Origin of the sequence: Streptomyces sp. NPDC087859 (assembly GCF_044742595.1) — a bacterium.
Lineage (GTDB): Bacteria > Actinomycetota > Actinomycetes > Streptomycetales > Streptomycetaceae > Streptomyces > Streptomyces canus_F.
This window is the reverse complement of the sequence record NZ_JBIUUU010000004.1, coordinates 222,066-277,020: the sequence shown is the minus strand read 5'-3', so window position 1 is coordinate 277,020 and position 54,955 is coordinate 222,066. Positions and strand designations below refer to the sequence as shown.

The window sequence follows — 54,955 nt, the reverse complement described above, 5'->3', positions numbered from 1 at the left end:
GGACCTCCTGCTGGTCTGCGTGCCGGGCGCCGACTGGGCGTACGCGATATCCGCAGGTCTGCGCGGACGCTCGGTGGCGTGGGCGGTGGGCGGCCTGGTGTCCGGGTACGCGCTGCACACGGCGCTCGCGGTGGCGGGCCTGGCGGTGCTGGTGGCCGGGGAGCCCGGTCTGCTGACCGCGCTGACGGTGGCCGGGGCCGGGTACCTGGTGTGGCTGGGGTGGAGCGTGCTGCGCAGGCCTGGCGTCCCCGGCGCCGCGGAAGGGCCCGTGGAGACCTCCGACGCCCGTGTCTTCCTGCGGGGCGCGACGATCAGCGGCCTGAACCCCAAGGGGCTGCTGCTCTACCTGTCGGTCCTGCCGCAGTTCCTCACCCCGACGGGCGCCCCCGTCCCCGTCCAGACCGCCACCCTCGGCGTCCTGCACATGATGTGCTGCGCCGCCGTCTATCTGACGGTCGGTCTCGCGGCCCGCGCGGTCCTGGGCGCCCGCCCGGCGGCGGCCCGCGCGGTCACCCGCACCTCGGGCGCCGCGATGCTGGGAATCGGCGCGTTCCTGCTGGTCCAGCGCCTGGCGACGCTCTAGGAGATCACTTCCGTACGATCCGGAACAGCCGTATCTCCCGCTCGATCCGGGCCTGGTACGTCGCGTACGGCGGCCAGAAGGCCAGCGCCGCCTTCCATACGGCGGCCCGCTCCTCCCCTTCCAGCAGATGGGCCGTCACGGCGATGTCGGCGCCCTTCCAGCTGATCCGGGCGTCGGGATGGGCCATCAGGTTGGCGGTCCAGGCGGGATGCCCGTCCCGTCCGAAGTTGGACCCGATGAGAATCCAGCTCCGCCCGCCCTCCTCGGGCATACAGGCAAGGGGCGTACGACGCGTCAGCCCACTGCGCGCGCCGACGGACGTCAGGATCACGCCCGGCAGCATCTGCGCGCTGAGGATGACCTTCCCGCGTGTGAGCCGGTGCACGGCCCGGTCCAGCACCGGAATGACATGCGGGGCGACCTTGGCGAACCCCCGGGTGGACGAGATCCTCTGTACCGCGCGCTCCCCGATCACACCGCCACCTCCGGCTGCCCGGCCACCTCGAAGAGCCGCGCCGCGTCGGCCGCGTGCGCCCGCAGCCGGTGCACCGGCCCGAACAGCAGCTCGTCACCCGCGGCCCGCTTGAAATACAGCTGGACGTCGTGCTCCCAGGTGAAGCCGATGCCCCCGTGCAACTGGACGGCCTCCCCGGCGGCGGCACGCAGCGCCTCCAGCCCCTGAGCGAGGGCGAGCCCGCCCACCCGCTCCCCGTGCGCGGTGGCCCAGGCCGCGTAGTACGCCGCCGAACGCGCCGCCTGCACCTGCACATACACATCGGCCAGCCGATGCTTGACCGCCTGGAACGACCCGATGGCCCGCCCGAACTGCTCCCGCTGCTTCACGTACTCGACGGTCCGCTCCAGCGCCCGGTCGGCGGCCCCGACGGCCTCGCAGGCGAGGAAGGCGGCGGCGAAGTCCCCGAGCCGGGCCAGCGCGTCCAGCCCGTCGGCACTCTCGTCGCCCAGCAACCGGGCCTCCACGTTCCGCAGTTGGAGCCGGGCGAGCGGACGGGTGGCGTCGAGGGCGGTCTGCCGTACCCGCACGAGCCCGTCGGCGTCCCCGGGGACGAGGAAGACCAGGGTGCGGGACCGGGCGAACCCGCCGGTGTGCGCGGCGACGAGCAGCATCCCGGCGGAGTGCCCGTCGAGAACGTGCTCGATCTCGCCGTACAACCGCCAGCCGTCCCCCTCTCCGCCGGCACCCCCGCCCTGGACCCGTCGAGCCTGTACGCCCCCCGCGCGCCCGCCCCCCGCCCAGTCCCCGCCGTTGTCCCCGGTGAGGGCGAGACCGGCGGCGGGCGCGGCGAGGGCGGCGGTGAGGGAGCCGTCGGCGATCCGGGGCAGCAGTTCGGCCCGCTGGACGTCCGTCCCGGTCGCGAGGACGAGCGGGGCGGCGAGGACGGCGGTGGCGAGCAGGGGCGAGGGGGCGAGGACCCGTCCCGTCTCCTCTCCCGCGAGGGCGAGTTCGGTGGCGGAGCAGCCCGCGCCCCCGTACCGCTCGGGAAGAGCGAGTCCGGGCAGTCCGAGCTGCTCGGAGAGGGTGGCCCACAACCCGGCGTCGTACCCCTGTGGGCGGTCGACGGCGGCCCGTGCCTCGTGTGCCCCGCACCGCTTGTGCAGGAGTTCGCGCAGGGTGCGGCGGATCTCCTCCTGCTCGGTGGTGAAGCCGGCGTCCATGGCGACCCCTTCCCTCCGGATCTGACGGTCCGTCATATTAGGAGCGGCGGGTCGATATGGACAGACAGAGGGAGAGACCATTCATGACGGCCGGAACCCGGAAAGTCGCAGTGGTCGGTGTGTCCCTGTCCGACTGCGGTCGGGTGGACAACGCGACGCCGTACACCCTGCACGCCCAGGCCGCCCGCCGGGCCCTGGCGGACGCGGGACTCGACAGGTCGCTGGTGGACGGCCTCGCCTCGGCGGGTACGGGGGTGCTGGCCCCGGTGGAGGTGGCGGAGTACCTGGGCCTGCGCCCCACCTGGATGGACTCCACCTCGGTGGGCGGCTCGACCTGGGAGGTCATGGCGGCCCACGCGACGGACGCGATAGCCGCGGGCCACGCGAACGCGGTCCTCCTGGTCTACGGCTCGACGGCACGGGCGGACATCAAGGCGGGCAGGCGCACCGGCGACCTCTCCTTCGGCGCCCGCGGCCCCCTCCAGTTCGAAGTCCCCTACGGCCACACCCTGATCGCCAAGTACGCGATGGCCGCCCGCCGCCACATGATCGAACACGGCACGACGATCGAACAGTTGGCGGAGGTCGCGGTCCAGGCGAGGGCGAACGCGGCCCTGAACCCGGAGGCGATGTTCCGCACCCCGATCACCGTGGACGACGTGCTGTCCGGCCCGATGATCGCGGACCCCTTCACCAAGCTGCACTGCTGCATCCGCTCGGACGGCGGGGCGGCGGTCCTGCTGGCGGCGGAGGAGTACGTACGCGACTGCCGCACCGCCCCCGTCTGGGTCCTCGGCACCGGGGAGCACCTCTCGCACGCCACGATGTCGGAATGGCCGGACTTCACGGTGTCGCCGGCGGCCGTGAGCGGACGCCTGGCGTTCGAGAGGGCGGGGGTGCGCCCGGACGAGATCGACCTCGCCGAGATCTACGACGCCTTCACCTACATGACGTTGGTGACGCTGGAGGACCTGGGCTTCTGCAAGAAGGGGGAAGGCGGAGCGTTCGTGCAGTCCCGCACGCTGCCGGTGAACACGGACGGGGGCGGCCTGTCGGCCCAGCACCCGGGGATGCGGGGCCTGTTCCTCCTGGTCGAGGCGGTGCGACAGCTGCGCGGCGAGACGGGTGAGCGCCAAGTGCGGGCCGGGGACGGCGGCTTGCCCCGCCTGGCCGTGGCGTCCGGCACGGGGGGCTGGTTCTGCTCGTCGGGGACGGTGATCCTGGGCCGGGGATGAGCCGGGCGCCGGACACCCCGCCTACCGTTCGCCCCGGACCGTGATGACGGCCTCGTCGTTGTCCGGATCCGGGTCCCGGCGGCCGACGTCCCAGGGGCCGGCCGGGTCCGGCTCCTCCAGGGACAGGGTGCCCTCGCCCGGTTCGCCCAGGGTCATGGTGAACTCGAAGGAGCGGGAGTCGCCGGGCTCGAGGAATCCGACGGCGCAGGTGTACGCGAACCCGTTGCTCTCGCAGTACTCCTGGTGGACGTCTTCGTCGATCTCCTCCATGGGCTGCTTCACCATGGCCGTCCCGAAGGGCGGGCTGAACACCACCTCGGCCGCCGCACCGGCGTCGGCGGGGCCGTTGTTGCGGACCGTGATCTCGAAGGTGCGCTCGTCGCCGGGTTCGCCGACCAGGGCCACATCGGAGACCTCGTAGTCGGCGTAGGAGTCGAGCACGACGTACGTACTCCCGCCGCCCCCGATGTACGGCCCCTTTACGGCCTTGACCGTCTCGGGCCGCAGTTCCGGGCCGTCACCGAAGTCGCCGCCCTTCGGATAGGTCTTGTAGTGCCCCGGCCCCATGTCCAGCGCCCACACGTCCTTGCCGTAGGAGACGTACATGTCCTCCTCCGTCGTACGCAGCCGCACGGCGGGCCGCAGGACGACGGTCTCCCCGGGATCGATCGTCAGCTCCGGGAACTCACAGACGGCGACATGGTCTTCGCTCTGCGGTGCGTAACGGCAGTTGGAGTACTTCTCGGCGAACCCCGCGGTGCTCGAGCTCAGTTCCACCCCCAACCCCTTCACCGGCAGCTCCCCGGTGTTCCGCACGACGACGGAGTCCGTCAGCTCGGCCCCGGGACGCGGCCCGTCCTTCTCGTACTCGGGCGCCAGCGCCTCCACCACCGGCTCCCCCACGACGAACCGGGTCCTCGCGGTGAGCTTCTTCCCGTCCTTCGTGGTGTACGTGTAGGTCACGACCGCCGAGTCCCCGACCTCGGCCCCCTCGGCCGCCACCACCTTGGCGCGGGGCGCGTCGGCCCAGTTGCTGTAGTCGCCGTCCACCTCGCACGTCACATGTGCCGAACTGCCTTCGCACCCGCCGTACTTGCGGATCACGACCGTGTCCTGCGCACCCTTCGGCACATCCGCGGCGAGCATCCGGACGCCGGGCTGGGCACCGTCCTAGGCCTTGAGCTCGTACGGCATCTTGTCCCGCACGCCGGCCTTGTCGCCCTGGGGGCGGAGGTAGAAGACCGCGGGTGCGGTGAGGGACGGCGGCTCTTCGCCGTCGCCGGCGCACGCGGTGAGGGAGGCGGCGAGGAGGACCGCCGCGGCCGGGCGCCTCAACGGACGGTGGGGGCAGGGGCCGTGTCGAGGCAGGCGGTGCCCGCGTCTGCGCTGCGGCTCGACGTGCACCACGTCCGTTCGGTGTTCACAGCTGTCCCGCTCTCCCTCTCCGGCCCGGGGATCAACGTACTGGCGCCGCGCCCTTCGACGCACCCGCACCGGGCGGGAACATCCGGCCCCTCAGCCGGCGTTGTGGCCTACCGGAACGGTGAGTTCGTGAGGCATCCGCACACCTCTGGAGGAAACCGTATGACCGCCCTGACCCGGTTGGAACGCGAGCAATTCCTGGCCGAACCCCACGTGGCCGCGCTGTCGGTGGACGGCGGAGAGGGACGGGCGCCGCTCTCCGTGCCGATCTGGTACCAGTACGAGCCCGGCGGCGACATCTGGATCCTCACCGGCCTCGGCTCCCGCAAGCAACGGCTGATCGAGGCGGCGGGCCGCTTCTCCCTCATGGTGGACACGGTCGAGCCGAAGCTGAAGTACGTGTCGGTGGAGGGCCCGGTCCTCGACACCACCCCCGCCACGATCGAACTCCTCCGGGAGATCTCCGCGCGCTACCTGCCGCCCGAGAAGGTGGAGGGGTACGTCGACTTCGCCTGGAAGAACCACGGCGAGCAGGTGATCATCCGGCTGCGCCCGGAACGCTGGGTGTCCTCGGACATCGGTTCGTTGTAGACGGCACCCCGGGTGAGAATCGTGTCATGGGAACAGATCTTCACGCACTCCTGAGATCACTGCGGGTATGGGCCCCCGAGGCCACCACCCTGCCCCCCTTCGACCCGGCCACCGCCCCCGCCGAACCACTCCCCCTCTTCACGGAGTGGTTCGCGGAGGCGGTGGCGGCGGGCCAGCCCGAACCGCACACGATGTCCCTGGCCACCTCGGACGAGGCCGGCCACCCGGACGTCCGCACGGTGATGCTGCACGGCGCCGACACCACGGGCTGGACCTTCGCCACCCACGTCACCAGCCGCAAGGGCCACCACCTCGCGACCCGCCCCTACGCCGCCCTCGGCTTCTACTGGCCGGCCCTGGGCCGCCAGGTCCGCGTCCGCGGCCCGGTCACCGCGGCCCCCGCCCAGGAGGGCCAGGCCGACCTCCACGCCCGCTCGACGGGAGCCCTGGCCGCCGCGCTCACCGGCCGCCAGAGCGAAGTCCTGGGCTCGCTGGAGGAGTTGGCCGAGGCCTCCGAGACGGCCTGGACCGAGGCCCAGTCCCGACCGGACGCCCCGGTCCCGACGTGGACCCTGTACCGCCTGGCCCCGCAGGAGGTGGAGTTCTTCCAGGGGGACGCCCGGCGACGCCATGTGCGGCTGGCGTATCGCCGTACGGAGGAGGGGTGGACGTCGACGTTGCTCTGGCCCTGACGGGACGGGCCCGCGTCCGCCGATCACCGCCGCCGCCCACCCGGCCGGCGTTCACCCCAGGAAGTCGTAGACCTCGAACTCGGCCACCCCCCGGTACCCCACCCTCCGATACAGCCCGTTGCTCGTGCTGTTCGCCAGATCCGTGAACAGCAGCACGTCCTGCGCCCCGGCCGCCAGCGCCCCCCGGCTCGCCTCCACCGTCGCGGCTCCCGCGTACCCCCGTCCCCGGAGCCCGGCCGGCGTATAGACGGGCGCCACCCGCACCTGCCCGGCGACCATGGGGTGCGTCCCGGCCATGGACACGGGCACCCCGTCCGGGGTCTCCCACAGGACCACGCCCCCGTACCGGATCCGGGCGTCGGCCCACGACTCGGCGTCACCGGCGGCGACATTCCCGACGGCCTCGGCGAACTCCTCGTGCCAGCGCACCAGCAGCTCGCGGTCCCGCGCCCCCGCGACCCTGGCCCGCCCCTGCGGCATCGGCGACGGCGGCGTCAACTCACCGAGGCGGTAGAGCCGTTGGCGCTGACACAGCTCGGCCTTGGCACCCGTGCGCCGCTGCCACGCCTCCGCGAAGGCAGCGGCCGTCGGCTGCTCGGCGGACACCCCCGGCAGGGCGTGCCCCAGCCCCGCCAGCTGCTCGGCCAGCGCCTCCAGCATCACCCCCTCCTCCGTCTCCGCCACGGCGAGCGGCGTGAGGGTCAGCCGGTACGGCGGCGTACAGAACCACGCCCCCCGGACCGCGCCCTCAGCCTCCAGCACCCCGAAGACCGGCGCCTCGGCCCCGTACGCCTGCGGCCCCCGCACCCGCAGTGTCTCGGTCACCGTCAGCGGGACGGTGTGCAGCACCGGCCGCGAGTGCAGGAAGGTTCCGGCAACGCCGAGGAACTCATCGAGATCCTCGATCACCACCCACCTCATCGACCCGCCACCTCCGGATCCGTGGCCAGCCGGGCGTGCAGATGGACATCCCGGAACGCGTCCTGCCGTCCCGCCTCGAACATCGCGCCCCGGAGCGTCCCCTCGTAGGGGAATCCGCAGCGCTCCGCTATCCGGCAGGACGCGTCGTGGCCGAGGGCGTGGCCGAGTTCGAGGCGGTGGAGGCGGAGGTCGGTGAAGGTCCAGCGGGCGACGAGGGTGAGGGCGCGGGCGGCGACGCGGTGGCCGCGGGCCTCGGGAAGGACCCAGTAGCCGATGCGGGCGACCCGTACGACGTGGTCGATCTCGTGGACGCCGACGTGCCCCAGTGTCGTGTCGCTGATCGCGTCCGTGACGCGGAAGGCGACGCTGACGCCGTCCGCCGCGGCCTCCGCGGCCGCGCGGAGCGAGGCGCGGGCGTCGTCGAGGTCGGCGATCGCCTTCAGGGGGGTGTTCCAGCGCCGGAACTCCGGGTCGGAGCGGCCGCGCAGCCAGATCTCGGCGTCGGCGTCGGAGTCCGCGTCCCAGTGGCGCAGGCGCAGCCCGTGGCCGAGCAGTTCGGGAGCGGGGTGGCTCGGGGACCGTTCACGTGTATGGGCCATCGGGCCATTGAATACGGAAGGAGGGGCGCTGATCACCCCTCTCCGGCGGAACATCTCATCCTCGCGGCCGGAACACCGGGATTCCCTGCCGGAAACCGACCTCCAGCGCCATGCCGGCCCGCAGTGTCCGCGGCGGGGCGTCCACGAGTTCCGTCATCATCCGTGGCCCTTCGGCGAGTTGGACGACTGCGGCGACGTAGGGCGTGCGCTCCCCGAAGGGCGGCAGGTCGTTGCGGTGGACGACGGACCAGGTGTAGAGCTCGGCCCGGCCGCTCGCCGGCTCCCATGTCACGTCCTCGCTCCAGCAGTGCGGGCAGAACTCGCGGGGGTAGTGGTGGGTGCGTCCGCACGCCCCGCAGCGGCGTACGAGCAGCCGCCCCGCTGCGGCCGCGTCCCAGTAGGTGCGCGTGAAAGCGTCCGGCTCCGGCACGTCGAAGCGCGCGTCCATCAGGAGCCCCCTCCCTCAGAAAAGGCCCAGCGCCGCGTCCAGCGACCACTTCTGCCAGGACATCCCGAACAACGCGACCACCGATATCAGCCCCATCATGGCGTTCTGCCCCTGCTCGGCCCAGTCATGGATCATCAGCGTGAAGTAGAGGACGTTGAGCAGCAGCCCGCCCACCAGAGCCACCGGGGTCAGCAGGCCGGCCACCAGCCCCAGCCCCACCGCCAGCTCCGCGTACACGACGACGTACGCCATCGTCCGCGGCCGGGGCGCGACCACCGTCTCGAAGCCCGAACGGACCGCGTTCCAGCGGTGCTTGGCGGCGACGTCCGCCGCCCACGCGATGCCGGTCCCCCGCTCGAACCAGCCCTTCCTGTCCTTGTGCCGCCAGCTCTCCAGCCACCACAGCCCGAGCCCGATCCGCAGCAGGGCCAGCCATTGCGCGCCCGTCAGCCAGATGGAGTCCATGGATCTGACGGTACGTCAGATAAAGCCCCGCAGGGAAGACCGTGTGTTCCACGTGGGAGAAACCTGTGCGGCGGCCTCGAAGCTGTGCGGCCGCGATGAATACGGCGAGATTGTTGGCAATGTTGTCGGCACTCACCTACGTTCGCAGACGCAAGGAGAAACCACAGCGATCCCGGGATCGTGCGAGCGAGAGGCCTCACCGTGAAGCACAGGGCAGTCAGGCGCAGGAGCGTCGTTCTGGGCATCGGCGCGACCGCCGGTGTCGCGGCAGTCGGCGGCATCGCCCTGAACGCGCAGGCGTCCGACACCGGCAGCGGCTCGTCCTCCTCCGACACCCTGGTCTTCGACAAGGACGCCTACACGGAGCTGACGACGACCGTCACCGACACGGAGGGCACCGAGCACTCGGTGACCTACCACTTCTGGAAGGCGATCACCTACGTCGCCAAGCCGGTGGACGAGAAGTACCAGAGCCTGGTCGTCAGCGTCCCCGTCGAGATCGACGGCAAGACGATCGACGCCTCGAACGCGCCGATCCTGTTCGCGAACTCCATCGGCGGGTACATGCCGTCCTCGGTGGCGGACGCCACCGGGATCGGGGCCGGGGGCATGTCCGGCGGCGGTGCGCCGAGCGGTGCACCCAGCGCCTCGACCGCCACCGCCCCCAACGCGAACGGGAACGGGAACACCAACGCCACCGGCGGTGCCACCGCGAGCAACCAGCTCCTCGCCCTCGCCGCCGGCTACGTCGTCATCGAGCCCGGCGCCCGCGGCCGTACCCTCAAGAACTCCTCCGGCGCGTACTACGGCACCGCCCCCACCGTGATCGTCGACCTCAAGGCGGCGGTCCGCTACATCCGCTCCAACAAGGGCCGCATCCCCGGCGACACCGACCGGATCGTCTCCGCCGGCACCAGCGCGGGCGGCGCCGTCTCCGCGCTGCTCGGCGCCTCCGGCGACAGCGAGCTCTACGACAAGGACCTCAAGGCGCTCGGCGCCGCCGACGCCTCCGACGCGATCTTCGCGACCGGCGCCTGGTGCCCGATCACCGACCTCGAGCACGCCGACGGCGCCTACGAGTGGAACTGGGGCACCAACGAGCTCAGCACCGGCAAGCAGGTCGACCAGACGGTCTCCAAGGAGCTCCGGGCGCAGTTCGCCGAGTACCAGGCGTCCCTGAAGCTCAAGGGCCTGGGCCGCTTCGGCACGCTGACCGCCCGGAACTACGACGCGTACCTGCTCAAGCAGTACATGGAGCCGTCCGCGACGGCCTACCTCGCCGCCCTCTCGGCCTCCGACCGTGCGACGTACCTGGCCGAGAACACCTTCATCACCTGGTCCGGCGGCAGGGCGACCTTCTCCTGGGCCGACTTCCTCACCCACGTCGGCGCCCGCAAGAAGAGCGTCCCGGCCTTCGACGCCTTCGACCTGTCGGCCGGCGAGAACAACGAGTTCGGCGCGGGCACCACCGAGAGCCGCCACTTCACGGCATACGGCGCCAAGAACGACTCCACGGGCCTCAGCAGCAAGCGGGTCGCGAGCGACATCCCCGAGAAGCTGAACCAGATGAACCCGATGTACCACCTGGAGCGGAAGAACCCGAGCCGCTCGAAGCACTGGTGGATCCGCCTCGGCACCAAGGACACCGACACCTCGCACGTCATCTCCGCCAACATCGCCGCCGCCGCGAACGGCCTCGGGGACGACGTCGATCACCTCTACTACTGGGACCAGGGCCACGGCGCGAACACCGACCCGGGCGACTTCATCACCTGGATCGCCAAGGTGACGGGCCACAAGAAGCGGTAGCCCCCGGCCGTACAGGCCCCCGAGGACGCGGTGCCGGTTTCCCGTCATAAGTTCCCGGCCACCGCCCGCCGCGGCGCCGAGCCCTTCGTACGCGGGCTCGGCGCCGCGGCTTTCCCACACTCCTCCGGCACAACCAGGTGACGTACGCCACGAGCCCCACCCACTCCTCCTACAGGCGTGATCAATCCGAAACCAATTCCGGTCTTGACCGAGACCCATCAACCTGAACCCTGATTACGCTCGCGCACATGGCCGACTCCGCAGCGCCCCCCGCGCCCTCCACCGCCCGCCCCGTGTACATCATCGGCGGCGGCCCGGGCGGGCTCGCCGTCGCCCACGCGCTGCGGGCCCAGGGCATACGTGCCGTGGTGCTGGAGAAGTCCGACCGCGTCGGGGCGTCCTGGCGGCGCCACTACGACCGGCTCCACCTGCACACCACCCGCCGCCTCTCGGCCCTCCCGGGGCTCGCGATGCCGCGCCGGTTCGGGCGCTGGGTGTCGCGCGACGACGTCGTCCGCTACCTGGAGAAGTACGCCGAGCACCATGAGCTGGAGATCGTCACCGGCGTGGAGGTATCCCGCGTCGAACGCTCCCCGGACGGCACCGGCTGGCTTCTGCACGCCACCGGCGGCCGCGAACTGACCGGCGCCGCGGTGGTCGTGGCGACCGGGTACAACCACACACCGCTGGTGCCGGACTGGCCGGGCCTCACCACCTACCCCGGCGAGCTCGTGCACGCCGCCGACTACCGCAACCCCCAGCCCTACGCCGGCCGGGACGTCCTGGTCGTCGGCATCGGCAACACCGGTGCCGAGATCGCCGTGGACCTGGTGGAGGGCGGGGCCGAACGCGTCCGTCTGTCCGTGCGCACCGCCCCGCACATCGTCCGCCGCTCGACGGCGGGCTGGGCCGCCCAGTACACGGGTGTGCTCGTACGACGGCTGCCGGTCGGGCTCGTCGACCGGCTCGCCCGGCCCCTGGCGAAGCTCAGCGTGCCCGACCTGTCCGAGCACGGCCTGCCCCGCCCCGACACCGGCCTCTACACCCGGGTCCACCAGGGGGCCATCCCCGTCCAGGACGTCGGCCTCATCGACGCCGTGCGCAAGGGCGAGGTCGAGGTCGTGGCCGCCGTCGACGGCTTCGAGAAGGACGAGGTGCTCCTCGCCGACGGCACCCGCGTCACCCCGGACACCGTGATCGCGGCCACCGGATACGCCCGCTCCCTGGAGGACCTCGTCGGCCACCTCGACGTCCTCGACGCGCGGGGGCTGCCGGTGGTCAACGGCGCCGGCACCCCGCAGAACGCGCCCGGCCTCCACTTCACCGGCTTCGTCACCCCCATCAGCGGCACGTTCCGCGAGGTGGCGATCGACGCGGTGAAGATCGCGAAGGCGATCGCCAAGGACGGGGCCCGGCAGGTCTCCAGGCTTCCCGTCTGACGCGGGAACCCTCAACTCGCTGACGTACCGCTTTCGTTACTCATGGGTCAGAAGTGCCCGGAGAGCTGTACGGCGCCACCGCATGGGGCCAGAATGTGAGCACTGTTCATGTTCTGGCTCCACTCCAACCTCTCGCACCTGACGGAGGATGCACGTGGCACGTGAAAGACAGCTCCCCCAGCCCGCCCAACTCCCCCGGCCCTCCCGGCTCTCCCGCCGCACCCTGCTGGGCGGTGCCGCCGCCACCGCCGGTGCCGCCGCCCTCGCCGGCACCGCGGCCTCGCCCGCCGCCGCGGCCACCCGTGAGGCCGACGTGGTCGTCATCGGCGCCGGGCTCGCCGGCCTCACCGCGGCCCGCGACCTGGTGGCGGCCGGCAAATCCGTGATCGTCCTGGAGGCCCGCGACCGCGTCGGCGGCCGGGTCGTGAACCTCCCGCTCGCGAACGGCGGGGTCACCGAGGGCGGCGGCGAGTTCATCGGCCCCACTCAGGACCGCATCAAGGCCCTCGCGGACTCCCTCGGCGTGGGCACCTTCGCCACCTACAACACCGGCAAGAACCTGCTCTACAAGGACGGCAAGAAGACCGCGTACGCCACCGACGGTCTCCTCGGCTCGGTCCCGCCCATCGACGCGGCCGGCCTCGCCAACGCCGCGATCGTGCAGGCCACCCTGGACGACCTGGCCAAGCAGATACCGGTGGACGCGCCCTGGACCGCCGCGAAGGCCGATGAATGGGACCGGCAGACCTTCGAGACCTGGCTGCGCGCCAACGCCGTCATCCCGTCGGCCAAGTTCCTCTTCGACGTGGCCTGCACCTCGATCTTCTCGGCCGAACCCCGTGAACTGTCCTTCCTGTTCGTGCTCTTCTACATCGCCGCCGCGGGCAACGAGACCAACGTCGGCACCCTGGAGCGCCTCACCGAGACCGCGAACGGCGCCCAGGAACTGCGTTTCGTCGGCGGCTCCCAGCTGGTGCCGATCAAGCTCGCCGCCACCCTCGGCGACCGGGTGGTGCTGAACGCCCCGGTGCGCACCATCGCCAAGTCCGGCGGCAAGTACGTCGTGACGGCCGACGGCACCACCGTCACCGCCAAGAAGGTCGTCGTCGCCGTGCCCCCGCCGATCGCCGCCCGCATCACCTACGACCCGCTGCTCCCTGCCTCCCGCGACCAGCTCACCCAGCGGCTGCCGATGGCCTCGGTCGGCAAGGCCATCGCGATCTACGACACCCCGTTCTGGCGTGCCGACGGCCTCAACGGCCAGGTCGTCAGCGACACCGGGGTGATCAGCTCCACCTTCGACAACTCCCCGCCCGACGCCTCCTACGGCGCCCTGATGGGCTTCATCGAGGCCGACGAGGCCCGCAAGTACGACGGGGCGAGCGAGGCGGAGGTCAAGGCGGCCGTCCTGAAGGACTACACGACCTACTTCGGCGCGAAAGCGGCCTCCCCCACCTCCTTCGTCCTGCAACGCTGGAACAACGAGGCCTACACCCGGGGCGGCCCCGTATCCATCGCCGCCCCGGGCGTCCTGACCCAGTACGGCCCCTCCCTGCGCGCTCCCGTCGGCGGCATCCACTGGGCCGGCACGGAGACCTCCATCCACTGGATGGGGTTCATGGACGGTGCGGTGCGGTCGGGCGAGCGGGTGGCGAAGGAGGTACTGGCGGTGCTGTGAGCGGTGCCGTCGGCGTGCTCTGCCCAACTTTGTGTGCACAGCCATTCCTGACACAGCGTCAGTTCCTTTAATCTGACACTGCGTCAGTTAATCGCTGTCACACAGGAGCGGGCGGACCGATGCTTGGATCAACCCACGGCACCCTCACCACCGACTCCCGCCGGGCCCGGGTCATCGCTTGCGGCGAGCAACCCGGGCCCGCCGTCCACGGCAGGCCGGCCGATGTCGACGACCTCGACGTCAGCGGACGGCCGCTGTACTGCGACGTCCCCGATCTGGACCGGTTCTTCCGGCCGGAGTCGGTCGCCGTCATCGGCGCCTCCGACGCCGAGGGGCGCCCGAACACCGGTGTCACCCGGCAGTTGGTGGCCTGGGCCGAGCGGGTCGGGGCCCGGCTGCACCCGGTGCACCCCACCCGCCCGTCCGTCTTCGGCATCCCCTGCTCCCCTTCCGTCGCCGACCTGCCCGAACAGGTCGATCTCGCCGTGCTGCTGATCGCCGACCCCCTTCCCGTGGTCGAGGAACTCGCCGAGGCCAAGGTGAAGTTCGCGGTCGTCTTCGCCTCCGGGTTCGCGGAGACCGGCGAGGAGGGCGCCGCCGCGCAGGCCCGGCTCTCCGCCGCCGTACGACGGTCGGGGATACGGCTGCTGGGGCCCAACACCAACCTCAACGCCTTCGAGCGGTTCCGCGACGACCTCGACGGACCGGCGATCGCCCTCATCACCCAGTCCGGTCACCAGGGCCGCCCCGTCTTCGCTCTCCAGGAACTCGGCATCCGCCTCTCCCACTGGGCACCGACCGGCAACGAGGCCGACCTGGAGACCGCCGACTTCCTCTCCTACTTCGCCGAGCGGCCCGAGGTCGGCGCGATCGCCTGCTACGTCGAGGGACTGAAGGACGGCCGTTCCTTCCTGCTCGCCGCCGACCGGGCCGCCCGCCGCAAGGTGCCGGTGGTCGCGGTCAAGGTGGGCCGCACCGAGACCGGCGCCCGCACGGCCGCCTCCCACACCGGCAAGCTGACCGGCGCGGACGCGGTGGTGGACGCGGCGATGCGGCAGTACGGGGTGATTCGGGTCGACGGTCTCGACGAACTCCAGGACACCGCCGCCCTGTTGGCCCGCGCCCGCCCGCCGCGCGCCGAGGGGGTCGTCGTCTGTTCGATCTCGGGCGGCACGGGCGCGCACTTCGCCGACCTGGCGACGGAGGCGGGGCTGAGGCTGCCCACCCTCTCGGACACCAAGCAGGCCGAACTGCACCAGTGGATACCCGAGTACCTGAACGTGGCCAACCCGGTGGACAACGGCGGCCATCCGGTCGGCGACTGGCGCGGCCGGAAGATCATCGACGCGATCCTCGACGACCCGGCGGTCGGGGTGCTGATCTGCCCGGTCACCGGCCCCTTCCCGCCCCTGAGCGACAAGCTCGTCCAGGACCTGGTGGACGCGGCCGAGCGGACGGACAAGCTGGTCTGCGTGGTGTGGGGCTCGCCGGTCGGCACCGAGCCGGCCTACCGCGAGGTCCTCCTCGGCTCCTCCCGGGTGGCCACCTTCCGCACGGTCGGGAACTGCATCACCGCGGTCCGCGCCTACCTCGACCACCACCGCTTCGTCGCCGCCTACCGCTCCCCCCTCGACGAGGCCCCGCGCACCACGTCCCCGTCCTTCCGCAAGGCGCAGGCCCTGATGCGCCCGGGCCAGCAGCTGAGCGAGCACGCGGCGAAGCAACTGCTGCGGGCGTACGGCATCCGCGTACCGCGCGAGCAGCTGGTGACCAGCGCGGCGGCGGCCGTACGGGCGGCGGGCCAGGTGGGCTACCCGGTGGTGATGAAGGCGTCCGGCGCGCAGATCGCCCACAAGACCGAACTCGGCCTGGTGAAGATCGAGCTCACCTCCGCCAGCCAGGTCCGGGACGCCTACCGGGAGTTGACCGACATCGCCCGCTACGAGGGCGTCTCCCTGGACGGCGTCCTGGTCTGCCAGATGGTCGAGCGGGGTGTCGAGATGGTCGTCGGCGTCACCCATGACGACCTCTTCGGACCGACCGTCACGGTCGGGCTCGGCGGGGTGCTGGTCGAGGTCCTGCGCGACACCGCCGTACGCGTGCCCCCCTTCGGGGAGGAACAGGCCCGGGACATGTGCGGTGAGCTGCGCGGGCGGGCCCTGCTGGACGGGGTCCGGGGGCGCCCCCCGGCGGACCTCGACGCGCTCGTCGAGGTCGTCCTGCGGGTGCAGCGCATGGCGCTGGAGCTCGGGGACGAGCTGGCCGAACTGGACATCAACCCGCTGATGGTGCTGCCCCGCGGGCAGGGTGCCGTGGCGCTGGACGCGCTGGCGGTGTGCCGCTGATGGCGTCGGCAGGGGTGCGCCAGGAGACGCGCGACCAGGTCTCGCACATCACGCTCGACCGGCCCGAGGCCCTCAACGCCCTCACCCCCGGGCAGCGGGACCACGTCATCGGGCTGCTCGGCGACGCCTCCGGCGACCCGGAGGTGCGGGCCGTGGTGCTGACCGGTACGGGGCGGGGGTTCTGTGCGGGCGCGGATCTACGCGGCGCGCCCGCGGGCGGCGACCGGGTCCCCGGTGACGTCGCCCGCACGATCCGGCTCGGCGCCCAGCGGCTGATCACGGCCGTCCTCGACTGCGAGAAGCCCGTGATCGCCGCGGTGAACGGGACGGCGGCGGGCATCGGCGCGCACCTCGCGTTCGCCTGCGACCTCGTCCTCGCGGCCGAATCGGCCCGGTTCATCGAGGTGTTCGTGCGCCGGGGACTCGTGCCGGACGGAGGTGGCGCGTATCTGCTGACCCGGCTGATCGGTCCGCGGCGCGCCAAGGAGCTGATGTTCTTCGGAGACGCGCTGAGTGCCGCCGACGCCGAGCGTCTCGGCCTGGTCAACCGGGTCGTGCCGGACGGGGAGCTGGACAAGACGGCCCGTGAATGGGCGGCCCGCCTCGCCGCGGGGCCGACCCGCGCCCTCGTCCTGACCAAGCAGCTCGTCAACGCCTCCCTCGACAGCGACCGCGCCACCGCGTTCGCCGCGGAGGCCGCCGCGCAGGAGATCAACATGACGACCGAGGACGCCCAGGAGGGGGTGGCGAGCTTCGTGGAGCGGCGGAGCCCGGAGTTCCGGGGGCGGTGACTCAGTCCCGGGTGAGGATCCGCAGGGCTCCCGCGTCCGGGTCGCCGAACAGGACGAACAGCTCGGGCTCGCGCTCGGTGCCGCCGATCGTCCAGAGCGTCGGCGTCCCGCATCCGCCGTCGAGGCGCAGGCCGACGCCGTCACGGTCCGCGTCCTCGTCCTTGTCCGCCCGCACCGGTTCCCAGGCGCCGGTGCCCTCGCACACGGTGTAGGGCGGGTCGGCGGACCAGTCGTCGTGCTCCGCCACGGTGGGCAGCGCGGTGAGTTCGGCCCGGCCGCCCGGGTGCAGCCGCAGGACCGAGCCGTCCTCGCCACGCCATACGCCGGCGAGCTGCCCGGCGGACAGCTTCGGGGGCTCGTACTCCTTGACGATCCCGGTCTCGGTGGCCAGTACGGCGCCCCCGAAGACGACCATGAACAGCACGAAGGAAACGCCCGCCGACAGGATCCAGGTCCCCGCACACCCCCATGCCCGCTCACGGGACCGGCCACTGCGCCCGAAGTACGCCACACCGAGCACCGGGAGGACCCCGAGGGCCACGAAGGCGGCGGCCGTGGCGGCGAACGGCAGGCCGCCCGGCACGGCGACGGCCCCTGCCCAGACCACCCCGAGTACTGCCGCCCACGCCAGGTGCCACAGCCACTCGGGTCCGCCGGCGCGGCGGACGGTGAGCCGGGCGAGCACGGCGGCCGGCAGGGTCTGCGCGCACGCGTGCAGCAGTCCCAGGAACGGCATCCACAGCGGTGCGAGGAGGAACAGGCAGACCAGCCCGAACGCGGAGCCCGAGCCACCATAGTCATCGCCCGTCGTGACGCCGACGTACCCGATCAGAAGGGCCGCCGGCAGCTGTGCCGCCCCCACCGCAGCGGCCGCGTTCACCGTGACCGCGTCCCCGGCCCGCCGGGCACGCCCGAGCTCCCGCCGTATGTCTCCCCACCCCATGCGCGCAGCGTACGCAGCCGCCTTCGCCGCCCTCGCACACCCCTTCCTATCTGACGAACCGTCAGCTTCAATGGGACGTGTGATGGGACAAGCAGGTATGGCCGAGGCCGCCGTCCGCTATCTCCGGTCGGCCGGCGCGGCACCCGTGGAGGCGTTGCCGCGGCCCGAGCTGCGCTGTGTCCGCGAGGACGAGCGTGCGCCGGTCGGACCGACCGAGTTCCGGCGGGTGCTCGGGAGCTTCGCGTCCGGCGTGGCCGTCGTCACCTCACCCGCCGCCGAGGGCGCGGAGGGCCCCGCCGGCTTCGCCTGCCAGTCCTTCGCCGCCCTGTCCCTCGACCCGCCCCTCGTCGCCTTCATGGTCGGCCGTACGTCGACGACCTGGCCCCGTATCGCCCGCGCCGGGGTCTTCTGCGTCAACGTCCTCGCCGCCCACCAGGGCGAGCTGTGCCGTGGCTTCGCGGTGAGCGGCGCGGACAAGTTCGCGGGCGTCGCCTTCGACGCGGCACCGGCGTCCGGCTCACCGCGACTGGCGGACACGCTCGCGTGGATCGACTGCACGATCCACGCGGTGCACACCGGCGGCGACCACCTCATCGTGGTGGGGCGGGTGGACGCGCTGGGGACGGGCGACGAGGACCGGGCACCCCTGCTGTTCCACAAGGGGCGGTTCGTCTAGGGCCTGGTCCGCCGGACAGGCCCTACGGCACGGCCGGGACCAGCGCGGCCGGCCTGCGCCGGATCACCAGCGCCATCAGCGCCGCCGCCGCGCACAGCGCCCCGGACGCGTACCAGATCATGTCGTACTCGCCGAAGACGTCCCGCACCACACCGCCGACGAAGGCGACGAGGGCCGCCCCGACCTGGTGCGAGGCGAGGACCCAGCCGAAGACGATCGCGCTGTCGTCGCCGTAGTGCTCACGGCACAGGGCGACGGTGGGCGGGACGGTGGCGACCCAGTCGAGGCCGTAGAAGACGATGAAGAAGAGCATCGGCGGGTGGACGCTCGGCCCGAGCAGCATGGGCAGGAACAGCAGCGAGATGCCGCGCAGGGCGTAGTACACCGCGAGCAGCCGGCGCGCGTCGAAGCGGTCGGTGAACCAGCCCGAGGCGATGGTGCCGACCACGTCGAACACCCCGATGACCGCGAGCAGCGAGGCCGCCGCCGTGATGGGCATGCCGTGGTCGTGGGCGGCCGGCACGAAGTGGGTCTGGATCAGGCCGTTGGTGGAGGCGCCGCAGATCGCGAAGGTGCCGGCGAGCAGCCAGAACGGGCCGGTGCGGGCGGCCTTGAAGAGCACGGTGACCGCGCGGCGGCCGGCGCCCGGCACGGGTTCCGGCTTCGGCACGAACTCCTTCGCGCCGTACGGCTTCAGGCCCACGTCGGCCGGGTGGTCGCGCAGCAGCAGCCAGACGAAGGGGACGACCGCGAGGGCCGCGAGGGACACCGTCACCGCCGCCGGGCGCCAGCTGTGGTTCTCCACCATCCAGGACAGCGCGGGCAGGAAGATCAGCTGGCCGGAGGCCGAGGCGGCCGTCAGGATGCCGGTGACCAGGCCGCGCCGTTCGGTGAACCAGCGGTTGGTGACCGTCGCCGCGAACGCCAGCGCCATCGAGCCGGAGCCCAGACCGACCAGCAGGCCCCAGCACAGCAGCAGCTGCCAGGCCGCCGTCATCCACACCGTCAGCCCCGAGCCGGCCGCGATCACGGTCAGCGCCACGGCGACGACCCGGCGGATGCCGTAGCGGTCCATCAGCGCGGCAGCGAAGGGTGCGGTGAGCCCGTACAGCGCGAGGTTGACCGAGACGGCCGCGCCGATCGTGCCGCGCGACCAGCCGAAGTCCTCGTGCAACGGGTCGATGAGCAGTCCGGGCAGCGAGCGGAAGGCGGCCGCGCCGATGATCGTCACGAAGGTGACGGCGGCGACGAACCAGGCGCGGTGGATGCGGGTGCGGTGGAGGCGGGTGCGCTTCTTTCCCGTGCGGGGTGCCTGTGCGGCGGCTTCGGTTGTCTGGGTCACGACATAGAGCTTCCGGCCTGGCCGCCCGCCGATCCACTGGCCCGAAGGACAGCATTCGTTAGGATCGGGCCATGGCCGCGTCCGAGGAACCGTTCCGCCCGCACCGCGTCGCCGTCCTCGCCATGGATGGCCTGCTCCCCTTCGAGCTGGGCATCCCGCACCGCATCTTCGACCGCCCCAGGGACCGTCTGGGGCGGCCTCTGTACGAGGTCGTCACCTGCTCGATCCGGCCGCCGGGCCCGGTCCGCACGGACTCCGACTTCGACGTCATGGTCGCCAACGGCCCGCAGACCCTGGCCACCGCGGACACCGTGATCGTCCCGGCGTCCTACGAGTTCGGCCCGGTCTACGAGGACGGTGTCCTGACCCCCGAGCTGGCCGCCGCGCTCGCCCACATCCGGCCCGGCACCCGGCTCGCCTCCATCTGCACCGGCGTCTACGTCCTCGCCGCCGCGGGCTACCTCGACGGCCGCCCCGCCACCACGCACTGGGCCGACGCCGAGCGCCTCCAGCGGCTCTTCCCGCAGATCAGGGTCGACCCGAACGTCCTGTACGTCGACGACGGCGACGTCCTCACCTCCGCGGGCGTCGCCGCCGGCATCGACCTGTGCCTGCACATGCTCCGCCGCGACCACGGCAGCGCCGTCGCCAACGCGGTGGCCCGGCGCACGGTCGTACCACCGCACCGCGAGGGCGGCCAGGCCCAGTACATCCGGCGCCCCGTGCCGGAGCCCCAGCTGGCCACCACGACCACCGCCCGCGCCTGGGCCCTGGGCCGCCTCCACGAGCCGATCCAGCTGCGGGACATGGCCGAGCAGGAGTCGATGTCCGTGCGGACCTTCACGCGCCGCTTCCGCGAGGAGGTCGGCATCAGCCCCGGACAGTGGCTCACCCAGCAGCGGGTGGAGCACGCCCGGCACCTGCTGGAGTCCACCGACCTCTCCGTCGACCAGATCGCCCGCGACGCCGGCTTCGGCACGGCCCAGTCGATGCGCCAGCACCTACAGGCGGCGCTCGGCGTCACGCCCACCAGCTATCGGCGCACCTTCCGCACGGGGAGCGGGATCAACGGGTAGGCCCACGACAGGGCTCGAGCCCCCGCGGGCGCCATCGTCGGACAGCTCAGCGACGTCATGCGAGCCCCGCACGACGGCATCGAGGGGCGGGGGCGCGGCGCCACGCGGGCCCGGCAGGACGCCGTCACCGGCGACAGCCGACCCTGCGGGAAGCAGCGGGTAGGCCCACGGCAGGGCACAAGCCCCCGCGGCCAACACCGACCGACAGGCCAACGGCGCCACGCAGGCCCGGCAGGACGGCATCACCGGCAGCAGCCAGGCCCAGCGGCATCGTCGGTCAGGTCCGCCACGGTCCCTGAGCCCGCGGCAGCGTCAGGAGCGGCCGACTCGGCGGTCGCGACAGCCAGGCCCGCCACGGCACCCGAGCTCGCGGCATCGGCGGCCGACCCCGTGCCCTCCGGCCGTATCCCTGCTTTCGCCGTGCCCTCCCGCCGTACCTCTCCCCACCACCCGAGCGCCGTCAGCAGCAACGTCAGCGCCACGCCCGCCAGGATCGCCGTGGACGGCGTCACCACCTGGAGCAGCCCACCGGCGAGGGACCCGGTGGCCGCGTACCCCGCGCCCGCGGCCGCGTACATCACGGAGTACCCCGCGGCCAGCGCGCCCGGCGGCAGCGCCTCCCGCAGGGACAGGTTGCGGGTGATCAGCGCGCCCGACTGGAGCGTGCCCGCCAGGACGAGGGCGACCGCGATCCCGGCCGCCCCCGGTATCAGCGCGGCGAGGCTCACGAAGACCGACATCCCGCACATCAGCACCACACTGCGCCCCCGGAGCCGCCCCGGCCACGACCGCAGCCCGTACACGAACGCCCCGAGCCCCGCCCCGACCGCCAGCCCCGCCAGCATCGGCCCGGACCAGCCGACCCCGATGCCGCGCTGTTCCAGCAAGGCGGGCAACGTCAGTTCCGCCAGACCGAGCAGCGTGAGGCTCGCCGCGCCCGTGACGTACACCGGCCAGGCGCGCAGCAGCACTGCGATCCGGCCCGACTCCGCGCCCCGCTCGCCCGTGTCCCAACGGGCCGGCAGCCACCGGTGCCCCGCGATCGACAGCGCCATCAGCGCGGCCCCGAGCAGCAGCGGGAGTCGCGGCGCGACCCCGAGGGCGAGCCCGGCGACCGCGACCGGGGAGACGGCCCACACCCCGGACATCAGCATCGACTCGGCGGACAGCGCCTGTGCCACGGACCGCTCCGGGACCAGCGAGGTCAGCAGCGCCCGCTGCCCTCCGGCGGCCGCGGCCGGAGCCGCCCCGGCCAGGAACGCGAACACGCCCAGCACCACGGGATGCGCCCCGGCCAGCACTCCGAGCCCCGCGAACCCGGCCGCCCCGCCCGCGAGCCCGAGCATCAGGTGGCGCCGGCCCCGCGCCGGGTCCATCCGCATCCCGAGCACCGGCGCCCCGATGATCTCGCCGATCACATACGCCGCCGCGAGCGCCGCCCCCAACGTGTAGCCGCCGGGGCGCTCGCGCACCAGGAAGACCAGTGCCAACGGGGCCATGGCGACCGGAATACGGGCGGCGACGGCGGTGCAGGCCCAGATGAGGACCGGTTTGGTGGCGACGTCTCGGTAGGTCATGAGTCGAAGCTACGGCCCCGCACCGACAGCGCCCCAGGAGTTTTCCGGCGCCTGTGGAAAACCCCTGGCATGTCCATAACGCGGGGCAATGCGCCCAGCCCTCACGGCACATGGGACTCTGCGTCAGCAGACGAGCCCGGTGGGAGCACCCGTGACACTCGAGGAACTGGTCAGCCGGCTGGCCGAGACGGACGACGGCCTGACCGTCTTCGCCGCCGAGCCCTGGACGGCGCGGAGCGACGCGACGGCCGTCCCCAACCCGGGCGGTTCGAGCCGGCCGGACGCGGAGGGCCGCACCTATCTCCTGGAAGTCGTCCTGATCCGCGACGTCCTGGAGACCTGGCGGGCGCACCGTGGCGGCGCCGTCCCCTCCCCTCGAGAAGCCTGCGCGGCAGTCATCCACTACGCCGAGCACGACGCATACCAGCACCCGGACGAAGAGCCGCCCCTTTCCCCGTGACCACGGGCCAGGGAACCCTCCGTCTAGAAGGTCAGCACCCCTCTGGCCACCTTCCCCGCCTCCGCGTCCGCCACCGCCCGCTCGAACTCCTCGACCGGATACGTCTGCGTCACCAACTCGTCGAGCAGCAGCCGCCCTTCGCGATACAGCTCGGCGTACAGCGCGATGTCCCGCTGCGGCCTGGAGGACCCGTACCGGCATCCCAGGATCGACTTGTCCAGGAACATGGACGCCACGACGAAGGACGCCTCGGCTCCCGCCGCCGGCATCCCGAGCAGCACGGCCTGACCGTGCCGGTCCAGCAGATCGACGGCCTGCCGGACGAGTTCCACCCGCCCGACGCACTCGAAGACATGGTCCGCACCCGTCGGCAGCAGCTCCCGCACCCCCTCCGTGGAGGTCAGGAAGTCGGTCGCCCCGAACTGCCGCGCCACCGCCTCCTTGGCGGGGTTGGCGTCGACGGCGACGATCCGCAGGGCCCCCGCGATCCGTGCCCCCTGGAGGACGTTGAGCCCGATGCCCCCGGTGCCGATCACGACGACGCTGTCCCCGCGATCCACCTTCGCCCGGTTGAGCACGGCCCCGACGCCGGTCAGCACCCCGCAGCCGATGAGCGCGGCGGAGGGCAGCGGGATGTCCCGGGGGATACGCACCACCTGCACGGCCTTCACCACGGTCCGCTCGGCGAAGGCGGAGTTGGACGCGAACTGGAAGACCGGGCGCCCGCCCCGCGCGAACGGCTGCCCCGGCCGCCCGATCGCCTTGCGGCACATGGTCGGCCGCCCCCGGTCGCAGTCCGCGCAGGTACCGCAGTTGGCCAGCGTGGACAGGGACACATGGTCCCCGGCCGAGACATGCGAGACCCCCTCCCCCACGGCCTCGACGACCCCCGCCCCCTCGTGCCCCAGCACCACGGGCACCGGAAAGGGAATCGTCCCGTCCACCACGGACAGATCGCTGTGGCACAGCCCCGCCGCCGCGATGGCGACCAGCACCTCTCCCGGCCCCGGTCCCCGTACCTCCAGGTCGTCGACGACCTCGACCCGCTTCCCGTCGAACACCACGCCGCGCATCACACAACCCCCTTGGGTTCCTTCGGCAGCCCGAGCACCCGCTCGGCGATGATCGTGCGCTGGACCTGGTCCGAGCCGCCGTAGATCGTGTCGGCCCGGGAGAACAGGAACAGATGCTGCAACGCGTCGAGTTCGTAGGGCGCCGTGACCGACCAGTCGACGGGCCCGACCCCCGCCGCCACCCCCCGCACCTGCATGGCCAGCTCCCCGAGCCGCTGATGCCACCCGCCCCACAGCAGCTTGGCGACACTGGAGGCGCCGGCGTCCCCCGAACGCCCCAGCGTCCGCAGGGCGTTCCACCGCATCACCCGCAGCTCGGCCCACTGCCGGACCAGCCGGTCCCGTAGGACGGGATCACCCACCGCCCCGCTGTCGACGGCCGCCCGCACCACCCGCCCCAGCTCGGCGGCGAACCCGATCTGCTGGGCGAGCGTGGACACCCCCCGCTCGAACCCGAGCAGACTCATCGCGACCCGCCACCCGGCCCCCTCGCCTCCGACGACATGCTCCACGCGCGCGTGCGCACCGTCGAAGAACACCTCGTTGAACTCACTGGTGCCGGTCATCTGCCGAATGGGCCGCACGTCGATCCGCCCCGGCTGGTCCATGGCGACGAGCAGGAAGGACAGGCCACGATGGCGGCTGGACCCGGGGTCGGTGCGGGCCAGGACGAAACACCAGTCCGCTTCCCGCGCCAGGGACGTCCAGATCTTCTGCCCGGTGACGCGATACGTACCGTCCCCGGCCCGCTCGGCCTTCGTACGGATCCCCGCGAGATCGGAGCCGGCCCCGGGTTCGCTGTACCCCTGGCACCACAGTTCGTCCCCGGCCGCGATCGCGGGCAGGAACCGCCCCTTCTGCTCGGGCGTGCCGTGCGCGAGCAGGGTGGGCGCCAGCAGGTTCTCCCCGATGTGCCCGGAGCGCGGCGGCGCGCAGGACCGCGCGTACTCCTCGGCCCAGGCGACCTGTTGGGTGAGCGTGGCGGTCCGATTGCCGTACCCGCCCTCGGGCCATCCCAGCCCGATCCATCCGGCTTTCCCGAGGGTGCGCTCCCAACTACGACGGTCCAGCCCGGCCGAGCCATGTTCACCGAGCCAGGCCCGAGCTTCCGCACGGAAGGCCTCATCCTCAGCGGTACACCCGAAGTCCACAGGGAGCTCCTCTCAACACCGGACGAGTTGACGCACCTCAGGGGCGCGGGGAACTGCGCGACCAGCCACAACACACCCGCAGCCGCCCCACCACAGATCCACCCACCCCATCAGGCGTTGGGCCGTTCCCCTTCCCGCGCCGCCCGCTCCATCGCGGCCACCCGCTCCAGCAAGGGCATCGGATCCACCCCCACCGACCCCGGCAAGAACTCCGCGATCCGCTCCGGCGTCCAGGAACCCTCCGCATAAGCCGAGCGCAGCTCCCGAGGCTGGGCCCACACCGCGATCTTCGGCCCGGCGATCGTGTAGACCTGCCCGGTGACCTCCCGGGCCCGCTCCGACAGCAGATACACGACGAGCGCGGCCACGTCCTCCGGCTCCCCGATCTCCGCCAGCTCCATGGGCACACCGGCGGACATCCGCGTACGAGCCACCGGCGCCACCGCGTTCGCGGTCACCCCGTACTTGTTCAGCCCGAGCGCCGCACTGCGGACCAGCGAGATGACGCCGCCCTTCGCGGCGCTGTAGTTGGCCTGCGAGACGGACCCTTGATGGTTCCCGCTGGTGAACCCGATCAGGGTCCCGGCCCGCTGTTTCCGCATGACGGCGGAGGCGGCCCGGAACACGGTGAACGTGCCCTTGAGGTGCGTGGCGACCACCGGGTCCCACTCGTCCTCGGTCATGTTGAACAGCATCCGCTCGCGCAGGATCCCGGCGACGCACACGACACCGTCGAGCCGCCCGTACGACGACAGGGCCACGTCGACGACCCGCTGCCCGCCCGCCATGGTCGACACGTCGTCGGCGACCGCGACGGCCTTCCCGCCGGCCGCCTCGATCTCCTTGACCACGCCCGAGGCGACGTCGCTCGTCGGGGACCCGCCGTCCACCGACACCCCGTAGTCATTGACGACGACGGACGCCCCCTCGGCCGCCGCGCGGAGCGCCACCGCCCGCCCGATCCCGCGTCCCGCCCCCGTCACGGCGACCACCTTGCCTGCCAAGAAGTTCCCCACGCCCGGCCCCTTCCCGCGGTTTCTGACGGACCGTTAGATTTTATGTCCCGTCAGACACCCGTAGACAAGCCCCGGGGGAGCACCGATGCCACTGCCCGCGATGCATCCGGCGTTTCACGACATCGCCAAGCGCGTGAACAACTGGGGCCGTTGGGGCGCCGACGACGAGATCGGCACCCTGAACCTGATCACCGACGAGGTGGTACGCGAGGCCGCGACGGAGGTCAGGTCGGGCCACCGTGTCCCGCTCTCCCTCCCGCTGAAGGAGGACGGCGTGCAGACGGGCCTGATACCGGGCCGGGTCAACCCCCTGCACGCGATGGTGCAGATCAACGAGGAGATCTTCGGCCCGGGCACGGTCGCGTGCAGCGACGACACCGTGACGATGGGGCTGCAGGCCGCCACCCACTGGGACGCGCTGACCCATGTCTCGCATTCGGGCGTGCTCTACAACGGCCGCCCCGCCGACACCGTCACCGCGCACGGCGGCGCCCGGTTCGGCGGCATCGACAAGGCGCGGCACATCGTCTCGCGCGGCGTCCTGCTGGACGTGGCCCGCGTACACGGCACGCCCCGGCTGGACGGTGCGCACGCCGTTACACCGGAGGACCTGGAGGCCGCCGAGGAGCTCGCGGGCACGCGCGTGCGGGCCGGCGACATCGTGCTCGTACGGACGGGGCAGATCCAGGCGTATCTGGCGGGTGACAAGCACGCGTACGGCTATCCGTCGCCGGGGCTGTCGATCCGTACGCCGGAGTGGTTCCACGCACGCGATGTCGCCGCGGTCGCGAACGACACGCTGACCTTCGAGATATTTCCGCCCGAGATCGAGGATCTGTGGCTGCCCGTGCACGCGCTCGACCTCGTGGAGATGGGGATGCTCCAGGGCCAGAACTGGAATCTCGAAGAGTTGTCCACAGCCTGTGGACAAGTGGGTCGCTACACGTTCCTGCTGTCGGCGATGCCCGAGCCGTTCGTCGGCGCGACGGGCACTCCGGTGGCTCCGGTCGCCATTCTCTGACACGGCGCACGCGGACAAGGTCGGACAGCGGGGCCCCAACGCCCGCCCCGAGCACGGCATCGCGCCCCGCCGTCCGACTCCGGCGCACCCGCCCCGTGCCCCCTGGCCCTGAGGGAACCCGACGCCGAATCACGACCCACACTCGCCGAGGGCCCCCGTCACCGGAACCCTCGTCGTCCCCTCGCGGCGAATCGCTGACCACAAGCGTGAGCAAACGGACACGCGGCGTCAACACCTGTTCGGGGATTTATTACTTACGTACCATTTGTTACGGGCGCGCACGGAAGCACATCACGGCGCACCACCTGTCGATCGACAGGGAGGACAGCGGCACGCCGCAACCGCGCACCGACCGCGCCACCTCGGACAGCGGCCTCAGACCGCCTCGTACGCCAGCCCCTCGTACCCCTCGAACGCCGGGGCGCCGCCTCCGAAGGACGCCGCTCCTTCACGGCCCTTCGCGGCACAGCGGTCGAGTTCGCACCAGATGCGCTTGCCGGCTCCTTCGGGGCTCCAGCCCCACCGGTCGGCGAGACCGTCGACCAGGGCGAGTCCGCGTCCGCCCGTGGCGTCGCCGTCGACGCAGCGCGGCACGGGGGCGCGGTCGCTGGCGTCGGCCACCTCGAGACGCACCGTGGCCTGCTCGGCCGCGCCACAGGGCAGCGACAGACGCAGCACGGCCGGGCAGCCGGTGTGCACCACGGCGTTGGTGACCAGTTCGGACACCAGCAGGATCAGCGTCTCGGCAAGCCCCTCGTCGGCCCCTATCCCGGACCCGGCGAGCCGCGAGCGGGCCCACCGCCGGGCTCGCCCCACCTCAGCGGGGTCGGGCCGGATCTCCAGCTGCACTTGAAGCACCTGCACCGCTCACACCATCCGAACCGGCAGACACATAGCCTCGCGCCTCACGAGGGCCACGATCGTAGCCATTTTTTGCATGGCCAGAACAACGGCCACAGCCGGGATCACAGAACGTGAGTCCCTTACGAGACAGCATGGTTGACGTACAGTCACCTCAACAAGCGCTTCGGGCATATTCCAGCGCGAAGGAGTACCCGGGTGGCATACTGTGCGACGCTCGTTGCGGGGAGTCGAACAGGTGGGGGCCAAAGGCCCGCCGACCGTGCGAGAAGCGGCGCGCACCGCCGCATCCGGAGCCGCCACAGAGGCAACACCGGCACGGCTCGTGCTCGGAACCACTCGCATCCCACAGAAGGTACCGGAGCGACTCCCCGACTCCAGGCCGTGACGGGTCACGCATAGGACACAACCCGATATCAACGCTCCGTAATTCCGGTATGCCACAATCCGCGACATTCACGGGAGCGCTCCCGCCGATCCCGCGGCCCACGCCTTGTCAGGCCGTCAGCTCGGCCGCGAGCAGCTCCTCACTCTCCGTGCGTCCGCCGCCACGCTGTGCCCGCACCCAGGCCCGCTTCAGATGCAGATGCACCTCGGACTCCCAGGTGAAGCCCATGCCGCCGTGCACCTGGAGGCAGTCGCGGGCGCCGCGTACGGCGGCCTCGTCGGCGAGCAGCCGGGCCGCGGCGATGTCGGCCGGGTCCCCGGTGACGGCGGCCGCGTAGACCGCCGCACGGGCCACCTCGGCCCGCACCAGGAGCTGCGCGCACAGATGCTTGACGGCCTGGAACGCCCCGATCGGCTGCCCGAACTGCTCACGCGTCCGGGCGTGTTGCACGGCCAGCTCGCACGCGCGCGTGGCGGTGCCGAGCTGCTCGGCGGCGGTGAGGAGCACGGCGACGGGATCGGTCGGGGCCGTCCCGGGTGTGCGATGCAGGGGCGTCAGCGGGTCGACCGACCGCAGTGCCACGGCGCCGGCGGCATCTCCCCGTACGACGTCGGCGGCGTCCAGCCACTCCACCAGTGCGCCGTCCACGCCCGCCACGACGACCGACCCGTCGGCCGCCCCGGGTACCGCGCCCGCCGCGAGATGCGTGGCCACCAGCGGCCCGGGCAGCAGCACCCGCCCCGCCTCCTCGAAGGCCAACACGGCCTCGGGCAGCCCGAGTCCGACCCCTCCGTCGCCCTCCGGCACCCGTAGCGCGAAGAACCCGGCCTCACCCAGCTCCCGCCACAGCGCCCGGTCCAGGCGGCCGGGCGGGTCGACGGCGGCCCACAGCGCCTCGCGGTCGAAGCGCCGGGCCAGCAGCGCTCGTACGCCGTCCCGCAACGCACGTTGATCATCGGTGAGTTGGAAACGCACGGGAACAGTCACCGCCCCTTCGGCAGCCCCAGGATCCGTTCGGCCACGATGTTCTGCTGGATCTGCGAGGTCCCGGCGGCGATGGTGTACGACAGCGAGGACAGCCGGTCCAGGACCCACGGCCGGTCGAGGTCGAGGGCGTCGGGGCCGAGGACGTCGGCGGCGGTGTCGTAGAGCTCCTGCCGCGCCTGCGAATACCTCAGTTTGAAAACCGAACCCCCGACACCGGGGACTCCCCCGGAGGTCTCCGCCTCGCTCACGTTCCACTGCGTCAGCCGCCACAGCGCCCGGAACTCGGCATTCAGCCGCCCGAGCCGCCGTCTGAGTTCCGGCTCGTCCCACCGCCCGTTCTTGCGCGCCTCACCGGCGATCTCGCGCAACACCCGCCTGCACGCGACGACTTCGCCCACGAAGGCGGTGCCGCGCTCGAAGGACAGCGTCACCATGGTCACGCGCCAGCCGTCGTTCTCGTCCCCGACCCGGTTGCCGACCGGCACCCGGACCTCGTCCAGGAACACCTCGGCGAACTCGGCGGACCCGGCGAGGGTCCTCAGCGGCCTCACGGTGATCCCCGGAGCGTCCATGGGCAGGGCGAGCCAGGTGATGCCCCGGTGCTTCGCGGCCGCGGGGTCGGTGCGCACCAGCAGTTCGCACCAGTCGGCGACCTCGGCGTGCGAGGTCCAGATCTTGGACCCGCTCACCACGTACTCGTCGCCGTCCCTGCGCGCACGGGTCCGCAGCGCGGCGAGGTCGGACCCTGCGTCGGGCTCGCTGAACCCCTGGCACCAGACCTCCTCCCCGCGCAGGATCGGCGGCAGCCACCGCGCCCGCTGCCCGTCGGAGCCCTCCGCGGCGATCGTGGGCCCGGCGTGCAGCAGGCCGACGAATCCCGCGCCCACGTAGGGCGCCCCCGCCTTCTCGGTCTCCTCCAGGAAGATCAGCCGCGTGGTCGGCGAGGCGTCCCAGTGCACGTCCGCGTACCCGGCGTCGTACAGCATCCGCTGCCAGCCCATGTCGTAGGCGCGGCGTCCGGGCCAGTCGTCAGGGGACGGCCTGGGCGGGAGCGTGGGCAGCACCCGGCCGAGCCACTGCCTCAACCCCGCCCGGAACTCCTCCTCTTCGGGAGAGTGGGAGAGATCCACGGGCTCGCCTACCGGTCCCGGTCCAGATCGAGACCGAGCATGCGGATGGCGTTGCCCCGCATCAGCTTGTAGACGGTCTCGTCGTCGAGGCCCTTCACATGGTCGAGGGCGACCTCCTTGGTGTGCGGGAAGGTCGAGTCGACGTGCGGGTAGTCGGTCTCGAAGGTGGCGTTGTCACGGCCCACCACGTCCAGCGAGGCGACGCCGTGCTTGTCGCGGAAGAAGCAGCAGAAGATCTGCCGGTAGTAGTACGTCGACGGCGGCTCCGGGACGATGTCGCGCACCCCGCCCCAGGCGCGGTGCTCCTCCCACACGTCGTCGGCGCGTTCCAGGGCGTACGGGATCCAGCCCATCTGGCCCTCGCTGTAGGCGAGTTTGAGGCGCGGGAATTTCACCAGCACCCCGCTGAAGAGGAAGTCCATCATCGAGGCCATGGCGTTGTTGAAGCTGAGCGCGGCCTGGACGGCGGGCGGGGCGTCGGGGGAGGCGGCCGGCATCTGGGAGCTGCTGCCGATGTGCATGTTGACGACCGTGCCGGTCTCCTGGCAGACCGCGAAGAACGGGTCCCAGTGGCCGGAGTGGATGGAGGGCAGACCGAGGTAGGTGGGGATCTCGGAGAAGGTCACGGCCCGCACTCCGCGTGCGGCGTTGCGCCGGATCTCCGCGACCGCCAGCTCCACGTCCCACAGGGGGATCAGGCACAGCGGGATGAGCCGCCCGCCGCTGTCCCCGCACCACTCCTCGACCATCCAGTCGTTGTAGGCCCGCACACACGCGAGCGCGACCTCTTTGTCGTGTGCCTCGGCGAAGGTCTGCCCGCAGAAGCGCGGGAAGGTCGGGAAGCACAGGCTGCCCTCGACGTGGTTGAGATCCATGTCCGCGAGCCGCGCCACGGGGTCCCAGCAGCCGCGCCGCATCTCCTCGCGGGTGATGCCCTCCAGGGTCATCTCGTCGCGGTCGAAGCCGACGGCGGCGATGTTGCGCTTGTACGGGAACTTCAGGTCCTCGTAGATCCACCAGTCGGTGGGCGGCCCTTCCGGGTCCATCGTGATCTGGTACTTGCCGCCGACGTAGGCGAGTTCACCGATCCCGGCGGTGAGCGGCTGCGGTCCGCGGTCCCGGTACTTGGCGGGCAGCCAGGTCTTGAACAGGTGCGCGGGCTCGATCACATGGTCGTCGACGCTGATGATGCGGGGCAGTTCGGTCGGCATGATCTCCTCCGCCGGTCGGTGGTCACGTGACAGGCACGATCTGATGGAGCGTCAGATAGCATGTCACCTGACGAGTCGTCAGCCAAGCAGGGGGCACCCATGAACGAGACCCCGCACTCCCTGAGCTCCTCCCGCACCCTCTGGGAACTGGTCACCCGCCGCGCCGCCCTCACCCCCGACCGCCCGGTCCTCCTCCAGGACGACCGCTCCCTGAGCTTCGGGGAGCTGCACGCGCGTGCCGAGCGGGTGGCGGCGGGGCTGTACGATATGGGCGTACGCCCCGGCACGGTGGTCGCCTGGCAACTGCCCACGCGGATCGAGACGGCGGTGCTGTCCTTCGCGCTGGCCCGCCTGGGCGCGGTCCAGTCACCGGTCATCCCGTTCTACCGGGACCGCGAAGTCGGCTTCGCGCTACGGGAGTCGAAGGCCGAGTACTTCGCGGTGCCCGGCGAATGGCGGGGCTTCGACTACACGGGGATGGCGCGGCGGCTCGGCGCGAAGGGCGTCTTCGAGGCGTACGACCGGCTGCCCGACGGCGATCCCGGTCTGCTGCCCGCGCCGCCCACCTCGGGCACCTCGGTCCGCTGGATCTACTGGACCTCGGGCACGACCTCCGACCCCAAGGGCGTGCTGCACACGGACCGTTCACTGATCGCGGGCGGCTCGTGCCTGGCCCACGCGCTGCGGCTGCGGCCCGACGACGTGGGCTCGATGGCCTTCCCGTACGCCCACATCGCCGGCCCCGACTACACGGTGATGCTGCTCCTGTACGGCTTCCCGGCGGTGATGTTCGAGCAGTTCGCGCTGCCGGACGCGCTGGAGGGGTATCGCCGGCACGGGGTGACGGTGGCGGGCGGATCGACCGCGTTCTACTCGATGTTCCTGGCCGAGCAGCGCAAGCGGCCGCAGACCAGGGTGATACCCACCCTGCGGCTGCTGGCCGGTGGCGGTGCGCCCAAGCCGCCGGAGGTGTACCACGCGGTCGTGCGGGAGATGGGGGTGCAGCTCACGCACGGCTACGGCATGACCGAGGTGCCGATGATCACCATGGGCTCGCCGGACGACACCGTGGAGAACCTCGCCACGACCGAGGGGCGGCCGCCGCAGGGGATGGAGATACGGATCGTGGACGGGGAGGTGCGGCTGCGCGGGGAGGCCGTGTGCCAGGGGTATCTGGACGCGGGGCAGACGGCGGAGGCCTTCGACGAGGACGGGTTCCTGCGCACCGGTGACCTCGGGATGCTCACGGACACCGGGCATCTGGTGCTCACCGGGCGGCTCAAGGATGTGATCATCCGCAAGGGCGAGAACATCTCGGCGAAGGAGATCGAGGATCTGCTGGCCGCGCATCCGGCGGTCGGGGACGTGGCGGTGATCGGGCTGCCGGACCAGGAGCGCGGGGAGCGGGTGTGCGCGGTGGTGGAACAGCCCGCGGGGGCCGAGGAGTTGACCCTGGCGGCGATGACGTCCTATCTCCGCGCGGAAGGGCTCTCGATCCACAAGCTGCCGGAGCAGCTGGAGGTGGTGGACGCCCTTCCGCGCAACGAGACGCTCAGAAAGGTGCTCAAGTACAAGCTGCGGGAGCGCTATTCGGGGACGGTGAAGTAGCGGGCGAAGGCGGCGACGATCTCCTCCTCGCCGATCCTGCCGTCGCCGTCGGTGTCGAGCGCGCCGGCGGCGGTGTCGGCGATCTCCTGCGCCACGCCGAGGATCCGGAGCACGCGCGCGGTGTCCTCGACGGTGGCCGCTCCGTCGCCGTCCGGATCGGCGACGGCGAGGGCCGCGTGCAGGAAGGGGCGGGCGATCTCGGCGAACCGGTCGGGATTGTCGCGCAGCCGCTTCACGGCGCCGTTCACGAACTCCTCGCGGGTGATCCGCTGGTCGCCGTCGCGGTCCGCGATGCCCGCCATGCCCTGCCAGAACGCCTCCGCGCCGACATACAGGGCCTGGCCCTTGTCGGACCGTGCCGCCGTACCGAACTCCGCGAGCAGCGCCTTGGCCGCCACGCTGAAGTCCGCCCGGTCGATGTAGCCGTTGCCGTCCTGGTCGAAGGTGGCGAACCGGCCGGCGATCCTGCGCTCGTACTCGCTGCTGACCATGTCTTCTCGTGCCGCCTTACGTCACGTGGGGTGCATCTGGTTCGGAGCGTACGACGCCGGGGCGGGGCGGGGAGCGGGAAAGCGGCGGTTGTGCCAAGACCGGGGGAATTTTGGGACAACGGTGTGGCACAGGCGAGGGCGACTGTGGTTCACGCCGACAGCGGCCCCGCCTCGTCCTCCGTCGCCGAGTCCACGTCCACGTGGACGTCGAACAGCCGCCGCACCCCCAGCGCCCCCAGCACCCTGTTGACGTGGGAGCCGTCCACCGCGCCCTGGGCCGGGAGTATCAGCCGCAGCTGCCCCTGGCAGGAGCGGATGAGGCGGCGGGAGGCGATGAGGACGCCGACGCCACTGGAGTCGCAGAAGAAGACCTCGGAGAGGTCGAGGACAAGACTGTGGCGGCCCTCGGCCACGACGTCGTGCACCCGCTGCCGGAGCACCGGAGACGTCACCAGATCCAGTTCGCCCGACACATGGAGCACGGCCCAGTCGCCGTGCTCGCCGCCGGTCACGTTGAACCCCACCACCACGCCCTTCGCTCGCCGGGACTTCCCGGAACGGCCCGCAAACGGAAGCCGTTCCTACGCTTCCTTGCAGCGCGGCTGCCCAGCGGCCGTTCCCTGAAACACAAGCCAGGAAACGGAAACCGATCAGAAGAGGCTTGTTTTAGCCGCCTTCGATCCTGTTCGATCGTGGATGGACGCAGAGTGGAAGGAAGACGAAGGTCCACTACCACCGACCGCTCCCCCAGGGGCGCACATTGCTACAAAGGGGCGTGCGCTGTCAGACGTGCCGACTACATTCGAGGAGACGGTGGGTCCAGGCTTGACGAGTCGCGAACGACAGCGAGGGAGCGACATGGCGAAGAAGGACGCACCTCCCCGCTGGGACCGCAAGATGCAGCAGCGGCTCGCCCGAGGTGAGGCGGCCGCCCTCGGCGAGCTCTACGACCGGTTCGCCTCGCTCGTGCACGGCCTCGCCCACCGCGTGCTCGGCGACGAGCGCGCCGCCGACGGCATCACCCGCGAGGTCTTCGCCCACGTCTGGGAGCACCCCGACGCCTACGACCCCAAACAGGGCCCCCTGCGCTCGTGGGTCGCCACGCTGACCCACCGCCTCGCAGTGCAGCGCCTGCGTGCCACCGAGACCGCGGCCCTCGCCCAGGGCGACCGCGGCTCCACCGAGGAACTGGAGCGCAAGGTCCGCCACGCCTCCGTCGCCGCTCGCGCCGACTACATCGTCCAGTCCATGCCGTCCCCGCTGCGCGCCGCCCTCGAGCTGGCGTACTTCCAGCGCCGCGACTACCGCCAGACCGCCGCCGACCTCGGAGTCACCGAGGACGAGGCCCGCCGCCGCCTCCGCCTGGGCCTGCAGCTCCTCGCCACGGCCCACGACACCGGCGCCGCCCCCGGAGCGCCTCCCGGCTACGGAGGTGCGGCGTGAACGAGGCGAACCGCTTCGAGGCGTACGACGAGCACGAAGGCCAGGAGGAGCAGAACGGCCGGAAGGGCCGGAAGAGCCAGGAGCACGAGTCCCACAGCGGCGCGGACCGGCAGGACGAGCCCCCGCCCCCGGGAGGCGACGACGGCACCGGCGGCCCGGCCGACGGCGACGGTCCCACCCCCGGCCCCGCCGCCCAGCCGCCCCGCATACCGCTCCCGCGCGCGTCCGTCGAGGACACCGGGCACCCCCTGCCCGCGCTGGAGACACCACCGCCCCCGCCGCCCCTCGTCCTGGAGCACCCCGTACTGAAGGCGCTCCTCGGCGCCTGGGCGCTGGCCGCCTGCTCGCCCGAGGAGACGGCGGCCGTCGAGGAACACCTCGGCGACTGCGGCTCCTGCGCGGACGAGGCGCTGCGGCTGCGCGGGGCGGTCGGCCTGCTCCACCGGCAGGAGAGCCTCGACCTCGACCCCGGACTGCGCACCCGCGTCCTTGCGGGCTGCCTGGACCGCCGCCCGCCGCGCATCCCCGTACCCGACTGGGCGGCGCCCTACGACGCCGAGACCGCGCGCCTGGACGCGCTGCTGCGGGACATGGGCGACGCCGAGTGGCACGCGCCCGTGCGGCTGCGCTGGTTCGAGGCCGACGAGGCGACGAGCCGTCGCACGACGGTCGCCGGCGTCATCGCCCACCTGCTCACGGTCGACGGCCTCGTCGCCCTCGCGCTCGGCCTGGACGACCCCCTCGGCGACATCACGACGGGCTCACCGACCCCCGCGGCCCGCACCGAGGCGTTCTGGCGCGGCTCCCACTTCCCGCCGACCCGCTCCGTGCGGGGCCCCTGGCGCGAGCAGAGCCACGACCTGGTGCGCACCGTCTCCTTCACCGGCGGCGGTTCCGGCAAGCTCTCGGTGTCGTACGGCGACTTCGAACTCCCCCTGCACGACGCCATGCTGGACCGGGCCTTCGAGTGCTGGGTCCACGCGGAGGACATCGCCGAGGCGGTCGACTACCCGTACGGTCCCCCGTCCCCACGCCACCTGAACCGCATGATCGACCTGGCCGCCCGTATGCTCCCCGCGGTGCTGGCCGTGCGGCGCCGGACCGGGTTGGCCGGGCCGCCCCATGGGCGCCACCTCGTCCCCGCGGGCGAGCCGGGGCGCAGTCTGCGGCTGGAGATCGAGGGTTCGGGCGGCGGCGAGTGGCTGATCCCGCTGGACTCCCCGGCGGCGGCGGGCTCCGCGGACCACGAGGTCGCGCACGTGGCGCTGGACGGCGTGGAGTTCTGCCAGCTGGCCGCGGGCCACGTGCCTCCGGCGGAGGCGGCGGCGGGGCAGGTGGGTGACCGGGAGGCGATCAGGGACGTACTGTTCGCGGTCGCGTCGTTGAGCCGGATCTAGGGAGCAGAGCGCAGATCAGGGGACGGGAGTGGACCCACCCAGGGGCGCGGGGAACTGCGCGAACGGCCCCCGCTCGCCCGCAGCCGCCGACGAATCCGCGACCCCCGAGCTCCTAGGCGAACACGACCGTCCGGCGCCCGTTCAGCAGAATCCGCCGCTCCGCATGCCACTTCACCGCCCGCGCCAGCGCCTGGCACTCCACATCCCGCCCGATCGCGACCAGCTGGTCCGGGGTCACGTCATGCCCGACCCGCTCGACCTCCTGCTCGATGATCGGCCCCTCGTCGAGGTCGGCCGTCACATAGTGCGCGGTCGCGCCGATCAGCTTGACCCCCCGGGCGTGCGCCTGGTGATACGGCTTCGCACCCTTGAAGCTCGGCAGGAACGAGTGGTGGATGTTGATGATCCGCCCGCTGAGCTGCTTGCAGAGGTCGTCCGAGAGCACCTGCATGTACCGGGCGAGAACAACGAGCTCCACGCCCTGCTCACGCACCAGCTCCAGCAGCCGCGCCTCCGCCTCCGCCTTGTTCTCCCGCGTCACCGGAATGTGGTGGAAGGGAACGTCGTAGGACCCCACGAGCTCGGCGAAGTCGGTGTGGTTGGAGACCACGGCGGCGATGTCCACCGGCAGCGCGCCGATACGGGCCCGGAACAGCAGGTCGTTCAGGCAGTGCCCGAACTTGCTGACCATGAGGACGACCCGCATCTTCTCCTCGGGCTGGTGGATCTGCCAGTCCATGTGGAAGGCGTCACCGATCGCCGCGAAGCTGGCCCGCAGCTTCTCCACCGTCACCGGCGCCTCCGCCGAGAAGTGGACGCGCATGAAGAACAGACCCGTGTCGTGGTCGCCGAACTGCTGGCTGTCCTCGATGTTGCAGCCGGTCATGAAGAGGTAGCTCGACACGGCGTGCACGATGCCCTGCTTGTCGGGGCAGGACAGGATGAGGACGTACTGCTCGGCGGGCGCCGCGGCTCGGGTGGACTGCTCGTTCATGCAGGACAGGGTCCCATACCGGCCGGCACCGCAGAGAACGCGTCCGTCACGCGGACCGGGTCATGAGCTGGAGCACGTGCAGCGAGCGTGGCGGCTGGTCCGGGTCGTCCCCGTCGGCCGTCGCCATCCGCACATGGGCGTCGCGCGCGGCCCGTACCGCCTCCGGCCACCCGGGGTGGTCGACGTAGGCGGAGACGGGCGCGTCCGGGCCGACCTGGTGCATGATCCGCAGCACCCGCAGGACCGCGGTGTCGACGAGGGCCGACTCCTGGGAGTCGCGGAAGATCGTGCCGACGTATTTCTCGGCGGACCAGTTGTCCAGCCAGGTGTCCTCGACGAGGCGGTACACGGCGTCGGTGACGTCCCCGTACCCCTCGACACCGGCCAGCCAGACGTCCCGCTGGAACCCTGGGTCGGAGAGCATGTGCAGCGCGGAGCGCACATTGCTGCGCCAGCGCCACCACGGCATGTCATTCAGTGGCATGTCGCCCATGGTGGATGAGCGACGGCCGCGACGGGAAGAGTTCTCCGAACCTTGCACGGTCATCGATCGTACGTTCCTCGTCACACCCGCCTCACCGCCCCCCGCAATTCACCTTCGCGTCACCGACTGTTGACCGTAAGTCACTCCCGGGTTGGTCATGTGGCGGAAGCGTGTGTGCCCATGACCGGCAGGCGACGCATCCGCAGCACCTTCCTCCCCAGGCTCCACCCGCCCGTCAGAGCCACCGCCCTCGCGGCGACGGCACTGGCCGCGTGTGCGTCACTGACCGTCGGTTGCGGGGTCATCCCCGGTGCCACGGGGGGCTCCGGGGATGACCCGATCAAGGTCATGACCTGGGCCCCGATGAACACCGGCGCCACCAACAAGCCCGGTATGCCCGCCTTCGCGCAGGCGTACGCCCGTTGGATCAACTCGCACGGCGGCATCGACGGCCGCAAGCTCTCCGTCCTGGTCTGCAACGACCACAACGACGCCGTCTCCGCCGCGAAGTGCGCCCAGCGCGCGGTCGACGAGGAGGTCGTCGCGGTGGTCGGCTCCTACAGCCAGTACGGCGACGCGTTCTTCCCGACGCTCGAGGGCGCCGACATCCCCTACATCGGCGGCTACGGCATCACCAACGCCGAGTTCGACAGCGTGGCCTCCTACCCCGTCAACGGCGGCCAGCCCAGCCTGCTCGCCGGCCTGGGCAAGGAACTCGGCGGCAGCTGCGGGCCCGTGGCGCTGGTCCGCCCCGACAGCATCGCGGGCGACGAACTCCACGTCATGCTGGATTCCGGTCTGAAGGCCTCCGGCCACGCCGTGGCGGACGACCAGCTGGCCGCGGAGGACGCCACCGAGTACTCGGCGCAGTCCGAGCGCGCCCTCGCCCGCACGACCGGCGACCCGGTGAAGAAGGGGTGTGTGCTGCCCGCGCTCGGGGACCGCACCAGCACCTTCATGGACTCCTTCCGGCGCGCCCGCGAGGACTTTCCCGACGTACGCACCGGCACGGTCCTCGGCAGCGTCGACCAGACGGTCATAGACGCCTCTGGCGGGGCGTCGGGGCCCTACGAGGGCTCGTACATCACCGGCTGGTACCCGGTCGTCACCGATCAGCGCTGGGATCCGATGAAGAAGGTCATCAAGGAGCAGGCCTTCGACGACAACCGCATCGATCCCGCGGACGCCGGAGTGCAGACCGCCTGGCTGGCGTACACCGTGTTCAAGGCCGCCGTCGACTCGCTCGGCGACGGCGAGCTCACGTCGACCGCCGTGCGCAAGGCGCTCGACGACGGTCTGAAGGTCAACACGGGCGGACTGACCCCGACCCTCGACTGGGACTACAAGAACGGTCTCGGGGCCATCGGCCTGCCGCGCCTGGTCAACACCGAGGTGACGCTGCAAGCCGTACGCAAGGGCCGGCTGGTCGCGGCACGCAAGGGCTTCACGGACGTACGCGAGACGCTGGTGAACGCCGACGTGAGCTAGGCCCGGGAGCGGGCAACGGGGGCCGCGAACAGCGGCCCCCGTCCGTCACAGCTGGGTGCGGTTGCGTTCGGTCAGGCCGTACGTCTTCGCGATCGCGTTCCACAGCTTGGCCGCCGTGATCTTCTGCGTGCTGGCCTCGCCGCTCGCGGTGTTGCCGGCCTGGGTCTGAGGGGTGGTGCGCGCCTGGCCCTTCTTGCAGCCCTTCCTGCCTGCGGTCTGGTCGGCCCACGCCGCGTAGTGGTTGTCGGCCGACGCGGACGCCTGCCACGCCTTGGTGAGGGCGGTGGTCAGCTGGGCGTGGTTCGGGAGCCGGTCGACGGAGAGGGTGGACAGCCGGGTCACCAGGTCGTTGCGCTGAGTGGCCGCGTCCCGCAGGTCCTTGGCCGCCTGGCCGAGGTTCTTGCAGGCCTTCACGTCCTCCACCGCGCTGATCACCGAGGACCGGCTGTCACCGCTGTCGGCCAGCAGCTTGTCCAGCTCGACGGCCTGCGCCTCGGCCGGGTCGGCGGACGGCGAGGCGGACTCGCTCGCCGGCGCGGTCGCGGCGACGGTCTTGTTGCCGTCACCGTCGTCCCCGCCGCCACCGGCCAGCAGCGCGCCCGCGCCGATGCCGAGGACGGCGATACCGATACCGACGGCGGCGATGACCGGCACCCGCGAGCGGTTGCGGCCGCCGCGGCCACCACCGTCGTCGTGGTGGTCACGGTGTCCGTACGACGGCTGCTGGTGCCCCGCGTGCGGCGGCTGCGCCTGCTCGAAGCGCGGCAGCTGCTGCGTGGCCCCCGCCGGGCTCTCCCCGCCCGGCCCGCTGCGGAAGAGGTTGTCGAACTCGGCGGGCGGCTGCCGCTCCCCACCGTGCTGCCCGGGCACGGGCGCGATGTACTGCGTGGCCTCGGCGTCGGGCCCGGACACGGGCGGCAGCGGCCCGCCGCCCTGCGGGGCCCGCCCCAGGAACTGCGTCTGCTCCGAGCCCCCCGGCGCGGGCACCTCGGGCGGCAGCGCCCCGGGCGCGACCGGCGGGATGTACTGCGTCGCGCCCTCGTCCGGGGACGCGGCGACCGGCGGGATGTACTGCGTGGCGCCCTCGTCCGCCGGAGGCAGGGGTACGCCGGTGGCACCGCCGTGTCCGGCGGGCATGCCGTACGCGTCGGTCGCGGGCGGCAGCGGGGCGCCGGGAGCGCCGTAGCCTCCCGCGGTGTTCTGGTTCACCGGCGGCAGGTAGTACGAGGTGGGCTGTTCGCTGTCGTAGCCGCCGGGCTGCGGCAGCGGCTGTGACGCGTCCTGGGCGCCCCACTGCTGGGCCTGCGCCTGGTACGGGTCCGGCGCACCCCACTGCTGCTCCTGCGGTGCGCCCCAGCCCTCGCCCTGCTGCGGGGCGGGCGTCTGCTGCTCGGGCCCCCACGGGGTGCCCCAGGCCTGACCGCCGGGCGGCGGCGCGGGGGACGGGTTCGGGGGGTGCGGGGCGGACTGGTAGCCGCCGGGTCCGCCCGTCTGGCCCGGCAGCAGCGGTTCGCCGCCGTCGGAGGGCAGCACGATGCCTTCGCGCGCCACGCGCGGCGAGGGCTCCTCGCCCTGTCCACTCTGCGTCACCGGGACTCCTACGAATGGGGGACCTTGTGAATCGTCGGCTCACGCTACCGGGTCCCCCGAGCCCGGTGCCACGCAGCACAGGACTGGACCGGTGTCCCTGTGACCGCGGTAACAAAACCGGGCCCGCATCCGCTACACAGACGCTCCTTTCACCTCCGGAACCTTCGTTTCCCGTGTGTTCACGCCCCCGTACCCCGGGGTTTCACGCCGCCGCCTGCAACTCCAGTCGCGCCCCGAACTCCCTTACCACGGCCTCGTCCTGGAACGGCTCCAGCCGCTGCTGGAAGTCCTCCAGGTATTCGGCGCCCCGATTGGAGCGGACGGTCTCCAGCAACTCCACGGCCTTCAGCCCGGTGTGGCAGGCCTGTTCGATCTCGCGCTGCTGGACCTGCGCGGTGGCGAGCAGCACATAGCCGATGGCCCGGCGCCGCGCCTTCGTCTCGGGAAGCCCGTCCAGCGACTCCTGCGCCCGCCGTGCCGCCGCCTCGGCCTGCCCGAGGTCCCGGTGGCAGTGCGCCAACTCGTCGGCGAGATAGGCCTCGTCGAAGTGCGCGATCCACGCCGGATCGTCCCCGGAGGAAGGATCCGCCGCCTCCAGCGCTCCCACCGCCCGCCCGGAGGCCAGCTGCGCCGCCCGCGCATCGCCCATCAACGCGTGCCCGCGCGCCTCGGCCGCGTGGAACATCGCCTCCGCCCGCGGTGTCACGCGCCCGCGCGCCCCTTCCTGCGCCGCGCGCGCCAACTGCGCGATCTCGCGCGGGTTTCCGAGCTGCGCGGCGAGATGGCTCATGGACGCGGCGAGCACGTATCCGCCGTAGCCGCGGTCCCCCGCCGCCTGCGCGAGCCGCAGGGCCTGGATGTAGTACCGCTGCGCCAGCCCCGGTTGTCCGGTGTCGATCGCCATGTACCCGGCGAGCTCCGTCAACCGTGCGACCGTGGCGAACAGTTCACGCCCCACGGCCTCCCGGTACGACCCGGCGAGCAGCCCGCTGACGACACTGTTGAGGTAGTGCACGACGACCGGACGCACATGGCCGCTGCCGTACTGGTGGTCGAGTTCCACGAGGGCCTGGGTCATCGCCCGCACGGCCGCCACGTCGGACTGGCCCACCCGCGGTCCCGCCTGCCGCGCCACCTGCGAGTCCGGCGAGGAGATCAGCCAGTCGCGGCTCGGTTCGACGAGCGCGGACGCGGCGACCGAGGAGCCGGACAGGAAGTCCCGGCGCCCCACGTCACTGCGCCACAGTTCGCAGACCTGCTCGATGGCCCCCAGCACGGTCGGCGAGAACTGGAGGCCGACGCCCGATGCGAGGTTCTTGCCGTTGGCCATGCCGATCTCGTCGATCGTGACCGTACGGCCGAGTTTGCGGCCCAGCGCCTCCGCGATGATCGCCGGGGCGCGTCCCCTCGGCTGCTGCCCGCGCAGCCAACGCGCCACGGACGTCTTGTCGTAGCGCAGATCGAGACCGTGCTCGGCACCGCACATGTTGACCCGACGGGCCAGCCCGGCGTTCGAGCAACCCGCTTCCTGGATGAGCGCCTGCAACCGTTCGTTCGGCTGCCGCGCGACGAGAGGCCTTGCGGCCATGGCGTACCCCCTGGGAACAACCCCTAGAGCGAAAAGATCCGGCCGTGAAGATCAATGCCCCGCGGACATACGGAAAATGCGAGGGATGTGAGGATTGCCGGGGTAAAGGACGGAAGCCACCCCGCATGTGGCTACCCACCTCCCACCGCAGATCCTCCTGCGCGCCCCCACACATGCATCCATGCGCCCCAGATGCGGAATCGATGCGCTTCCCCCGCGCGCGGTACGGCCGTAACCCGAGGTGGCGGGGGGAGTTGTGTTGGGCGTGGAAGAGACGATCGCGAGCACCGAAGCCGCCCAGATTCCGAAGCAGCGCGGGGAATCGCTGCTGGAGACCGCCGTACGCTACGCCGAGGAGCGCCACTGGGACGTGTTCCCCGGCACCTGGCTGGAAGCCGTCGACGGGGTGCAGCACTGCTCCTGCGGCGACGCGGCGTGCGCCGCCCCCGGCGCACACCCCACGCGCGAGGACTGGGCGACGCAGGCCACGGGCAGTGCGACCGTCGCGCGCCGGTTGTGGTCGAAGCAGCCGCTCGCGTCGATCCTGCTGCCGACCGGGCGGACCTTCGACGCGATCTCCGTCCCGGAGACCGCCGGGTTCCTGGCGCTGGCGCGGATGGAGCGGATGGAGCTGACGCTGGGGCCGGTGACCTTGTCGCCGGATCGCCGGATGCACTTCCTCGTGCTGCCGGGTGCCTCGGTGAAGGTGCCGGACCTGGTGCGCAAGCTCGGCTGGACGCCGTCGTCGCTCGACCTGGTCGCGCTGGGCGAGGGCGCGTTCGTGGCGGCGCCCCCCACGCGGTACGGGTCCAGCGGGGCCGTGCAGTGGGCCTGCAGGCCCACGCCCGCCAACAGGTGGCTGCCGGACGCGGAGGAGTTGATCTCTCCGCTCGCCTACGCGTGCGGGCGGGACCGCTAAAAGGTCTCCGCGCCCCTTAGGTTGGCTTCCATGACGTCGGCAGTGAGTGTGCGCGGGCTCTGGAAGCGGTTCGGCCAGCAGGTCGCCGTCGCCGGGATCGATCTGGAGTTGCCCGCCGGGAAGTTCATCGGGCTCGTCGGACCCAACGGGGCCGGGAAGACCACCACCCTCTCCATGATCACCGGGCTGTTGCGGCCCGACCAGGGCTCCGTCGAGGTCGTCGGGCACGACGTCTGGCGGGATCCCGTCGAGGTGAAGGCCCGGATCGGCGTCCTTCCCGAAGGACTGCGCCTCTTCGAACGCCTCTCCGGGCGGGAACTGCTCGCCTACTCCGGGCGGTTGCGCGGACTGCCCGGCGCCGAGGTCGACAAGCGGGCCACCCAGCTCCTCGACGTCCTCGACCTGGCGGGCGCGCAGCACAAACTGGTCGTCGACTACTCGACCGGGATGCGGAAGAAGATCGGGCTCGCGGCGGCCCTGCTCCACAACCCCGAAGTGCTGTTCCTGGACGAGCCGTTCGAGGGCGTCGACCCCGTGTCCGCACAGACCATCCGCGGGGTGCTGGAGCGGTACACGGCGTCGGGCGCGACCGTCGTCTTCTCCTCCCACGTCATGGAGCTCGTCGAGTCGCTGTGCGACTGGGTGGCCGTGATGGCCGCGGGACGCATCCGGGCGCACGGCCCCCTCGCCGACGTGCGCGGCGCCGCGCCCTCGCTCCAACAGGCCTTCCTGGAACTCGTCGGGGCGGGCGGGCGGAACACCGCGTCCGATCTCGACTGGCTGGGCGGCGGGGCGGCACGATGAGCGCCGACGTCACCGCCGTCGTCGTACGGCTGAAGCTGTCACTCCTGCGGAACGGGCTGAAGCAGTCCGGCGGGCGGCGGGCCGCGTACATCGCGTCGGCGGTCGTCACCCTGCTGTTCGCCGCGCTCCAGCTCCTCGGGCTGATCGCCCTGCGCGGGAACGAGCACGCCGTGTCCGTCGTCGTGCTGCTGGTGGCGGTGCTGGCGCTGGGGTGGGCGGTGATGCCGCTCTTCTTTCCCGGCGGGGACGAGACGCTCGATCCGACGCGCCTGGTGATGCTCCCGCTGCGCCCCCGGCCACTGGTGCGGGCGCTCCTCGCGGCCTCGCTGGTGGGGATCGGGCCGCTGTTCACCCTGTGCCTGCTCGTCGGGTCCGCGATCTCGGTGGCGCACGGCGGACTCGCGTACGCCGTCGGCGTCGTCGCGGTCGTGCTGGCGCTGCTGGTGTGCGTGGCACTCGCGCGGGCCGTCGCCGCCGCCAACGTCCGGCTGCTGACCAGCCGTAAGGGCCGGGATCTGGCCGTACTGAGCGGGCTGGTCATCGCGATCGGGGCGCAGCTCGTCAACTTCGGCGCGCAGCGGCTGGGTTCGAGCGGGCTCGCGGAGCTCGATCCGGCGGGCGAGGTGTTGCGGTGGGTGCCGCCGGCTTCCGCGATCGGGGCGGTGGAGTCGGTGAGCGAGGGGTCGTACGGGGTCGCGGTCGTCCAACTGGCGCTGAGCGCGGGGGCGCTGGCGGGCCTGATCGCCGTATGGGCCCGGCATCTGACCCTGCTGATGACCGCCCCCGACGGGTCCACCCTGCAGTCCGCCGGCGAGTCGGCCTCGCGCGAGCGGACCTCGACCGGCCTCGGGCGGCTGCTGCCCACCGGGCGCACGGGGACGGTCGTGGAGCGCAGCCTGCGGTACATCTGGCGCGACCCGAAGACCAAGGCGGCGTGGGTGACCTCGCTCGCGATCGGCCTGATCGTGCCCGTGTTCAACGCGCTGCAGGGCACCGGCTCGATCTACTTCGCCTGCTTCGCCGCGGGGATGCTCGGCATCCAGATGTACAACCAGTTCGGCCAGGACACCTCCGCGTTCTGGATCGTCGCCCTGACCATCTCCTCGACCCGGGACGCCTACGTCGAGCTGCGCGGCCGTGCGCTGGCCCTGCTGCTGATCACCCTGCCGTACGCCACCCTGGTGACCGTCCTGACCACGGCGCTGCTCGGCGACTGGGCGCGACTGCCCGAGGCGCTCGGCCTGTCCTTCGCTCTGCTCGGCGCGATGCTGGCCACGGGCGCGTGGGCCTCCGCGCGCTTCCCGTACTCCATCCCGCAGGAGGGCTACAAGAACGTGGCCCCCGGCCAGGCCGGGCTGGCCTGGATCTCGATCTTCGGCGGCATGGTGGGCGCGGCCCTGCTGTGCGCCCCCGTCATCGTCCTGACGATCTGGCTGAACGTCAGCGCGAACGGGGACGACTGGACGTGGCTGCTGCTCCCGGTGGGGGCGGTGTACGGGGCGGGCATCACACTGCTGGGGCTCCGCCTGGCGGCCCCGAGGACAGCGGCACGGCTCCCGGAGATCCTGGCGGCGGTGAGCAAGGGCTGAGCATCCTCGCAGGGTGCCCGTAACGCCCTCAGGGGCGCGGGGAACTGCGCGACCAGCCACGACGAACCCGCACCCGCCCCCCGGCAGAACCCCCCGAGCCCTCAGGCACCGATCACCCCGTCAGCCCGTCGATGAACGGCTCGATCGCAGCCCGCCACGCATCCGGCTGGTCGTAATGAACAAGATGCCCCGCATCAGCGACCTCCGCGTACTCCCCCCGCGGCAGCACCCGCACCATCTCCTGTGCCTCCGCCCGCCCCAACTCCCCGTCGAGCCCGCGCACGACCAACGCGGGGCACCGCACCTGCGCCAGCTCCTCCCAGTGCGCGTCGAACACCCACGGCTCCCGGGACTTCAGCATCTGCTCATGCTCGAACACCGGCCGCCACCCGTCCGGCGACTCGGCCATCACCTCGGCGTAGAACTCCCCCCGCGCCGGATTGGGCCGCTCCACCCACGGATCGTCCTCCCCGAACCACTTGCGTACGTCGGCGAGGGTGGCGAAGGGCACGGGCCAGGCCTTGAACCAGTCCGCCCACTCCCGCTGCGAGGCCGCGCCGAGCGCGGAGGCCCGCATGTCGCAGATGATCACTCCGGACACCAGGTCCGGCCGTTTCGCGGCGAGCTGCCAGGCGGTGAGCGCACCCATGGCATGGCCGATGAGGACGGCGGGGCCGAGGCCGAGCTGTTCGAGGGCCGCTTCGGCGTCCTCGACGTAGGCCTCGCGGGTGAAGGAGGCGTGCGGGGGCTTGTCGCTGCGGCCGTGGCCGCGCTGGTCGAGGGCGACGGCCCGGTGGCGTTCGGAGAGCCAGCGGGCGGTGGAGGCCCAGTGGGAGGCGCGGCCCATGAGGCCGTGCAGTAAGAGCACGCCGGGCGAGGGGTCCAGGGCGCCTTGTGCGGTCCGCTGACCGACGCGTCGCCCGGCTGTCTCACCGTTCTCCCGGAGGCCGTGCTCCGTCGCGTCCCTTGCCGGGTCGGGCTTGGGAGGGTCGCCGAACTCCCAGGCCGCGAGACGTACGCCGCCCGCCCCGGTCACGTCGATGCGCCGCGCCATTGGTCCTGGCACCCCCCTCAACGGGTTCGTCGAAGTCCGTTCCGGCACCGCACCCCGAAGGACGCCGAGCCGGCCGGTCCTGTGAACCGTGTGCTGCCTGCCCTGTCTGACGTGCCTGCTGTCGTGCCGCCCCCTCCCTGAAGCGCACGTTCCGCCCGACGTGTCACCCGAAGGCTATCGAAAGCCCATTCGAGAATGCGGCTTCCGCCGACAACACCCCTCGTTTGAGTGACCTTGCTCAAGGATTGATCGTCGCCGCCGAGGGGAGATCTTCAGCGGGAGGCGGACCGGTCGGGGAAACCGGTCCGAGGGGAATGACCCTGGGAGCTCGGGGCTCCGGGTCAGCACAGGGGAGGACAGGCCCCGGCGCCACACGGCGCCGGGGCCCTCCACACGTCTGCGGCGCATCCTCCCCGCCCCCTCAGGTCATATGCCTCACGCGACAGCCTCGCACGCGGGGCGTCCGAGCGCTGCGATTCGGCACAGTGAATCTTGGAATCGACGAGATCATCGGGATGCCGCAACTGCCTCTGCCGTCCCGGCAGTTGAACACTCGACAGAACACCCGACGGAAGGCGTACGACAGTCAGCGCTTGGCGACGAACACATGCGACGCGACGTCCGCCTCCAGCTCGGCCGCCTCGCCCCCGCTGCCCACCAGTACCCCGCCGGCCGACTCCGTCACGCTCACCACCGAACCGGGCTGCACGCCCGCCCGGCGCAGCGTGTACATCAGCTGCGCGTCCGTCTGGATCGGCTCGCCGATCCGCCGGACGACGACCGTCTTGCCCTCCGAACCCGGGTCCAGGTCGGCCAGCGACACCATGCCCTCGTCCAGGAACGGGTCGGCGCCGTCCTTCTCGCCGAGCTCCTCCAGACCGGGGATGGGGTTGCCGTACGGCGACTCGGTGGGGTGGCGGAGCAGCTCGAGCACCCGCCGCTCCACGGCCTCGCTCATCACGTGCTCCCAGCGACACGCCTCGGCGTGCACCTGCTCCCACTCCAGCCCGATGACGTCGACGAGCAGACACTCCGCGAGCCGGTGCTTGCGCATCACGCGCGTCGCCAGCCGGCGTCCCTCGTCGGTCAGCTCCAGGTGCCGGTCGCTCGCCACGGACACCAGCCCGTCGCGCTCCATCCGCGCCACCGTCTGGCTGACGGTCGGCCCGCTCTGGTCGAGCCGCTCGGCGATCCGGGCGCGCATGGGGACCACACCTTCCTCCTCCAGCTCGAGGATGGTGCGGAGATACATCTCCGTGGTGTCGATCAGTCCGGACATACGTGCCCCTCGATGAGATCTGCCGGAAGCGCAACGACTTCGCGGCGTGTGCGCTGGCCCTGGCCTCAATTCTGACGCATAGCACTGACAACCGTGCCGCGCCGGTGAAACGAGCTGGTTTCGACAGCGACCCGGGGGGCTGTCCGAGGGCCGCGCGGGAGGCCGTACGGCGGTGCGGCGCGCTCGGCGTCGGCGATGCGGTGGCGTCGGTGCCGGACGGAGGAGGGTTCGCGAACGGGCCGCCACGGTACGGCCCCGCCGTATTGACACCGCACTGGTCCAGACCGCACGGTGATCCGCGACACAGCCGACCCGAAGGGGCCCGTATGAGCGACGGCACGCCCGCCGACCGGTTCTTCGACGCTGCGATCGGCCTGCTGCAGCGGGTCCGCGAGGAGGAGGCCGAGCACATCGACGCGGCCGGGGCCCTCCTCGCCGACACCGTCGCCGCCGGGGGCCGGCTGTTCGCCTTCGGCGCCGGGCACTCCTCGCTCGCCGCGCAGGACGTCGTCTACCGCGCCGGCGGTCTCGCACTGATGAACCTGCTCACCGTCCCCGGTGTCGTCGGCGTCGACGTCATGCCCGCCACGCTCGGTTCCGCCCTGGAGCGCGTCGACGGCCTCGCGACCGCCGTCCTCGACTCCTCCCCGCTCCGCGCGGGCGACACCCTCGTGATCATCTCCCTCTCCGGCCGCAACGCCCTCCCCGTCGAGATGGCGATGAGCGCACGCGCGCGTGGCGTGAAGGTCATCGGCGTGACCTCGGTGGCGTACGCCTCGGAGACGACCCCCCGCCATTCCTCCGGCACCTACCTCAAGGACCACTGCGACGTCGTCCTCGACTCCAAGATCGCCATCGGCGACGCGGAACTCACCCTCGACACCGTCCCCGCCCCCTTCGCCCCCGCCTCCACGGTCGTCACCTCGGCACTCCTCCAGGCCACCGTGGCAACGGCGGCGGCCGACCTGGCGGCACGGGGCATCGAGCCCCCGATGCTGCGGTCGGGGAACGTGGACGGGGGGCTGGCGTGGAACGCGCGGGTGTTCGAGGAGTACGGGGACCGGATCTTCTACCGGCACTAGCGGGCGACGGGAGGACGGCATGTCACCTCACCGCCGCAGCACCCCCGCCAGGTCCAGCGCCGAAGCGATCCGCACCGCCACATCCTCCGCGTACACCGCGTCGGACCGCTCGAACTGGCTCCGCCCGGCGCCCCGCAGGAACGTCACGACCCCCAGCGTCCGCCCCCGGCTCCGCAGGACCGCGCACAGCGCGTGCACCGCGTCCCCCGGCCACTGGCGGGCCAGGGCCCACTCGCGTGCCTTCTCGGGCGGTACCGCCCCCACGCTGGCCCGTACGGCGCCCGTCCGGTCCACGCACTGGAGCGCCGGATGCCCCTCGGCGTAGCGCACGGGCAGCCCGGCCTGTCCGGTCAGCAGGCTCGGGCCGGGCGCCCCGGAGGGCGTCGAGGCGACCCGTACCAGCCGTACCGGTGTGTCCGACTCGGCGGCCGGTTCCCCCGCCACCCGGTCGATCAGCGCGTGGTCGGCGAAGCCGGCGAGGGCGAAGTCGAGGTGGACCGTCGCGGCCTCGGCCGGGTCCTCGCACTCGGCGGCCGCGCGGGCCGCCCGGTGCAGCTGGTTGGTGCGGAAGCGCAGCAGGGACGCCTCCTGCTCGGCCTGCTTGGCCTCGGTGACGTCGTTGAAGAGCCATCCGACGCCCAGCGGCACCGGCTCCTCGGCGAGCGGCGAGGCCAGGCGCACGAAGCCGCAGCGCCAGCAGCGCCGCTGTTCGCCCTCGGGGGTGCGCACGCTCACCCAGATCTCGGCGGGTGCGGGCGGCGCGCCCTCGGCCAGCACATGGGTGAGCGCGCTCTCCAGCTCCTCGACGCCCTGCGCGAGCAGTTCCCCGAGGGGCCGTCCCAGGACGGACGTACGGCCGACACCGAGGGCCCGGGCCGCGTGCGCGTTCACCACCGCGGGCCGTAGATCGGCGTCGACCAGCACGACACCCCAGCTGGCGTCGTCGAAGAGGGCCTCGCTCAGTGCGATGGACCGCTCCAGGTCGATCTGCGCGTGCACCTCGCTGAAGGCGCAGTACACCCCGGCCGGCTTCCCGTCGGGGCCGCGTACGGCCGCCGACTGGGTCCGTACGAGGACCCGCCCGCCCTCCTTGGTCAGCAGGGCGAACTCGTGCACCTGCCGTCCGGGAGCCCGCATGGCGGACTGCAGCCACCCCTCGACCTCCTGGGCGTCCGCGCTGCGCACCGCCCACCCGGCGAATCCCTGCCGTCCCACCGCCTCCGCCGCGGTCCAGCCCAGGATCCGTTCGGCCTCGCGGTTCCAGTGGGTGACGACGCCATCGGCGTCGAAGGCGCACAGTGCCGCGTCCATGCCGTCGAGCAGGGCGGCGAGCAGATCCGCGCCGTCGGGCTGTTCGGGCTCGTTCGGCCCCAGCTCGTCGGTGGTCCCACTACGCCGCGAAGCACTCACCTGGACCCCCTGCAGGCTGCATCCGTCCGTACGGCACGTCGGTTCGCTCACTTGCAATCATCTAACTGGAACGTGACGCAGCACACACCGGGTTCCCGCAAGTTGGGGGAATCGTTGTACGCCGCTTCTGTCTCTACGGTGCCCGATCCAGCCTGAGGTCGACCCACAGGTCGGTCTCGGGCGGGAGCGCATAGCGTTCGACCTCGGTGAATCCGTGCTTCTCGGCGAAGCGCAGACCGTCCTCGTTGACGGCCAGGACACAGGTCTCGATCGTGGTGGCGCCCAGCACGCGTGCGTGGGCGAGCCCGTTCTCGTACAGCGCCGTCCCGAACCCCTGCCGCCGGTGCTCGGGCAGCACGCGCGCGATGACGGTCGCCGCCCCGCCCTGCGGGGGCCGCACGGTGGAGCAGCCGACGAGCACGTCACCGACGTACGCGTTCTCCAGCCGGTAGCGCGTGCCGCGCTCCCGCACCGTGGCGAGGTCTAGCTCGTCGGCCGGGATGATCACGTTGTGGACGTATCGCCACTGCTCGAGCATGGCGTCGCCCACGGCGGGCTCTATTCGGACATCAGGCACGAGATCCACCTCCCCGCCGCGCGGACACCTCAATCTCGATCTTCATACGAGGATCCGAGAGCCCGCACATCATCATCGTCGCGTAGTCGAACCCGGTCGTCCCCGACACGTGCACCCGGTCGCCGTCGACGACGGCCCGGGCGTAGCCGATCTGTTCCTCGAACACCGAACCGCCGAGAATCGCGAGTCGCTCTGTCATGGGGCGAACGCTAGGAGCCGTGCCGTTGATCCGTCCATGGGGATTCCGGGGCCGTGAGGTGCTCTCTCGCCGCCTTGCGGAAGGCCGTCACCACGCGGCCCCGGTCCCCGGCCCGGGTCGCGACGACGACATGGCTCGGCTCGACGCCGTCCAGGGGGACCGTGGTGAGGTCGTGGCGCAGGGCCCTCCCGACGGAGACGACGGAGACCGCCAGGGACTCGCCGGAGGCCACGAGTTCCAGCTTGTCCTCGATCGCCGCGATGAGCGGCCCGTCGGGTGCCGGGCGCCCGTCCGGCCGGGGCTCGAACCGCCAGAAGGCGCTGCGCACCGGATCCGCGGTCCGGGGCAGCGGCTCGTCGGCGATGTCGTCGAGGGTGACGGAGTCCTTGCCGGCCAGCCGGTGGTCCAGCGGGACGACCAGGACGCGCGGCTCGTCGTAGAGGACCGTCACATGCAGGCCGTCGGTGGGGAACGGCAGCCGGGTCACGACCGCGTCCACCCGGTGGTCGAGGAGGGCCGGGCATACGTCGTCCCAGTTCAGGTGTGTGGTCTGTACGTCGGCGTCCGGGTAGCGGTGGCGAACCGCCCGTACCGCCGGAGTGACGATGAGGCCCGAGGTGAAGCCGACCGTCATGCGGTTCGGCCGGGCGGCGGCACGCGTGTGTGCGGCCGCCTGCGCCGCCGCGCGGAGCAGCGCTTCGGCATGGGGCAGGAAGGTCTCCCCGGCCTCCGTCAGCCGCGTCCCCTGCGGGGTCCGGTCGAGGAGTCGGGCGCCCAACTGCCGCTCCAGCCGCTGCACCTGCCGGCTCAGTGACGGCTGGGTGATGTGCAGGGCCGTGGCCGCGCGGCCGAAGTGCCGATGCTCGGCGACGACCGTGAAGTACCGGACCAGGCGGAGGTCGAGGTCGGTCATACGGGGAGCCTATCCAGGCTTGAGCTGTGGTGATGCCCCAACCGTATTGCTCGATGAGAAACAGGCTTTGGACGCGGACGGCAGCCGCTCCGGACGATGAGGACATCCCAGACACCATCCCTCTGCTCGGAGGCATCACCATGCGCGTTTTCGTCACCGGCGCCAGCGGGTTCGTCGGTTCCGCCGTCGTACGCGAACTCATCGACGCGGGTCACGAGGTCGTGGGCCTCGCCCGCTCCGACTCCTCCGCCGCGGCGCTGACGGCCGCGGGGGCCGAGGTGCACCGCGGCGACCTCGACGATCTCGACAGCCTCCGCCGTGGCGCCGCGGCGGCGGACGGCGTCATCCACACGGCCTTCAAGCACGACTTCTCCGACATCGCCGCCTCGGGCGCGATCGACCTGCACGCCATCGACGCGATGGGCACGGCACTCGAGGGCACCGGCAAGCCCCTCGTGACGACCTCGGTGTTCCTGGTCCCGCCGGGTGTGTTCGCCACGGAGGAGGACCCGGCCGACCCGGTGTCCGTGGCCCCCTTCCGCGTCCCCTCCGAGGAAGCCACCCTCGCCCTCGCCGAACGCGGCGTACGCGCCACGCTCGTCCGCCTCCCCCCGTCCGTCCACGGCCGCGGCGACGGGGCGTTCGTCCCCCAGCTGATCGACATCGCCCGCGACCGGGGCGTGTCGGCCATGGTTGGCGACGGCACGAACCACTGGCCCGCCGTCCACCGCCTCGACGCGGCCCGTCTGTTCCGGCTGGCCCTGGAGAAGGCCCCGGCGGGCGTCCGGCTGCACGCGGTCGACGACGAGGGCGTGCCCTTCCACGCCCTCGCGACCGCCATAGGCCACGGACTGGACCTCCCGGTCGTCCAAATACCCCCCGCCGAAGCCGCCGCCCACTTCGGCTGGATCAGCCACTTCGTCTCCCTGAACCTCCAGGCGTCCAGCGCCCTGACACGGCAGCGGCTGGGCTGGAAGCCGGAGGAGGCGGGGCTGCTCGCGGACCTGGCGGAGGGGCACTACTTCGAGGACGGGCGGACGAGCAAGCTCTGAGGGGCCGTTGTCAGACCCTCCTGGCACAGTTCCCGCCATGGACACGGACGAGTTCTGGAGCATCGTCGAGACAGCGCGCTCGAAGACGACGGAAGGCCTGCCTTTCCACGAGGCACTGGTCGACCTGCTGGCCCGCCGCTCGCCGCAGGACATCCTGCGGTACCAGGAGCGCTTCGACGCGCTCCACGGCGCCGTTTACCGCTGGGACGTGTGGGCCGCCGCCTACCTCATCGGCGGCGGCTGCTCCGACGACAGCTTCACGGACTTCCGTGCGGGGCTGATCGCCCAGGGGCGCGAGTGGTACGAGCGGGCGGCCGCCGTGCCGGACAGCCTCGCGGATCATGCCGAGGTCGTCGGCGCGGCCGCCGACTTCGAGGACCGGACGCTCTTCCACGAGGACGCCAACTACTGCGCCTCGGACGCCTACGAGCGGATCACCGGAGACGGCGAGGCCTTCTACGAGGCCTGGAGACAGTACGCGGCGGATCGTCCCGAGACCCGCGCCGAGACCGACATGGGCGAGGACTTCGACTTCGACGACGATGACGAGATGCGGCGACGGCTGCCCCGACTCGCCTTGCTCTTCCTTTCCGAAAAAGCGGTTGATCGGACGCCGACGAGTTCTTAGGCTGCTGCTACTTCAGAAGGGAGGTGGTTCGGCAGATGTATTCAAACCGGACGGAAGAGGTGGCTGCGGGCTAGCAGCCCGACACCACATTCAGTGCGGTGCCGGACCAGTGCGCGAAAGAAGCGTGCAGCCGGCCCAATCCCAAGCAGTCACCCGACCCGCAAGCTCGCCGGTACGTCCGGCCGGCTCCCCCGCTCAGGCGGTAGGACCCGAGCTTGCGGGTCGTCTGCGTTCCTGGAGGATTTTCGGGAGTGATCTGCGACACCCGCGTTTCTTGCGGCGCGCAGTACTCTGACCTCATGCTTTCGCTCGTTCGACGCCGCCACGTGGACTACGTCCGCGTCACGAGCATGGGCTGTCGACGCTCCATCTGAGCTTCCGGCCCCTTTCTGACGCAGCCACCCGCTGCCGTTCCCTGCTGTGCTCCCCCTTCTCTTCCTGTGGACGAACTCCATGACGAACGTGTCGACGCATCCGTCGTACCAGCAGCTCCCGATCATCGACCTCTCCGCCGCCGATCGCGGCCCCCAAGCCCGTGCGCTGCTCCGTGCCCAACTGCACAGTGCCGCCCATGACGTGGGGTTCTTCCAGCTCGTCGGGCATGGGGTCAGCCGGGAGGAGGTCGGTTCCCTGCTCTCCGCCATGCGGAAGTTCTTCGCGCTTCCCGAGGAGGAGCGACTCGCCATCGACAACGTCCGCTCGCCGCACTTCCGTGGGTACACGCGAACCGGCGACGAGCGGACGGGGGGCAGCAGGGAC

Annotated in this window: 54 protein-coding genes (2 of these 54 only partly in view); 24 read left to right on the top strand and 30 right to left on the bottom strand. The window is 71.9% G+C overall.

The annotated features are described in order from the left end of the window. Positions 1-583 carry the 3' portion of a LysE family translocator gene (locus ACIOHP_RS11395; protein WP_401885887.1) on the top strand. Its footprint begins 35 nt before the window's first position, so only the last 583 of its 618 coding nucleotides appear in the window; its start codon lies beyond the left edge, outside the window; its stop codon occupies positions 581-583. 4 nt (positions 584-587) lie between these two features. Here ACIOHP_RS11395 and ACIOHP_RS11390 read toward each other — a convergent pair whose 3' ends face one another. Both ACIOHP_RS11390 and ACIOHP_RS11385 read right to left on the bottom strand, forming a co-directional pair. After that, positions 588-1,058, bottom strand: a complete 471-nt coding sequence (locus ACIOHP_RS11390) for a nitroreductase/quinone reductase family protein (RefSeq protein WP_361538372.1) — start codon at positions 1,056-1,058, stop codon at positions 588-590. Further along, complete coding sequence (locus tag ACIOHP_RS11385; RefSeq protein WP_401885881.1) at positions 1,055-2,260, bottom strand: acyl-CoA dehydrogenase family protein; 1,206 nt, start codon at positions 2,258-2,260, stop codon at positions 1,055-1,057. Before ACIOHP_RS11385 ends, ACIOHP_RS11390 begins: the two co-directional genes overlap by 4 nt. 83 nt (positions 2,261-2,343) lie before the next feature. On the opposite strand from ACIOHP_RS11385, the gene ACIOHP_RS11380 reads away from it, so the two are divergent. Then, positions 2,344-3,495 (top strand): thiolase C-terminal domain-containing protein, encoded by a 1,152-nt coding sequence (locus ACIOHP_RS11380; RefSeq protein WP_401885878.1) that lies wholly within the window; start codon positions 2,344-2,346, stop codon positions 3,493-3,495. 21 nt (positions 3,496-3,516) lie between these two features. Here the strand turns inward: ACIOHP_RS11380 and ACIOHP_RS11375 are convergent, their stop codons facing one another. Beyond that, positions 3,517-4,599: a hypothetical protein gene (locus ACIOHP_RS11375; RefSeq protein WP_401885874.1), complete on the bottom strand. Its 1,083-nt coding sequence runs from the start codon at positions 4,597-4,599 to the stop codon at positions 3,517-3,519. A gap of 66 nt (positions 4,600-4,665) precedes the next feature. After that, complete coding sequence (locus ACIOHP_RS11370; protein WP_401885869.1) at positions 4,666-4,830, bottom strand: hypothetical protein; 165 nt, start codon at positions 4,828-4,830, stop codon at positions 4,666-4,668. 249 nt (positions 4,831-5,079) lie between these two features. Between ACIOHP_RS11370 and ACIOHP_RS11365 the strand changes: the two genes are divergently transcribed. Both ACIOHP_RS11365 and ACIOHP_RS11360 read left to right on the top strand, forming a co-directional pair. Continuing rightward, a complete protein-coding gene (locus ACIOHP_RS11365; RefSeq protein WP_401885866.1) occupies positions 5,080-5,508 on the top strand; it encodes a pyridoxamine 5'-phosphate oxidase family protein in 429 nt (142 codons plus the stop codon). A gap of 26 nt (positions 5,509-5,534) precedes the next feature. Then, a complete protein-coding gene (locus ACIOHP_RS11360) occupies positions 5,535-6,200 on the top strand; it encodes a pyridoxal 5'-phosphate synthase (protein ID WP_401885862.1) in 666 nt (221 codons plus the stop codon). Positions 6,201-6,251: 51 nt separating this feature from the next. On the opposite strand, the gene ACIOHP_RS11355 is transcribed toward ACIOHP_RS11360, so the two are convergent. From ACIOHP_RS11355 to ACIOHP_RS11340, 4 genes are read right to left on the bottom strand one after another with little or no spacing between them, the layout of a single operon-like run. Then, on the bottom strand, positions 6,252-7,121 hold the full coding sequence (locus tag ACIOHP_RS11355) for a GNAT family N-acetyltransferase (protein WP_401885859.1): 870 nt from the start codon (positions 7,119-7,121) through the stop codon (positions 6,252-6,254). Then, positions 7,118-7,720, bottom strand: coding sequence for a GNAT family N-acetyltransferase (locus ACIOHP_RS11350; protein ID WP_401885856.1), 603 nt, complete (start codon positions 7,718-7,720; stop codon positions 7,118-7,120). The genes ACIOHP_RS11355 and ACIOHP_RS11350 overlap by 4 nt, the downstream gene beginning before the upstream one ends. A gap of 55 nt (positions 7,721-7,775) precedes the next feature. Next, positions 7,776-8,168: a Zn-ribbon domain-containing OB-fold protein gene (locus ACIOHP_RS11345; RefSeq protein WP_401885851.1), complete on the bottom strand. Its 393-nt coding sequence runs from the start codon at positions 8,166-8,168 to the stop codon at positions 7,776-7,778. A 15-nt stretch (positions 8,169-8,183) separates the two neighbouring features. Then, the gene (locus tag ACIOHP_RS11340; protein ID WP_361538390.1) at positions 8,184-8,633 is read right to left on the bottom strand and encodes a DoxX family protein; all 450 of its coding nucleotides are present in this window, start codon (positions 8,631-8,633) and stop codon (positions 8,184-8,186) included. 201 nt (positions 8,634-8,834) lie between these two features. Here ACIOHP_RS11340 and ACIOHP_RS11335 point away from each other — a divergent pair, with 201 nt between their 5' ends. The 5 genes from ACIOHP_RS11335 (at position 8,835) to ACIOHP_RS11315 (ending at position 16,695) form a co-directional block, all read left to right on the top strand. Further along, on the top strand, positions 8,835-10,442 hold the full coding sequence (locus ACIOHP_RS11335; protein ID WP_401885845.1) for a subtype B tannase: 1,608 nt from the start codon (positions 8,835-8,837) through the stop codon (positions 10,440-10,442). Positions 10,443-10,690: 248 nt separating this feature from the next. After that, the gene (locus ACIOHP_RS11330; protein WP_401885843.1) at positions 10,691-11,881 is read left to right on the top strand and encodes a flavin-containing monooxygenase; all 1,191 of its coding nucleotides are present in this window, start codon (positions 10,691-10,693) and stop codon (positions 11,879-11,881) included. A 154-nt stretch (positions 11,882-12,035) separates the two neighbouring features. After that, the gene (locus ACIOHP_RS11325; protein WP_401885839.1) at positions 12,036-13,559 is read left to right on the top strand and encodes a flavin monoamine oxidase family protein; all 1,524 of its coding nucleotides are present in this window, start codon (positions 12,036-12,038) and stop codon (positions 13,557-13,559) included. A 119-nt stretch (positions 13,560-13,678) separates the two neighbouring features. Beyond that, on the top strand, positions 13,679-15,904 hold the full coding sequence (locus ACIOHP_RS11320) for an acetate--CoA ligase family protein (protein ID WP_401885836.1): 2,226 nt from the start codon (positions 13,679-13,681) through the stop codon (positions 15,902-15,904). Then, on the top strand, positions 15,904-16,695 hold the full coding sequence (locus tag ACIOHP_RS11315; RefSeq protein ID WP_401885831.1) for an enoyl-CoA hydratase/isomerase family protein: 792 nt from the start codon (positions 15,904-15,906) through the stop codon (positions 16,693-16,695). The genes ACIOHP_RS11320 and ACIOHP_RS11315 overlap by 1 nt, the downstream gene beginning before the upstream one ends. Before the next feature lies 1 nt (position 16,696). On the opposite strand, the gene ACIOHP_RS11310 is transcribed toward ACIOHP_RS11315, so the two are convergent. Then, complete coding sequence (locus ACIOHP_RS11310) at positions 16,697-17,638, bottom strand: hypothetical protein (RefSeq protein ID WP_401885825.1); 942 nt, start codon at positions 17,636-17,638, stop codon at positions 16,697-16,699. Between the two features lie 82 nt (positions 17,639-17,720). Here ACIOHP_RS11310 and ACIOHP_RS11305 point away from each other — a divergent pair, with 82 nt between their 5' ends. Then, positions 17,721-18,314, top strand: coding sequence for a flavin reductase family protein (locus ACIOHP_RS11305; RefSeq protein ID WP_361538404.1), 594 nt, complete (start codon positions 17,721-17,723; stop codon positions 18,312-18,314). Between the two features lie 22 nt (positions 18,315-18,336). On the opposite strand, the gene ACIOHP_RS11300 is transcribed toward ACIOHP_RS11305, so the two are convergent. Next, positions 18,337-19,656: an MFS transporter gene (locus ACIOHP_RS11300; protein ID WP_401885819.1), complete on the bottom strand. Its 1,320-nt coding sequence runs from the start codon at positions 19,654-19,656 to the stop codon at positions 18,337-18,339. Positions 19,657-19,727: 71 nt separating this feature from the next. On the opposite strand from ACIOHP_RS11300, the gene ACIOHP_RS11295 reads away from it, so the two are divergent. Further along, positions 19,728-20,732 (top strand): GlxA family transcriptional regulator, encoded by a 1,005-nt coding sequence (locus ACIOHP_RS11295; protein ID WP_401885816.1) that lies wholly within the window; start codon positions 19,728-19,730, stop codon positions 20,730-20,732. A gap of 242 nt (positions 20,733-20,974) precedes the next feature. On the opposite strand, the gene ACIOHP_RS11290 is transcribed toward ACIOHP_RS11295, so the two are convergent. Beyond that, complete coding sequence (locus tag ACIOHP_RS11290) at positions 20,975-22,309, bottom strand: MFS transporter (RefSeq protein WP_401885812.1); 1,335 nt, start codon at positions 22,307-22,309, stop codon at positions 20,975-20,977. A gap of 151 nt (positions 22,310-22,460) precedes the next feature. Between ACIOHP_RS11290 and ACIOHP_RS11285 the strand changes: the two genes are divergently transcribed. After that, the gene (locus ACIOHP_RS11285; protein WP_401885810.1) at positions 22,461-22,769 is read left to right on the top strand and encodes a hypothetical protein; all 309 of its coding nucleotides are present in this window, start codon (positions 22,461-22,463) and stop codon (positions 22,767-22,769) included. Between the two features lie 23 nt (positions 22,770-22,792). Here ACIOHP_RS11285 and ACIOHP_RS11280 read toward each other — a convergent pair whose 3' ends face one another. The 3 genes from ACIOHP_RS11280 to ACIOHP_RS11270 form a co-directional block, all read right to left on the bottom strand. Then, a complete protein-coding gene (locus tag ACIOHP_RS11280; RefSeq protein ID WP_327717732.1) occupies positions 22,793-23,842 on the bottom strand; it encodes a Zn-dependent alcohol dehydrogenase in 1,050 nt (349 codons plus the stop codon). After that, on the bottom strand, positions 23,842-24,993 hold the full coding sequence (locus tag ACIOHP_RS11275) for an acyl-CoA dehydrogenase family protein (protein WP_401885804.1): 1,152 nt from the start codon (positions 24,991-24,993) through the stop codon (positions 23,842-23,844). The genes ACIOHP_RS11280 and ACIOHP_RS11275 overlap by 1 nt, the downstream gene beginning before the upstream one ends. Positions 24,994-25,103: 110 nt before the next feature. After that, entirely contained in the window at positions 25,104-26,009 is a 906-nt protein-coding gene (locus ACIOHP_RS11270; protein WP_401885801.1) for an SDR family oxidoreductase, read from the bottom strand. Positions 26,010-26,094: 85 nt separating this feature from the next. On the opposite strand from ACIOHP_RS11270, the gene ACIOHP_RS11265 reads away from it, so the two are divergent. Next, positions 26,095-27,030: a cyclase family protein gene (locus ACIOHP_RS11265; RefSeq protein WP_401885796.1), complete on the top strand. Its 936-nt coding sequence runs from the start codon at positions 26,095-26,097 to the stop codon at positions 27,028-27,030. A gap of 375 nt (positions 27,031-27,405) precedes the next feature. Here ACIOHP_RS11265 and ACIOHP_RS11260 read toward each other — a convergent pair whose 3' ends face one another. The 4 genes from ACIOHP_RS11260 to ACIOHP_RS11245 form a co-directional block, all read right to left on the bottom strand. After that, positions 27,406-27,879, bottom strand: a complete 474-nt coding sequence (locus tag ACIOHP_RS11260; protein WP_401886408.1) for an ATP-binding protein — start codon at positions 27,877-27,879, stop codon at positions 27,406-27,408. A 508-nt stretch (positions 27,880-28,387) separates the two neighbouring features. Beyond that, positions 28,388-29,254: an acyl-CoA dehydrogenase family protein gene (locus ACIOHP_RS11255; RefSeq protein ID WP_401886405.1), complete on the bottom strand. Its 867-nt coding sequence runs from the start codon at positions 29,252-29,254 to the stop codon at positions 28,388-28,390. A gap of 8 nt (positions 29,255-29,262) precedes the next feature. After that, positions 29,263-30,396, bottom strand: coding sequence for an acyl-CoA dehydrogenase family protein (locus tag ACIOHP_RS11250; protein WP_401885790.1), 1,134 nt, complete (start codon positions 30,394-30,396; stop codon positions 29,263-29,265). A gap of 8 nt (positions 30,397-30,404) precedes the next feature. Beyond that, complete coding sequence (locus ACIOHP_RS11245) at positions 30,405-31,607, bottom strand: amidohydrolase family protein (RefSeq protein WP_401885788.1); 1,203 nt, start codon at positions 31,605-31,607, stop codon at positions 30,405-30,407. Positions 31,608-31,706: 99 nt separating this feature from the next. On the opposite strand from ACIOHP_RS11245, the gene ACIOHP_RS11240 reads away from it, so the two are divergent. Beyond that, complete coding sequence (locus ACIOHP_RS11240) at positions 31,707-33,215, top strand: class I adenylate-forming enzyme family protein (RefSeq protein WP_401885782.1); 1,509 nt, start codon at positions 31,707-31,709, stop codon at positions 33,213-33,215. On the opposite strand, the gene ACIOHP_RS11235 is transcribed toward ACIOHP_RS11240, so the two are convergent. Then, positions 33,194-33,706 carry an EF-hand domain-containing protein gene (locus ACIOHP_RS11235; RefSeq protein WP_361538426.1) on the bottom strand — a complete coding sequence of 171 codons (513 nt, stop codon included), beginning with the start codon at positions 33,704-33,706 and terminating at the stop codon, positions 33,194-33,196. The genes ACIOHP_RS11240 and ACIOHP_RS11235 overlap by 22 nt on opposite strands. Positions 33,707-33,855: 149 nt before the next feature. After that, positions 33,856-34,236 (bottom strand): STAS domain-containing protein, encoded by a 381-nt coding sequence (locus tag ACIOHP_RS11230; RefSeq protein ID WP_046259043.1) that lies wholly within the window; start codon positions 34,234-34,236, stop codon positions 33,856-33,858. A 328-nt stretch (positions 34,237-34,564) separates the two neighbouring features. Here ACIOHP_RS11230 and ACIOHP_RS11225 point away from each other — a divergent pair, with 328 nt between their 5' ends. After that, positions 34,565-35,149, top strand: coding sequence for a sigma-70 family RNA polymerase sigma factor (locus tag ACIOHP_RS11225; RefSeq protein WP_361538429.1), 585 nt, complete (start codon positions 34,565-34,567; stop codon positions 35,147-35,149). After that, positions 35,146-36,546 carry a zf-HC2 domain-containing protein gene (locus ACIOHP_RS11220; RefSeq protein ID WP_401885777.1) on the top strand — a complete coding sequence of 467 codons (1,401 nt, stop codon included), beginning with the start codon at positions 35,146-35,148 and terminating at the stop codon, positions 36,544-36,546. The genes ACIOHP_RS11225 and ACIOHP_RS11220 overlap by 4 nt, the downstream gene beginning before the upstream one ends. Before the next feature lie 112 nt (positions 36,547-36,658). Here ACIOHP_RS11220 and purU read toward each other — a convergent pair whose 3' ends face one another. Together purU and ACIOHP_RS11210 are read right to left on the bottom strand one after the other, a co-directional pair. Beyond that, on the bottom strand, positions 36,659-37,540 hold the full coding sequence (purU, locus tag ACIOHP_RS11215; RefSeq protein ID WP_361538433.1) for a formyltetrahydrofolate deformylase: 882 nt from the start codon (positions 37,538-37,540) through the stop codon (positions 36,659-36,661). A 46-nt stretch (positions 37,541-37,586) separates the two neighbouring features. Continuing rightward, positions 37,587-38,087 (bottom strand): hypothetical protein, encoded by a 501-nt coding sequence (locus tag ACIOHP_RS11210; RefSeq protein ID WP_361538435.1) that lies wholly within the window; start codon positions 38,085-38,087, stop codon positions 37,587-37,589. 117 nt (positions 38,088-38,204) lie between these two features. Here ACIOHP_RS11210 and ACIOHP_RS11205 point away from each other — a divergent pair, with 117 nt between their 5' ends. Further along, positions 38,205-39,512, top strand: coding sequence for an ABC transporter substrate-binding protein (locus ACIOHP_RS11205; RefSeq protein ID WP_401885774.1), 1,308 nt, complete (start codon positions 38,205-38,207; stop codon positions 39,510-39,512). A gap of 45 nt (positions 39,513-39,557) precedes the next feature. On the opposite strand, the gene ACIOHP_RS11200 is transcribed toward ACIOHP_RS11205, so the two are convergent. Together ACIOHP_RS11200 and ACIOHP_RS11195 are read right to left on the bottom strand one after the other, a co-directional pair. Next, positions 39,558-41,102 carry a hypothetical protein gene (locus ACIOHP_RS11200; protein ID WP_401885771.1) on the bottom strand — a complete coding sequence of 515 codons (1,545 nt, stop codon included), beginning with the start codon at positions 41,100-41,102 and terminating at the stop codon, positions 39,558-39,560. A gap of 202 nt (positions 41,103-41,304) precedes the next feature. Next, positions 41,305-42,690: a transcriptional regulator gene (locus tag ACIOHP_RS11195; protein ID WP_361484985.1), complete on the bottom strand. Its 1,386-nt coding sequence runs from the start codon at positions 42,688-42,690 to the stop codon at positions 41,305-41,307. A gap of 256 nt (positions 42,691-42,946) precedes the next feature. On the opposite strand from ACIOHP_RS11195, the gene ACIOHP_RS11190 reads away from it, so the two are divergent. Genes ACIOHP_RS11190 through ACIOHP_RS11180 form a run of 3 tightly spaced genes read left to right on the top strand, consistent with a single transcriptional unit; the run spans position 42,947 to position 46,002 of the window. Continuing rightward, the gene (locus ACIOHP_RS11190; protein ID WP_361484983.1) at positions 42,947-43,609 is read left to right on the top strand and encodes a bifunctional DNA primase/polymerase; all 663 of its coding nucleotides are present in this window, start codon (positions 42,947-42,949) and stop codon (positions 43,607-43,609) included. 30 nt (positions 43,610-43,639) lie between these two features. Then, positions 43,640-44,413 carry an ABC transporter ATP-binding protein gene (locus tag ACIOHP_RS11185; protein ID WP_361484981.1) on the top strand — a complete coding sequence of 258 codons (774 nt, stop codon included), beginning with the start codon at positions 43,640-43,642 and terminating at the stop codon, positions 44,411-44,413. After that, positions 44,410-46,002, top strand: a complete 1,593-nt coding sequence (locus ACIOHP_RS11180; RefSeq protein WP_401885760.1) for a transporter — start codon at positions 44,410-44,412, stop codon at positions 46,000-46,002. Before ACIOHP_RS11185 ends, ACIOHP_RS11180 begins: the two co-directional genes overlap by 4 nt. A 112-nt stretch (positions 46,003-46,114) precedes the next feature. On the opposite strand, the gene ACIOHP_RS11175 is transcribed toward ACIOHP_RS11180, so the two are convergent. Next, a complete protein-coding gene (locus ACIOHP_RS11175; RefSeq protein ID WP_361484977.1) occupies positions 46,115-47,056 on the bottom strand; it encodes an alpha/beta hydrolase in 942 nt (313 codons plus the stop codon). Positions 47,057-47,642: 586 nt separating this feature from the next. After that, on the bottom strand, positions 47,643-48,335 hold the full coding sequence (locus ACIOHP_RS11170; RefSeq protein ID WP_150947846.1) for a metal-dependent transcriptional regulator: 693 nt from the start codon (positions 48,333-48,335) through the stop codon (positions 47,643-47,645). A 326-nt stretch (positions 48,336-48,661) separates the two neighbouring features. Here ACIOHP_RS11170 and ACIOHP_RS11165 point away from each other — a divergent pair, with 326 nt between their 5' ends. Further along, on the top strand, positions 48,662-49,417 hold the full coding sequence (locus ACIOHP_RS11165) for an SIS domain-containing protein (protein ID WP_327717753.1): 756 nt from the start codon (positions 48,662-48,664) through the stop codon (positions 49,415-49,417). A gap of 27 nt (positions 49,418-49,444) precedes the next feature. Here the strand turns inward: ACIOHP_RS11165 and ACIOHP_RS11160 are convergent, their stop codons facing one another. The 4 genes from ACIOHP_RS11160 to ACIOHP_RS11145 form a co-directional block, all read right to left on the bottom strand. Continuing rightward, entirely contained in the window at positions 49,445-50,827 is a 1,383-nt protein-coding gene (locus tag ACIOHP_RS11160; protein WP_361538446.1) for a PAS domain-containing protein, read from the bottom strand. A gap of 133 nt (positions 50,828-50,960) precedes the next feature. Next, positions 50,961-51,365, bottom strand: coding sequence for a GNAT family N-acetyltransferase (locus tag ACIOHP_RS11155; protein ID WP_401886403.1), 405 nt, complete (start codon positions 51,363-51,365; stop codon positions 50,961-50,963). Positions 51,366-51,396: 31 nt separating this feature from the next. Beyond that, on the bottom strand, positions 51,397-51,603 hold the full coding sequence (locus ACIOHP_RS11150) for a hypothetical protein (RefSeq protein ID WP_401885750.1): 207 nt from the start codon (positions 51,601-51,603) through the stop codon (positions 51,397-51,399). A gap of 10 nt (positions 51,604-51,613) precedes the next feature. Next, complete coding sequence (locus ACIOHP_RS11145) at positions 51,614-52,516, bottom strand: LysR family transcriptional regulator (protein ID WP_401885746.1); 903 nt, start codon at positions 52,514-52,516, stop codon at positions 51,614-51,616. Positions 52,517-52,656: 140 nt separating this feature from the next. Here ACIOHP_RS11145 and ACIOHP_RS11140 point away from each other — a divergent pair, with 140 nt between their 5' ends. The 3 genes from ACIOHP_RS11140 to ACIOHP_RS11130 all read left to right on the top strand — a co-directional run. Then, a complete protein-coding gene (locus ACIOHP_RS11140; protein ID WP_401885741.1) occupies positions 52,657-53,568 on the top strand; it encodes an SDR family oxidoreductase in 912 nt (303 codons plus the stop codon). A gap of 37 nt (positions 53,569-53,605) precedes the next feature. Then, positions 53,606-54,196, top strand: coding sequence for a DUF4240 domain-containing protein (locus tag ACIOHP_RS11135; RefSeq protein WP_401885736.1), 591 nt, complete (start codon positions 53,606-53,608; stop codon positions 54,194-54,196). Positions 54,197-54,649: 453 nt separating this feature from the next. Then, on the top strand, positions 54,650-54,955 hold the beginning of the coding sequence (locus tag ACIOHP_RS11130) for an isopenicillin N synthase family dioxygenase (protein ID WP_401885734.1). 723 nt of this gene lie beyond the right edge of the window; 306 of the gene's 1,029 nt are visible here — the first part of the coding sequence; the start codon lies at positions 54,650-54,652; its stop codon lies beyond the right edge, outside the window.

Excerpts from the sequence above, each read along its gene's own strand:
- ACIOHP_RS11385 (WP_401885881.1), bottom strand. The coding sequence starts at position 2,260 with ATGGACGCCGGCTTCACCACCGAGCAGGAGGAGATCCGCCGCACCCTG.
- ACIOHP_RS11380 (WP_401885878.1), top strand. The coding sequence starts at position 2,344 with ATGACGGCCGGAACCCGGAAAGTCGCAGTGGTCGGTGTGTCCCTGTCC.
- ACIOHP_RS11365 (WP_401885866.1), top strand. The coding sequence starts at position 5,080 with ATGACCGCCCTGACCCGGTTGGAACGCGAGCAATTCCTGGCCGAACCC.
- ACIOHP_RS11360 (WP_401885862.1), top strand. The coding sequence starts at position 5,535 with ATGGGAACAGATCTTCACGCACTCCTGAGATCACTGCGGGTATGGGCC.
- ACIOHP_RS11355 (WP_401885859.1), bottom strand. The coding sequence starts at position 7,121 with ATGAGGTGGGTGGTGATCGAGGATCTCGATGAGTTCCTCGGCGTTGCC.
- ACIOHP_RS11350 (WP_401885856.1), bottom strand. The coding sequence starts at position 7,720 with ATGGCCCATACACGTGAACGGTCCCCGAGCCACCCCGCTCCCGAACTG.
- ACIOHP_RS11345 (WP_401885851.1), bottom strand. The coding sequence starts at position 8,168 with ATGGACGCGCGCTTCGACGTGCCGGAGCCGGACGCTTTCACGCGCACC.
- ACIOHP_RS11340 (WP_361538390.1), bottom strand. The coding sequence starts at position 8,633 with ATGGACTCCATCTGGCTGACGGGCGCGCAATGGCTGGCCCTGCTGCGG.
- ACIOHP_RS11330 (WP_401885843.1), top strand. The coding sequence starts at position 10,691 with ATGGCCGACTCCGCAGCGCCCCCCGCGCCCTCCACCGCCCGCCCCGTG.
- ACIOHP_RS11320 (WP_401885836.1), top strand. The coding sequence starts at position 13,679 with ATGCTTGGATCAACCCACGGCACCCTCACCACCGACTCCCGCCGGGCC.
- ACIOHP_RS11315 (WP_401885831.1), top strand. The coding sequence starts at position 15,904 with ATGGCGTCGGCAGGGGTGCGCCAGGAGACGCGCGACCAGGTCTCGCAC.
- ACIOHP_RS11310 (WP_401885825.1), bottom strand. The coding sequence starts at position 17,638 with ATGGGGTGGGGAGACATACGGCGGGAGCTCGGGCGTGCCCGGCGGGCC.
- ACIOHP_RS11305 (WP_361538404.1), top strand. The coding sequence starts at position 17,721 with ATGGGACAAGCAGGTATGGCCGAGGCCGCCGTCCGCTATCTCCGGTCG.
- ACIOHP_RS11295 (WP_401885816.1), top strand. The coding sequence starts at position 19,728 with ATGGCCGCGTCCGAGGAACCGTTCCGCCCGCACCGCGTCGCCGTCCTC.
- ACIOHP_RS11290 (WP_401885812.1), bottom strand. The coding sequence starts at position 22,309 with ATGACCTACCGAGACGTCGCCACCAAACCGGTCCTCATCTGGGCCTGC.
- ACIOHP_RS11280 (WP_327717732.1), bottom strand. The coding sequence starts at position 23,842 with ATGCGCGGCGTGGTGTTCGACGGGAAGCGGGTCGAGGTCGTCGACGAC.
- ACIOHP_RS11265 (WP_401885796.1), top strand. The coding sequence starts at position 26,095 with ATGCCACTGCCCGCGATGCATCCGGCGTTTCACGACATCGCCAAGCGC.
- ACIOHP_RS11245 (WP_401885788.1), bottom strand. The coding sequence starts at position 31,607 with ATGCCGACCGAACTGCCCCGCATCATCAGCGTCGACGACCATGTGATC.
- ACIOHP_RS11240 (WP_401885782.1), top strand. The coding sequence starts at position 31,707 with ATGAACGAGACCCCGCACTCCCTGAGCTCCTCCCGCACCCTCTGGGAA.
- ACIOHP_RS11235 (WP_361538426.1), bottom strand. The coding sequence starts at position 33,706 with ATGGTCAGCAGCGAGTACGAGCGCAGGATCGCCGGCCGGTTCGCCACC.
- ACIOHP_RS11225 (WP_361538429.1), top strand. The coding sequence starts at position 34,565 with ATGGCGAAGAAGGACGCACCTCCCCGCTGGGACCGCAAGATGCAGCAG.
- purU (WP_361538433.1), bottom strand. The coding sequence starts at position 37,540 with ATGAACGAGCAGTCCACCCGAGCCGCGGCGCCCGCCGAGCAGTACGTC.
- ACIOHP_RS11210 (WP_361538435.1), bottom strand. The coding sequence starts at position 38,087 with ATGACCGTGCAAGGTTCGGAGAACTCTTCCCGTCGCGGCCGTCGCTCA.
- ACIOHP_RS11205 (WP_401885774.1), top strand. The coding sequence starts at position 38,205 with ATGACCGGCAGGCGACGCATCCGCAGCACCTTCCTCCCCAGGCTCCAC.
- ACIOHP_RS11195 (WP_361484985.1), bottom strand. The coding sequence starts at position 42,690 with ATGGCCGCAAGGCCTCTCGTCGCGCGGCAGCCGAACGAACGGTTGCAG.
- ACIOHP_RS11185 (WP_361484981.1), top strand. The coding sequence starts at position 43,640 with ATGACGTCGGCAGTGAGTGTGCGCGGGCTCTGGAAGCGGTTCGGCCAG.
- ACIOHP_RS11180 (WP_401885760.1), top strand. The coding sequence starts at position 44,410 with ATGAGCGCCGACGTCACCGCCGTCGTCGTACGGCTGAAGCTGTCACTC.
- ACIOHP_RS11175 (WP_361484977.1), bottom strand. The coding sequence starts at position 47,056 with ATGGCGCGGCGCATCGACGTGACCGGGGCGGGCGGCGTACGTCTCGCG.
- ACIOHP_RS11170 (WP_150947846.1), bottom strand. The coding sequence starts at position 48,335 with ATGTCCGGACTGATCGACACCACGGAGATGTATCTCCGCACCATCCTC.
- ACIOHP_RS11165 (WP_327717753.1), top strand. The coding sequence starts at position 48,662 with ATGAGCGACGGCACGCCCGCCGACCGGTTCTTCGACGCTGCGATCGGC.
- ACIOHP_RS11155 (WP_401886403.1), bottom strand. The coding sequence starts at position 51,365 with ATGCTCGAGCAGTGGCGATACGTCCACAACGTGATCATCCCGGCCGAC.
- ACIOHP_RS11150 (WP_401885750.1), bottom strand. The coding sequence starts at position 51,603 with ATGACAGAGCGACTCGCGATTCTCGGCGGTTCGGTGTTCGAGGAACAG.
- ACIOHP_RS11145 (WP_401885746.1), bottom strand. The coding sequence starts at position 52,516 with ATGACCGACCTCGACCTCCGCCTGGTCCGGTACTTCACGGTCGTCGCC.
- ACIOHP_RS11140 (WP_401885741.1), top strand. The coding sequence starts at position 52,657 with ATGCGCGTTTTCGTCACCGGCGCCAGCGGGTTCGTCGGTTCCGCCGTC.
- ACIOHP_RS11135 (WP_401885736.1), top strand. The coding sequence starts at position 53,606 with ATGGACACGGACGAGTTCTGGAGCATCGTCGAGACAGCGCGCTCGAAG.